Origin of the sequence: Pedobacter sp. B4-66 (assembly GCF_018492665.1) — a bacterium.
Classification (GTDB): Bacteria; Bacteroidota; Bacteroidia; order Sphingobacteriales; family Sphingobacteriaceae; genus Pedobacter.
Genome location: NZ_JAFVME010000012.1, coordinates 1 through 57,671, shown reverse-complemented (window position 1 = coordinate 57,671; position 57,671 = coordinate 1). Strand labels below are relative to the sequence as shown.

At 36.6% G+C, this 57,671-nt stretch carries 54 protein-coding genes (1 of these 54 running past the window's edge); 8 read left to right on the top strand and 46 right to left on the bottom strand.

The genetic code is table 11. The annotated features are described in order from the left end of the window. Positions 1-1,202, bottom strand: the start of a protein-coding gene (locus J1905_RS19095) for a SusC/RagA family TonB-linked outer membrane protein (protein ID WP_214228828.1). The gene continues 1,783 nt to the left of window position 1, outside the view; only the first 1,202 of its 2,985 coding nucleotides appear in the window; it begins with the start codon at positions 1,200-1,202; the stop codon falls past the left edge of the window. A gap of 759 nt (positions 1,203-1,961) precedes the next feature. Between J1905_RS19095 and J1905_RS19090 the strand changes: the two genes are divergently transcribed. Then, complete coding sequence (locus J1905_RS19090) at positions 1,962-2,501, top strand: helix-turn-helix domain-containing protein (protein WP_214228827.1); 540 nt, start codon at positions 1,962-1,964, stop codon at positions 2,499-2,501. A gap of 210 nt (positions 2,502-2,711) precedes the next feature. Here J1905_RS19090 and J1905_RS19085 read toward each other — a convergent pair whose 3' ends face one another. From J1905_RS19085 to J1905_RS19050, 8 genes are all read right to left on the bottom strand, one after another. Then, a complete protein-coding gene (locus J1905_RS19085; protein WP_214228826.1) occupies positions 2,712-2,999 on the bottom strand; it encodes a hypothetical protein in 288 nt (95 codons plus the stop codon). Between the two features lie 61 nt (positions 3,000-3,060). Further along, complete coding sequence (locus tag J1905_RS19080) at positions 3,061-3,627, bottom strand: hypothetical protein (RefSeq protein ID WP_214228825.1); 567 nt, start codon at positions 3,625-3,627, stop codon at positions 3,061-3,063. Positions 3,628-3,888: 261 nt separating this feature from the next. Further along, positions 3,889-4,359: a hypothetical protein gene (locus J1905_RS19075; protein ID WP_214228824.1), complete on the bottom strand. Its 471-nt coding sequence runs from the start codon at positions 4,357-4,359 to the stop codon at positions 3,889-3,891. 13 nt (positions 4,360-4,372) lie between these two features. Then, positions 4,373-7,789, bottom strand: coding sequence for a DUF6443 domain-containing protein (locus J1905_RS23650; protein WP_250318142.1), 3,417 nt, complete (start codon positions 7,787-7,789; stop codon positions 4,373-4,375). Between the two features lie 11 nt (positions 7,790-7,800). Next, positions 7,801-11,259 carry a hypothetical protein gene (locus tag J1905_RS19065; protein WP_214228823.1) on the bottom strand — a complete coding sequence of 1,153 codons (3,459 nt, stop codon included), beginning with the start codon at positions 11,257-11,259 and terminating at the stop codon, positions 7,801-7,803. Positions 11,260-11,553: 294 nt separating this feature from the next. Beyond that, a complete protein-coding gene (locus J1905_RS19060) occupies positions 11,554-12,387 on the bottom strand; it encodes a hypothetical protein (protein ID WP_214228822.1) in 834 nt (277 codons plus the stop codon). Between the two features lie 32 nt (positions 12,388-12,419). Then, complete coding sequence (locus J1905_RS19055) at positions 12,420-13,193, bottom strand: hypothetical protein (protein ID WP_214228821.1); 774 nt, start codon at positions 13,191-13,193, stop codon at positions 12,420-12,422. A gap of 6 nt (positions 13,194-13,199) precedes the next feature. Beyond that, positions 13,200-14,087 (bottom strand): hypothetical protein, encoded by an 888-nt coding sequence (locus J1905_RS19050; protein WP_214228820.1) that lies wholly within the window; start codon positions 14,085-14,087, stop codon positions 13,200-13,202. Positions 14,088-14,371: 284 nt separating this feature from the next. Between J1905_RS19050 and J1905_RS19045 the strand changes: the two genes are divergently transcribed. Continuing rightward, positions 14,372-14,983: a hypothetical protein gene (locus J1905_RS19045; protein ID WP_214228819.1), complete on the top strand. Its 612-nt coding sequence runs from the start codon at positions 14,372-14,374 to the stop codon at positions 14,981-14,983. A gap of 22 nt (positions 14,984-15,005) precedes the next feature. On the opposite strand, the gene J1905_RS19040 is transcribed toward J1905_RS19045, so the two are convergent. From J1905_RS19040 to J1905_RS18865, 37 genes are all read right to left on the bottom strand, one after another. Next, positions 15,006-15,512 carry a hypothetical protein gene (locus tag J1905_RS19040; protein WP_214228818.1) on the bottom strand — a complete coding sequence of 169 codons (507 nt, stop codon included), beginning with the start codon at positions 15,510-15,512 and terminating at the stop codon, positions 15,006-15,008. Positions 15,513-15,545: 33 nt separating this feature from the next. Beyond that, the gene (locus J1905_RS19035; RefSeq protein WP_214228817.1) at positions 15,546-16,763 is read right to left on the bottom strand and encodes a PilN family protein; all 1,218 of its coding nucleotides are present in this window, start codon (positions 16,761-16,763) and stop codon (positions 15,546-15,548) included. A 1-nt stretch (position 16,764) separates the two neighbouring features. Then, the gene (locus J1905_RS19030; protein ID WP_214228816.1) at positions 16,765-18,726 is read right to left on the bottom strand and encodes a type II secretion system protein GspD; all 1,962 of its coding nucleotides are present in this window, start codon (positions 18,724-18,726) and stop codon (positions 16,765-16,767) included. Beyond that, positions 18,726-18,848, bottom strand: a complete 123-nt coding sequence (locus tag J1905_RS23765; RefSeq protein ID WP_284445132.1) for a hypothetical protein — start codon at positions 18,846-18,848, stop codon at positions 18,726-18,728. Before J1905_RS23765 ends, J1905_RS19030 begins: the two co-directional genes overlap by 1 nt. Positions 18,849-18,904: 56 nt before the next feature. Continuing rightward, a complete protein-coding gene (locus J1905_RS19025; RefSeq protein WP_214228815.1) occupies positions 18,905-19,675 on the bottom strand; it encodes a hypothetical protein in 771 nt (256 codons plus the stop codon). Between the two features lie 38 nt (positions 19,676-19,713). Further along, positions 19,714-21,144 (bottom strand): GspE/PulE family protein, encoded by a 1,431-nt coding sequence (locus J1905_RS19020; RefSeq protein ID WP_214228814.1) that lies wholly within the window; start codon positions 21,142-21,144, stop codon positions 19,714-19,716. A gap of 15 nt (positions 21,145-21,159) precedes the next feature. Further along, complete coding sequence (locus tag J1905_RS19015) at positions 21,160-21,666, bottom strand: prepilin peptidase (RefSeq protein ID WP_214228813.1); 507 nt, start codon at positions 21,664-21,666, stop codon at positions 21,160-21,162. An 8-nt stretch (positions 21,667-21,674) separates the two neighbouring features. Beyond that, the gene (locus tag J1905_RS19010) at positions 21,675-22,094 is read right to left on the bottom strand and encodes a type IV pilin protein (protein WP_214228812.1); all 420 of its coding nucleotides are present in this window, start codon (positions 22,092-22,094) and stop codon (positions 21,675-21,677) included. A gap of 257 nt (positions 22,095-22,351) precedes the next feature. Beyond that, complete coding sequence (locus J1905_RS19005) at positions 22,352-23,077, bottom strand: hypothetical protein (protein WP_214228811.1); 726 nt, start codon at positions 23,075-23,077, stop codon at positions 22,352-22,354. A gap of 3 nt (positions 23,078-23,080) precedes the next feature. Further along, positions 23,081-26,518 (bottom strand): RHS repeat domain-containing protein, encoded by a 3,438-nt coding sequence (locus J1905_RS19000; protein WP_214228810.1) that lies wholly within the window; start codon positions 26,516-26,518, stop codon positions 23,081-23,083. Between the two features lie 11 nt (positions 26,519-26,529). Then, a complete protein-coding gene (locus J1905_RS18995) occupies positions 26,530-30,123 on the bottom strand; it encodes a hypothetical protein (RefSeq protein WP_214228809.1) in 3,594 nt (1,197 codons plus the stop codon). A gap of 264 nt (positions 30,124-30,387) precedes the next feature. Continuing rightward, complete coding sequence (locus tag J1905_RS18990; protein WP_214228808.1) at positions 30,388-31,362, bottom strand: DUF4200 domain-containing protein; 975 nt, start codon at positions 31,360-31,362, stop codon at positions 30,388-30,390. 22 nt (positions 31,363-31,384) lie between these two features. Continuing rightward, entirely contained in the window at positions 31,385-32,071 is a 687-nt protein-coding gene (locus J1905_RS18985; protein ID WP_214228807.1) for a hypothetical protein, read from the bottom strand. Beyond that, the gene (locus J1905_RS18980) at positions 32,061-32,888 is read right to left on the bottom strand and encodes a hypothetical protein (RefSeq protein ID WP_214228806.1); all 828 of its coding nucleotides are present in this window, start codon (positions 32,886-32,888) and stop codon (positions 32,061-32,063) included. Before J1905_RS18980 ends, J1905_RS18985 begins: the two co-directional genes overlap by 11 nt. 21 nt (positions 32,889-32,909) lie before the next feature. Further along, a complete protein-coding gene (locus J1905_RS18975; RefSeq protein ID WP_214228805.1) occupies positions 32,910-33,644 on the bottom strand; it encodes a hypothetical protein in 735 nt (244 codons plus the stop codon). A 1-nt stretch (position 33,645) separates the two neighbouring features. Then, positions 33,646-34,422, bottom strand: a complete 777-nt coding sequence (locus J1905_RS18970; protein WP_214228804.1) for a hypothetical protein — start codon at positions 34,420-34,422, stop codon at positions 33,646-33,648. Between the two features lie 7 nt (positions 34,423-34,429). Further along, positions 34,430-35,179, bottom strand: coding sequence for a tail fiber protein (locus J1905_RS18965; protein ID WP_214228803.1), 750 nt, complete (start codon positions 35,177-35,179; stop codon positions 34,430-34,432). A 1-nt stretch (position 35,180) separates the two neighbouring features. Next, positions 35,181-35,906: a hypothetical protein gene (locus tag J1905_RS18960; protein ID WP_214228802.1), complete on the bottom strand. Its 726-nt coding sequence runs from the start codon at positions 35,904-35,906 to the stop codon at positions 35,181-35,183. Position 35,907: 1 nt separating this feature from the next. Then, a complete protein-coding gene (locus tag J1905_RS18955; RefSeq protein WP_214228801.1) occupies positions 35,908-36,657 on the bottom strand; it encodes a hypothetical protein in 750 nt (249 codons plus the stop codon). Then, complete coding sequence (locus J1905_RS18950; protein ID WP_214228800.1) at positions 36,654-37,499, bottom strand: hypothetical protein; 846 nt, start codon at positions 37,497-37,499, stop codon at positions 36,654-36,656. The genes J1905_RS18955 and J1905_RS18950 overlap by 4 nt, the downstream gene beginning before the upstream one ends. A 201-nt stretch (positions 37,500-37,700) precedes the next feature. Beyond that, positions 37,701-38,840 carry a type II secretion system F family protein gene (locus J1905_RS18945; RefSeq protein ID WP_214228799.1) on the bottom strand — a complete coding sequence of 380 codons (1,140 nt, stop codon included), beginning with the start codon at positions 38,838-38,840 and terminating at the stop codon, positions 37,701-37,703. Between the two features lie 5 nt (positions 38,841-38,845). Next, complete coding sequence (locus J1905_RS18940; RefSeq protein ID WP_214228798.1) at positions 38,846-39,319, bottom strand: hypothetical protein; 474 nt, start codon at positions 39,317-39,319, stop codon at positions 38,846-38,848. Then, complete coding sequence (locus J1905_RS18935; protein WP_214228797.1) at positions 39,306-39,671, bottom strand: hypothetical protein; 366 nt, start codon at positions 39,669-39,671, stop codon at positions 39,306-39,308. The genes J1905_RS18940 and J1905_RS18935 overlap by 14 nt, the downstream gene beginning before the upstream one ends. Further along, positions 39,659-40,894 (bottom strand): hypothetical protein, encoded by a 1,236-nt coding sequence (locus J1905_RS18930; RefSeq protein WP_214228796.1) that lies wholly within the window; start codon positions 40,892-40,894, stop codon positions 39,659-39,661. The genes J1905_RS18935 and J1905_RS18930 overlap by 13 nt, the downstream gene beginning before the upstream one ends. Continuing rightward, positions 40,894-41,484, bottom strand: coding sequence for a toxin-antitoxin system YwqK family antitoxin (locus J1905_RS18925; protein ID WP_214228795.1), 591 nt, complete (start codon positions 41,482-41,484; stop codon positions 40,894-40,896). The genes J1905_RS18930 and J1905_RS18925 overlap by 1 nt, the downstream gene beginning before the upstream one ends. Next, on the bottom strand, positions 41,481-41,984 hold the full coding sequence (locus J1905_RS18920) for a hypothetical protein (protein ID WP_214228794.1): 504 nt from the start codon (positions 41,982-41,984) through the stop codon (positions 41,481-41,483). Before J1905_RS18920 ends, J1905_RS18925 begins: the two co-directional genes overlap by 4 nt. Before the next feature lie 4 nt (positions 41,985-41,988). Beyond that, the gene (locus tag J1905_RS18915; protein WP_214228793.1) at positions 41,989-42,936 is read right to left on the bottom strand and encodes a fibronectin type III domain-containing protein; all 948 of its coding nucleotides are present in this window, start codon (positions 42,934-42,936) and stop codon (positions 41,989-41,991) included. A 411-nt stretch (positions 42,937-43,347) separates the two neighbouring features. Beyond that, positions 43,348-43,713, bottom strand: coding sequence for a hypothetical protein (locus J1905_RS18910; protein ID WP_214228792.1), 366 nt, complete (start codon positions 43,711-43,713; stop codon positions 43,348-43,350). 441 nt (positions 43,714-44,154) lie between these two features. After that, complete coding sequence (locus J1905_RS18905) at positions 44,155-44,481, bottom strand: hypothetical protein (RefSeq protein ID WP_214228791.1); 327 nt, start codon at positions 44,479-44,481, stop codon at positions 44,155-44,157. Between the two features lie 120 nt (positions 44,482-44,601). Continuing rightward, positions 44,602-45,075 carry a hypothetical protein gene (locus J1905_RS18900; protein ID WP_214228790.1) on the bottom strand — a complete coding sequence of 158 codons (474 nt, stop codon included), beginning with the start codon at positions 45,073-45,075 and terminating at the stop codon, positions 44,602-44,604. Positions 45,076-47,036: 1,961 nt separating this feature from the next. Continuing rightward, positions 47,037-47,324, bottom strand: coding sequence for a hypothetical protein (locus J1905_RS18895; RefSeq protein WP_214228789.1), 288 nt, complete (start codon positions 47,322-47,324; stop codon positions 47,037-47,039). A gap of 327 nt (positions 47,325-47,651) precedes the next feature. Next, positions 47,652-48,167 (bottom strand): hypothetical protein, encoded by a 516-nt coding sequence (locus tag J1905_RS18890; protein ID WP_214228788.1) that lies wholly within the window; start codon positions 48,165-48,167, stop codon positions 47,652-47,654. Between the two features lie 310 nt (positions 48,168-48,477). Further along, on the bottom strand, positions 48,478-48,813 hold the full coding sequence (locus tag J1905_RS18885; protein WP_214228787.1) for a hypothetical protein: 336 nt from the start codon (positions 48,811-48,813) through the stop codon (positions 48,478-48,480). A gap of 142 nt (positions 48,814-48,955) precedes the next feature. Then, on the bottom strand, positions 48,956-49,147 hold the full coding sequence (locus tag J1905_RS23855) for a DUF3885 domain-containing protein (RefSeq protein ID WP_502928746.1): 192 nt from the start codon (positions 49,145-49,147) through the stop codon (positions 48,956-48,958). A gap of 318 nt (positions 49,148-49,465) precedes the next feature. Further along, positions 49,466-49,771, bottom strand: a complete 306-nt coding sequence (locus tag J1905_RS18875) for a hypothetical protein (protein ID WP_214228785.1) — start codon at positions 49,769-49,771, stop codon at positions 49,466-49,468. 148 nt (positions 49,772-49,919) lie between these two features. Then, positions 49,920-50,129: a hypothetical protein gene (locus tag J1905_RS18870; protein WP_214228784.1), complete on the bottom strand. Its 210-nt coding sequence runs from the start codon at positions 50,127-50,129 to the stop codon at positions 49,920-49,922. Between the two features lie 93 nt (positions 50,130-50,222). After that, positions 50,223-50,540 (bottom strand): hypothetical protein, encoded by a 318-nt coding sequence (locus tag J1905_RS18865; RefSeq protein ID WP_214228783.1) that lies wholly within the window; start codon positions 50,538-50,540, stop codon positions 50,223-50,225. Between the two features lie 483 nt (positions 50,541-51,023). Here J1905_RS18865 and J1905_RS23760 point away from each other — a divergent pair, with 483 nt between their 5' ends. The 6 genes from J1905_RS23760 to J1905_RS18840 all read left to right on the top strand — a co-directional run. Further along, the gene (locus J1905_RS23760; RefSeq protein ID WP_284445131.1) at positions 51,024-51,158 is read left to right on the top strand and encodes a hypothetical protein; all 135 of its coding nucleotides are present in this window, start codon (positions 51,024-51,026) and stop codon (positions 51,156-51,158) included. Between the two features lie 588 nt (positions 51,159-51,746). Further along, positions 51,747-52,094 (top strand): hypothetical protein, encoded by a 348-nt coding sequence (locus J1905_RS18860; RefSeq protein WP_214228782.1) that lies wholly within the window; start codon positions 51,747-51,749, stop codon positions 52,092-52,094. 866 nt (positions 52,095-52,960) lie between these two features. Further along, positions 52,961-55,147 carry a peptidase domain-containing ABC transporter gene (locus J1905_RS18855; RefSeq protein ID WP_214228781.1) on the top strand — a complete coding sequence of 729 codons (2,187 nt, stop codon included), beginning with the start codon at positions 52,961-52,963 and terminating at the stop codon, positions 55,145-55,147. Between the two features lie 10 nt (positions 55,148-55,157). Further along, a complete protein-coding gene (locus J1905_RS18850) occupies positions 55,158-56,498 on the top strand; it encodes a beta-barrel domain-containing protein (protein ID WP_214228780.1) in 1,341 nt (446 codons plus the stop codon). 178 nt (positions 56,499-56,676) lie between these two features. After that, the gene (locus J1905_RS18845; protein WP_214228779.1) at positions 56,677-56,922 is read left to right on the top strand and encodes a hypothetical protein; all 246 of its coding nucleotides are present in this window, start codon (positions 56,677-56,679) and stop codon (positions 56,920-56,922) included. A 111-nt stretch (positions 56,923-57,033) separates the two neighbouring features. Continuing rightward, a partial coding sequence (locus J1905_RS18840) for a hypothetical protein (RefSeq protein ID WP_214228778.1) occupies positions 57,034-57,671 on the top strand: 638 nt, incomplete at its 3' end.

The window sequence follows — 57,671 nt, the reverse complement described above, 5'->3', positions numbered from 1 at the left end:
GATAGGTCGTTATACTGATGTGTAAGCTGGCTGGATATAGATACACTCAGTTTGTTGTTTTCTGAACGGTGCTGAAGCTGAAAGCTCAGACCACCCCTCGTATAATTGTTTTCTCCCGGCAATACAGTATCCTCATTCCGGTAGTTACCATTTACAGAGAAAGTAGTATTTCCTTTTCCTCCAGCAATTCTGGCCTGCAGGTCTCTGGAGCTAGCGGTATTACCAAAAAGATAATCTACCCAGTCGGTATCTTGATTTTGGCTCCATACTGTTAAATCGGGTGCATAATTTACAGACAAGGGATCTGAAGAAGGTAGCAGATTGTCATTAGCAAATGCCTCCCTCCGTAAAGCCAAATAGTCTTTTAATTTTAATAAGTCTGGTCTGTTTGAGATCTTACTGATCCCTTGCTCAATGTTAACTTCTATCTTCGTATCGCCTGCTTTTGCTTGCTTAGTCTGGATTAAAATCACTCCGTTAGCCCCTCTACTTCCGTATATGGCGGTAGCATCCGCATCCTTAAGCACCGTAACAGATGCTATATCTGCCGGGTTTAAGTTATTGAGTGGACTTGATGCTCCTGCAATGTTATTAACAACTGTAAAATCATTGACCGGCAACGGTGCAGCCCCGTCATAAGGTACACCGTCTATGATGTAAAGAGGAGTAGTTCCTGCCCCGATGGAGCCTTTGCCTCTAATCTGGATGTTGATGTTTCCTCCTGGTAGGCCGTTTGTTGTTTGAACAAACACCCCGGGCATCCGACCTGATAGCGCCGAGAGCACGTTAGTTACCGGTTGGTGTTCTATTTCTTTGGCGCTAATGCTCGATACGCTGCCGGTATTCAGTTTTTTAGTGGTTTGTCCGTAACCAATGACCACCACTTCATTCAGATCATTTTGATCTTCTTCAAGGCTGACCATCAGATTTGGGGTATTCCCAGTGAAATTTATTTCGGATGTTTTGTAACCTAGAAAGCTAAACTGCAACACTCCTTGTTTTATACTACTGATTAGATTAAATGTTCCATTGGTGTTTGTTGTGGTAATGATATTTGAGTTTTTGATTTTGATGGTTACACCAACTAATGGTTGATGGAAGTGGTTGAATACCGTGCCTGAAAGCTTGATTCGCTCCTGTGCTCTGGCTTTAAAAATCAAGCAAAGCGATGCCAGTACTATTACTAGTATATATTTTTTCATGTAATAAGTTCAGTTAGTTGATTTTGCTTTTATTATTAAGTTATGCCGTTTCTAATGGTTCCCTATGTTGGCATACGCTGATAGAAAAAGAGTGTTCTAAACATTCAGGTTATTGATTAGTATAAATGCAGTAATATGATTAGTTTTGAGACAATACAATCCCCTTAAGTATAATACTTTCATCTTTTTTGGTTTAATTGGTTAGAAAATTATTCGAAAAGAGTTGAATTAATCAGGAGGCTTGTGAATGTTCTTTATGACATTTTGAAGGAGATTTTGGGGAATTGGAAAAAAGAAAGCTCGCAGTATTTCTGCACCGTTTTTGGTGTGGGTTTGATTAAATTCTGAACTGCCGAACAATCTCATTTCCATATTTGGTTATATGTAAACGAGTCTCTCACAAATGCAAATTGGGAACACCAGTTGGTTAAAACCAATAGGGCGAACTTTACTGCTTTTGGTTGAGGGTAACCGTCAAGAGACCCTATACCTTAAATCTACAAGAGATTTCCGGCATGCCTCCAAAAAGACTTACGCAAAGCTCGCCCTACTGGTGTTATATCATCAAAGATAAAACAATCCAGCGCATTGGGCGAACTTACGGTCTTCTCGTAGGCAAAATTTGACGGTTTTCTCAAACGAGAGACATCGTTGAGAGTAAATAATATCCACTCTTCTATGTCGCTTATTATACTTAAACAAATATAACAAAATAGTTCGATATAATAAAATATAAATATATCGATTTAACATATTTAGGTGAGAGATAAAAACTATAATGCAAAAGGTGAATTTGGGAAAAGAGCCAGAGTTTACCGTGAACATTTCAATCTAAACCAGGAAGATCTAGCGACCTTAATGGATATATTGCAACCTGACTACAGTGAAATTGAATCAGCAAAAAAGAGTATTGGTTTGGATAGAGCTCAATTAGTTGCAACTGTTTATGGCATCAAATATTATAGTATGGCAGACCCTAATTATCCTATTCCGCAATTCGATCAATTACCCATTGCAACACAAAATGCTATTTCAATTAGAAAAGAAGTGGGTCTTAATCCAAGAGACTACAATGTTAACTTAGCTGATAATTTAAATAATGTACTTAATTCAGACTTTCTCAACACACCACATACTGCTGAAGAAATATGGGCACAACTACCAGAAGAGGTACGAAATAAAGTTGAACCTAGGCGAATAACCGATTTATTAGGAAAAAGCCCTAGAAATTCAATAATTCAAAAAATACCTGCTTCTGCAGGTGAGGGTAAGAAGAATAGGTACATTTTAAAGAAATAGCATTAGTGGGAGTTTCAGCAAAAATGGCAGTTTCATTCAATTTAACTCTACGTGAAGGCAAATGGGTCTCAGAGGCGCGAAAAAAAATACCTCAGATATAAAGTCAATAGGCTGCATGACCATTCATGTAGCCTATTGACTGAATAACAAAGTTCACAAGTAGAACAACTCTTAGGCTTTGCTAAACTTGTTATCTCATTAATTGACAAATCAAGTACTAGAAAGATATACCACGAAATACAAGAATAAACAAACTGCAATCATTACATTTAAAATTAACAAGGTTATATCTTTTACAAGTACTTTCTTTTTGTACATAAACAACAATATTAATACCTGTAAAAGCAGGAAGCAAAGTGATATCCAAAACGAATATTTCCCACTGCTCGCCCCCTCTCCAAAAACTAAAAAATCCACAAACACATCAATTATAGAGAAAAGAACATAAACACCAATGTTTAGTACTATTGCAAGGATATACACAACTGTTTCTCTCATACTTAGTCTTTTACCGTTACTTTTACTCCATTAGACCTCATCCTATTAATAAAGTCATTTACTATTTTTTTATTATCTCTTTGTTTTTCTGATACGCTTTTATAAACTCGCCAACCTCAATCGCATATGTTCTATTTTTATGAGAGTTTTTTAAATTCCACGCCTCTGAATTCGTGCTAAAACTAATATTATTTCCTCCCATATCATTTCCTGACAACATATCCCACGTGCGATCAATTGAAAATGAATTTACTCCTTCTGGAGCGTCTATGGAGCCTGATTGATGAGGAGCCAAATTTAGCACATAATCAATCACATTGCTTGGGTCGGCAAATTGGTCATCGTTATTTTTTATCAATTCTAAAAGCGCGTTCGTGTAACCGGCTCCAAATGCACCTCCTCTGCTATGTGTATAAATTTGAATTTTTTCAGTTACCTTATTCGTTGAAGGGTCACGCTCCAGCATAGATAGTATTTTATTAAAGTCTTTTTTTGCTTCCATCTGACCCCCTAAGAATCTATCTGTCGCTCCAAGAGCTCGATCATTCGTAACATAATGATTTCCATTTATCGCTTGTCTTCCTCTGTTACCATCAACCCAATGGATCTGCCCTCCAGGATTGGGCATACCAGAACTTGCAATAGTCCTTAACAATTGCGCATCCCAATAAGACCTATCCTCTCGTTCGCTGTCAGATTTTGTATTTCCATTGATATAGATAGGTAATTCACCATCTTTATCAATAAAGTTAACTGGGCTATTTAGAGAATAACATAAGGAGAAGACATTTCAAGTAGCTCAGCTTTAGGATCCACCATATTCCACCTCCCAATCACCGGATCATAGAACCTAGTTCCATAATCAATGTAATTTAACTCATTTGTGTAATCACTGATTTTTATGACGTATCATTTCCCTTATAGAATCTAAAATTAGTTCTTTGAATTTTTTCTTTTGCAATAGATTTTCTGAAGAATTAAAATCCTTGTTAATATCCTTCCAGTGCCCTAACTTATTACCTGTATTAACACTGACAAAACCAATTGTCGTCGTTGTGGAACTACTAGGTCGTGTCCATATATATATAATCTCATTACTCTCAGGATAGTAGAAATAAACATTATACCAATGATCCTTTTTATTCCTACGTCCGTCTTTTAAGCCAAATCCAACTGGTGGTACAAACTTTGGATTTTTTTCTTTGAATCTATTAAGAACATTAATAACTCCTTTCTCATCTAGATCAATACCATATTTTTCAACATTTGGATAGCTTCCAGGCGAATACAATTCCGCTAACTTATATAACCCCACTGCTATTAAAATTATAGATATACCTATTAATATTCTTTTCAGCATTACCATTGCAAATTTATTTGGAAGGTGTATTAGTCACACCCTTATTACTAATATCATACCACATCTTTATCATTTGTAATCCACCTGGGGAACTTAGCCTATGAATTGTTTTTGGCAACGATAACAATCCTAAACCAGTTCCAATAAAATAAGCTTTTGCTTTATCTTCATTACCTATATCATTTCTAGCCGATACCTCAATCTCTTCATAAACAAATTGCAAATCTGCTCCTATGGTTCTGGTATCTGTTAATAATCCTAAAAGGCCCTCAGCACCCAAGTTATCAAATCGTCTATCATGTCCAATTCCAGGAGGGTCGAATGGTTTATTTGGAATATAAGAGTAGGTATATGTCCCATCGTAATTACGTGGATTATTTCCACCAGCATAGGTGCCTCCTCCTAAATTCTTACCCACAGTAGAAGGATCTAAGCATGTTGGGCAAGCCTTATTTTCACCTTGTACTGACACTTCAGGCAAGGCACTTTTAACCACACTCCCATCATCGAGAACAACATCATCCATAGGTTTTATTGGAACTGTACTCCCAACTTTGTTAGTATCTAATCCCAATGGATCATTATACATCATTGGATTATTCAAAACATAGTGATAAGGGTTTGTTTCGTAATGCCTCTCCGCCATTGGATCTACCACATTCCATCTTCCAATCACCGGATCATAGAACCTTGCTCCGTAATCATACTGTTCTCCTAATTCGTCCTGTATCTCCTTTCCATTATAAAGGTATTTATTTGAACCTGCACTTACAACTTTCCTTTTACCAAACGCATAATAGTTGTCTGCTTGCAACCTTTGAAGTACTCCTGTAGTTGGGTGCTTATTGAACGTGTATCTCACATTACCCAAATGATCAGTCAGATTATATTCATAACTGTACGCTCCCGCATTATTTCTGGCTAATCCTTCTTCAGTCTGGATGATATCAATAGCATTGCCATCGTACTCTATCCCACTTACATAATGTCTTGTACCTGCTGTTGCCCCTGTACTTACCTTTCTCAACTTGCTCCCTGTTGCATCATAAGTATAAGCCAGGTTCACTATTGGTGCTGGAGTAGTTCTTTTTGCCGTAGCCGGAAGATTTAGCAGGTTATAGGTCAGCACCACTCCTGTTCTTCCATCTGTGGTCGCATTCCCATTCACATCATAGCTGTAGTTTCCTGTGGCCAAGGCTCCCCCTGTGATGTTAGTCAACCTGTTCCCAGTGTAGTTGTAGAGACTTGCTGCTGCAGTTGCATCACGGTTCATCGTTTTGATGTTCCCCATCACATCGTAGCTCAACACCTCACTCATCACTATCCCTGTACTGGTACCGTTCAGTAAACGGTTTAACCTGTCGTAACTATAGGTATATACATTAGGTAAACTTGCGGCGGCTCCCCAGTCCTGATTGGCGATATTACCATTGTACTGAGCAGTAGTCCCATCTTCATACTTCAGCCTGTTGCTAAACTGAGCAGAAGTTCCTGTCTTTAGCCAGCCACGCTCGTTATAGGTATACTGGGTATTCTGTAAGAAGGTGGCTCCATTATCGGCACTATGCAATTCTTTCTTTAATAACTGGCCAACCTCATTGTAGTTCAGCCTGCTCAACACCACCTCATCTCCGGTATTGATCTTCTCCTTTACCAGTTTCTTTCTGCCCATATGGTCATACTCATAAGCATTGGCGATGGTTGTAGTGGTAGCCCCATTACGATGTTGACGGGTACTGTTCAGCAGCTCACCTGCAAAGTTGTAGGTATTGCTGATCTCATCATAGTTTAATGTATCTATGGCTCCCTTTTGGTAGTGCTGCTTGTAAGTTTTAAGAACTCTTGCTTCATCATCAAAATAGTTCACTGTCCATAGCATATCTGCCGTACCCAGTACATTCACCCTACTTGCCGTAGGTAACCCTTTAAGTTTCTTACTATAAGTAGCGTTATTACTCTGGTTATAAGCTGTAGGTATACCGGGTGCAGTATAATCATCATAATACTGAACACTTAATACAGGATTCAATGCGACTATGGGGTAAGTACGCGTAATGGTATAACCCATACCCGTAGTCACTTTAATTTCCCATTGGTTTGACCGGACATTGACCGAATCCTGCATCGCAGCACGATAGCTCGTATTAGCAGTAGCACCATAGGTATGGATTCCTGTCATGATTACCCGACCGAACACATCATATTTGGTTGCTGTCCAGCTCTGGTTTGCTTTGCCCCGCTGTACCCCATCCTGGGTCAGTACAACCTGATCAAGTTTATTATAGACCAGGTACTCCCAGGCTTTGCCGGGAATCTTTTTTTCTATTACCCGCTGCCTGCCATCATAGTTATAGGCATAGATGAACTGGCTGAAGGGAAGGTCTGTAGCCACCGCGGTAAAAGAGGTTGCTGTAACTGCAGGAGGGATAACGTACTTCAGGTTACCAAAATCATCATAAACATAATAAGTGGAAAGGGAGACCGTTTCGGTTTCCCACATCCGCTTTAACACCACACGGCCATCAAAGTCTTTGTATTCATCAACTGTTCCGATCTTTCCAGTGGTCCAGTTCTCATCTTTGACCGTAGTTTTGTATAGTTTGTTTGCGGCATAGGTGTTGGTGCCACAACTGGCACCATTAGCGGTTACCACCCAAAGTTTTACTGCCTCTGGTGCTGTAGCAACATTACTGCCATATTCACTCACCACTGTACGCCCAGTAGTAGTTCGGGTAGCAGCCGGCTGCCAGGCAGCACCAGGAGCACCTTGTTCCAACACACGGTTTAAAGGACTAGGCTCAAATACCGTCTGGCTAAATGGAGAAACCGTTCTCATTACTCCATTGGCCTGCTGGGGACCACTACTGCCTGCAGGATTATAAAAGTTCAGTACCCCTTGGCCGGTAGTCAAGGCATTGGCCTTATAACTCCCATTGGCAGTACCTGCATCTGCATAAGAAAGGTACTTGGTTACTTCTCTGCCAAAAGCATCATAGGCGACAGGCTGAACAATATCTTTTAATGCCGGACTCCCTTTTACCGTTACCGTTTGTAAGGGGCGACCTAAGCCGTCAAAGTACTGGATCGTCTGATTCAGTTCGCACACATTCAGGTTTGCAAGGCTGCTGGCGTTAGTAATCCCAGACCGTTTTACAATACTGCTGATTACATAGTTCTGGTTCGAACTGGCAGCAGCAGCCAGTGGCACACAATTGGCACTGGCACTAATGTATGCACGGAAGTTACTGCCGGCAGGCACCGTAAATCCATTGGTAAAGGTGATGCTCCCACTGGCAGTAATCTCTGACTGACCGGTGTAAGTGTTAAAAGTAAGGTGTTGAGCACTTGTCGTATTGACATCCAATACCTGCAACAAGAACAATAATATTATCAAGAGGCTCCCTGGAGCCGAAATTAATCTGTTTTTCATACTGAGAGCGCTTAGGGTTTGTAATGATAATTATAGCTTTTCACTATGTTTCCATCCTGATCTTTAATATTCATTAACCGTTGGAAATTATCATATTCATAAGTTGTGGTCATGCCCTTAGGATCGGTCATACTTCTCATTCCTACCAAAGGTTCATAAGTATAGCTAGTGACCTGGACATCTTTAAAGGTGGTGGTACTATTTCGGATTGGCGCTAAGAAATTATCAACTAACGTCTTACTGGCAGGAATGCTACTTGCAAAAGTATTTACAGCGGATGCTCCCCCCAGGGCGGTTACTACGGTGTTATAATCTGCATTTTTAATCTCCGCTATGAGATGTTGGTTATTATAGCTATACAAGTAAACGCTCTGTGCCCCAAATTCTTGCGACGCCGCTAATACATGTCCTGTATTATTATATCCATAGAACCTAAACCGAGGCTCTGCTGCTTCTGTACCATTTTGAGTAGTAATGTAATCAGGTTGAATAATTTGTCCATCATTATACCAATCTTTATAGCTGGTTACTGTGGTCATCTGACTTGTATTTTTTTTGATTTTTTGTTCTATTACAGGACTAATATTGTTTTTGGCAACCATTTTAGCAAACACACCTGTTAGATCACGTCCCAAACTCACCATCTCATTGGGGTACAAAAAGGAACGCTGTTCAAGACTTCCTTTACTATCAGATTTTTCAGTCCTTGTAACCTGTAAATGATATGGATTATCATAATACTGGAGCGTTGTTGTACTAACAGGATTTAGACCATTTACATCATAAATGGTTTCCTTAGTCGACTTGTTTTGTACCCATCCAGAAATCACATCATAAAAAGTGTATGCAAAATCCGGAGAAAAATCTCCACTTGGCAAATTATAGTAATAATTGCCCACACCACACGGATAATCAACAGCCCTCATTTTTTTTACCCGCATGGCCCGCAAACTATTATAGCGATTACTGGTATTCAGATCATTAAATTCATACGTATTTTCAAGCTCAGCTATCTTTGCAAAAGAGTCATCAACCTTTCTTTTATAAGTACTCTTTTTCAACAAAAGACCTCGTTTATATTCGCTACTGTTTAAAGGAGTAGCTCTATCTAAAATAAGCGTGCTAGCCCAATACGAGTGATCGATATTGATTTGATTTAAAACATCCGAAACAGATGAATATTCATATTCAATATATCCATTTTTAACCCCCTGCTCCGAAATACTAGTCTCACTCACATTTACATAACCTACCGGAGAACCTTGAGTAAAAGCCAGAATGGTTTGGCCTGAACTTATAGCTTCTTTATATTTTATAAATAATGTCCAACAAGTATAAGTAGTATTTCCCGTCTCTTCTGGGTTCTTATAATATTCACTCATCTTCCAAATATCTTCGCCGTATTCATGAACATATTTTGGGTACATTAATAATTTACCGGGAGCATAGGTATATTGATTACGTGTAGCAACGATACCATTAACAAAACTGGTTGTTTGTTTTATCCTTAAGCCCCCAGCCACTGGATTAACAATAACTGGAGCAGAACCATGTGTTTGATAGTTTAAAATCGCCTTAATGCTCGGCAAAGCTGGGCTATAACAATTATTTCTGGCACAGACTAAATTAGTCACAATTCTATAATCTCCTGGGGGTAAAGTAAGAATTTGATTGATATCAAAATCTACTGAACCATTTGGTTTCGGCTGTGGATTGCTGGTAAAATTATCAAACGCATCCCAATAATAATATACATTGACAGGATTGGTAATGCTTTCAATACGGATCAGTGGTAACCAGCCATCATTTTTTGTTGCAGGTTTAAGGTAGTTCCTAAATTCTAATTTTATACTTACATTATTCTGAGTAAAAGGGATACTAAATGTTTCGATGCGATTGATTACACTAGACTGGGGATCATTTGCCATCGCCACAGCTGTTGCTGAGACAACCACACTAGGTGGGTTACCCCCACCTGGCACACTCGCCGGATCATAGCGATTAGCTTCATAATCAAATTCAGTATACCCGCCCGTAGGGTAGTATATCCGTTTCAAAACCCCACATTGCATAGAAAACTCTTCGGGTTCTCTATTCGCGTTTAATATTGGACTATTAATCTCAGGTACTGCAGGCAACAAATGGGTATTGGAATTGGCACCGTTAAAATAACCCCAATGATCCTGAGCATTCGAATTCCTTACCGGCAATTCATTTGCCCTGTTATAGTTAAAAACATGGCTGGATTTTCTTACACTATTGGAACCATATTCAGCTAAACTATCTAAAAAAAAGCGTTGGTTGAAAGAAGAATAAAAGAATTTTGTTTCTTTAATTTTTTGTCCCAATTTATCATTAACAACTAGGGAGGTTAAATTTTTGCCGGTAATATCAGTTCGGTTTAGGAGGGCATCAAATACAATTTCACCACTGTTCCATCTAATTTTCTTAAGAACTGATTTTCCGCTGTTTACAATTGATGTTACATTTGGCAATCCAGTAATACGTGCTCCATTATCTAAAATGGCATTGGTATTTAATTCGTCTTCTTCAATCATGTTTGCCGAAATTGTAGTCGGTGCTAAATCACCTATTTTATAGGAATACACATGCCCTGAAAAATATTGTTCAAATTTGTCTATATAATCAAAATACACAACATCAGCATTGTTTTTTAATACAATTTTTGTTAAATACCATGCTGACAAATTTTCTGTTGTTTGCCTCGGAATCCCATCCGTTAGAGTTTTTGTAATTTCATTACCATTACCTGCATAATCGAATGATCCAAAATGAAAAATATTACCTTCAAGATCAGCTATTTCCCAATGCTTATCGACAGAAGATACTGAATTGGTTAATGGAGATACTAAAAGTTTTAATGAATTAACAGGTATAGCCTGAAAATTTCCTTGTTTATCAAAATAGAATTTACCTGAATGTCCGGCAAAATTATAATAGAAAATATCAGGCTCTGTATCGATAAGTCCATCTGCTGCTTTCCTTAAGGAGACATAGTCATTCTGGTAGTTTAAATTATAGCTTGACTGTAGGAACTCATTTCTCTTATTTTTAGACAAGAATCCATTTGGACTTTCATCTGCTAAACCCACAATACTTCTTGTAATTGCTCCACCGGCATTCAAAGCCCATCCTGTTCCTACCCAAGATGACACCTCATCAATCTTAATACCGCCACTATGATACGACAACTGAATAGGAACCTCAAAATTTCCAATTTTGACTTGAAAAATTGGAATTTCGACATTCACTAATCCGGTATACAAGGATACCGGCCAATTGCCAAATTTACCCAAAGAGTACGCCTCGGAAGAAACCGGAGTAACATTAGGCAAAATCCCATTTGCAAAACTATTTGGATTAAACTGGCCAAAGCCAATACTTGTTTTAAATAAAAAAACTACAAGTATTACAGCACGTATACAGGTAAAATTATACAGATTTTTCATTATATTTTATGATATTTTTTAGGAGGATAAAATTTTTTATTCAAACTAATCATCTGTCACCTGACTATTCATGATAAGAGTACTGATTGTCCGTTCTATTATTGTCTGACTGTTTAAGACAAGCGGAGCACAGTGCCTTCCCTTTGATTAGGGTAAAGGCAAATAATAAAAGCATGCTGATAGATACTTCAGGAAGTCTGTAAAATGAGATTTTAGAGCGCATAAGATGAGAGAATTAACTAAGCTCAAGGTAGTAAAACATTTTTGAACTAAAAAAAATTAAGACACATACTTTTATTTTTTCTTTAAATCATCAAGCTCCTTTTTAATTTCTATCAAATGAAGTGTAAGTTCTTCGATTTTTTGAAGCAGTTTAGCATTCATTTCTCCTAGATCAACTCCATTGGCTTTTACTTCTTCAGCTGATGGGATTCCTGGCAAATGACCTTTATCCTTGATGTGCTGTTCCGTTTCTTGTAAAGATGGGAGTTGATAGTCTTTAGCGAAAACATAGTCGGGCCAGCCGGCTGTTTCTACTTTGATTTCCTGGGCTCTTATTTTGCCATTAACCGCTAACTTATACCCTTTGGTGTCACTAGTTCCGATTCCGACATTGCCTAAAGAATAGAGGTTGCCTTGATTAGTTATCGTTCCCTTGAAATTATTTTTATAGGCTAAGTTAACTGCCTGCGTACCTTGCATAACTTCATCGGCAGTAGTCCATCCTTGAAACCAACTACTTTGTTCGCCCAGACCTTTGGCAAAAGCCGTCACTTTAAATCTAGTGTAATAACCCTTATCATTAATATAGATATTGACCAGACCATTTTTATTTGTCAGAAAGACTTCTGGTGTAAAGCTACCGGCTGATGATATGGAGGTATTTGTAAACTCTCCACTAAAGATATACCAAACCAATTTTAGGTCAATCGTCTCAGATACTCCATAGTTGTACCCTTCAATTTTTAGGGTTATCATTTGCGATTTATGCTCAAAAGGAAGGTTTGTTTTTATGTTTATTCCATTGACAGGTGTGCCAGCAAAATCATAGTTTAGCACTTCGTATGACTGTGCATTCGCTAATAAAAAAGAAAATAAAAGACAAAGTATAACAGCTATTTTTCTCATGTAAAGAGTTTGTTTTTGGATAAGAAATAATTTTATTTGGTTTTGTTTTCAAGTAAATCTAATCGAGTAATTAATTTTAGCACTATTGATTTTTGCTCTTTAAGCTCAACCTGCAATTGCTCGTCTTTATGTTCTTTTTCGATTAAATGCAATGTCAATTCTTCTATTTTCTTTAGAAGTTTAGCATTCATTTCTCCGAGATCAACTCCGTTATTTCTTACTTCTTCTGCGGAAGGAATTCCAGGTAAATAGCCTTTATCCTTGATATGTTGTTCCATTTCTCCTAAAGATGGGAGTTTGTAATCTTTAGCGAAAACATAATCAGGCCAGTTGGCAACCTCTACTTTGATTTCTTGCGTTCGGATTTTTCCATTAACAGCTAACTTATACCCTTTGGTGTCACTAGTTCCGATTCCAACATTACCAATACCAGTTATAGACATTTTTATAGATGGGGTACTACCCGTTACAAAAACGATATCCCTGTTTTGAACACCAGCCTGCAAAATCAGATTGTCATAATTATTAAATGGATAACCTGCGGTATTTATACCGCTCCTATATATTGTTGGTTGGTTTGCATCCAAACCGAAGGTAAATTCGTTTGGTAAACCTAAAAACTTCAGCTTTCCAGCAAGATTTAACTTCTGGGGAACAGCCCCATCTGATATTGCAGTGGCTTCTGATATTCCCACATATAAATTCTTTGTTGTACTATTCCCATTTTCAGTTACCTGTTGCAGGTTCTGCCCTTGCGCATAAAATGATGCTAAGGCAATAGTTATTGTCATTAAGTGTTTTTTCATATAGTGTTATTTCTTAGTTTTTCGGGGACTCTTATCAGTCATTTCAGATATTAATTTATTAATTCGTTGATCCTGACTTTCTATTTTATCATTCTGATTGATTAGCATAAGGGTTAGCTCTTCAACCTTTTTAAGTAATAATTTATTCATCTCACCCAGGTTCACACCATTTAATTCAACTTCCTTTGCCGATGGAACATCAGGTAAATGCTTATTAATTCCTATGTATTCTTTCAATTCTGCCAATGGCATAATTTTATAACTATCGTCAAATACATAATCCGGCCAGTTGGTAGCCTCTACTTTTATTTCTTGCGCTCGGATTTTTCCATTAACCGCTAATTTATACCCTTTAGTGTCACTAGTTCCGATTCCAACATTACCTAAAGAATAGAGATTGCCCTGATTAGTGACCGTTCCCATGAAATTGTTTTTATAAACTAAGTTAACTGCCTGTGTACCCTGCATAACCTCATCAGCAGTGGTCCACCCCTGAAACCAAGAGCTTTGTTCGCCCATCCCTTTCGCAAAAGCTGTGATCCTAAATCTTTGATAATATACTTTGTCATTAATAAAGACATTGACGAACCCATTATTATTTGTCAGAAATACTTCGGGTGTATAACTTCCAGCCGTAGATATAGTTGGGCTTCTAAAAATTCCATTATATATGTACCAGGAAACACTAAGGTCAATAATCTCTCCAGTGCCATAAACATAACCCTCGATTTTCAAACTGATCATCTGACTACCATTTGTAAAGGGTAGCTGTGTTTTTATATTAACACCATTAACTGGAGTACCATTAAGATTGTAGGTTAATGCTTCATAAGATTGTGCCCTCGACGATACAAATAAAAATATCAGGCAAGCTAAAATGTATATTTTTTTCATCAGAATATAATTTGTTTTTAGGGGTTATGAAGCGATCATAAGATTATGATTTCTTGTTATTGATCAATTAGCTGGAGTCTCCAAAATACAGCGCAGCTGGCATTTAGATCGAATAGATTCTGGATCCATCGTTCGATTGAAGCAAAAACAAATAATAAAAGCATGCTGATAGATAGCTGAGGCAGTCTGTAAAATGAGATTTTAGAGCGCATAAGATGAGAGAGGTTAACTAAATCTAATTTAGTTAAATATTGCTATATTGATGAAGTTTAATTGAAAACAAAATGAAAAAATTTGCTCTTTTTACTTTAGCTTTATTCGTCACAGGTGCTGTGATGGCTCAAACAAATTCCTTTCCTTTAAATGGTGGCGTTGGCATTGGCACCCTTACTCCTGAAAATGGGGTTAAACTAGATGTAAATGGATTTGGCACTATTGGGACATCAGGGTCTGCAAGAATATACTTAGGAACTTTAAATACATCAACAGCCTTTATCCAGTCCAGAAACCTATCAATAAATCAAAAGCTAGTTTTTTATGGTAGTTCCTATAATTTTGACATTGGCAATGTCGGGATTGGAATAACCGACCCAACAGAAAAGCTTTCTGTTAATGGAAAAATAAGGGCTAAGGAAATTAAAGTAGAAATCACGGGCTGGCCAGATTATGTATTTAAACCCGATTATAAAAACTTATCCCTTTTTAGTATAGAGCAATTTATTAAAACCAATGGGCATTTGCCAGGCATTCCTTCTGCGGAGTCTATAGAAAAAGAAGGAATAGACTTAGGGGATATGAATAAAAAGCTCCTGCAAAAAATTGAGGAGCTAACATTACACCTTATTCAGCAAGAAAAGGAAATTGCCAAATTGAAAAAGAAAACTGAAAAACTATAAGCAAACTATTTTAAGTTAATATCTATTTGATAAGACCCCGGAAATCGACTCTCAATACACACTTTTTGCTTTTATCGTCTGTTGGATCGGCCTTCGGAGCTTTAACCTGCAAGGCGGCTATTTTTCCGATACCGCCTAAACTTTCAAGGGTATCAACCAGTTTAATCAGTTGTACATAATTGCTATAAAAGTATAACGCCTGTGTTCTACCGGCACTTGTACTATCAGCTTCATTAGATGCTTTATTTAACACAAAATCTACTCCAACATTCTGCTTGGTGGCTACAGCAGATGATTGCATCCATAGTTTATCATTCCAGTCTTCAGCGACTTTATAGCTCTTTAGTATTTTATCCAAAGCAGATAACTTCCTCTGCGCATAAGATGGGTTAAATGAAATATCACTACCGAATCTTGAATCTTCTGTCAGTTTATTATTTAGCTTAACCGCCTCAAAAGTTTTATCGAAAGCCAGAAACCAACACAGTAGCAAGCCTATCCCAAATAAAGGGAGCAATAACTTATTCATCTGTACGTAACTAAACCTATTGAGCATGATCTATCAATACTTTAATAATATGGTAAAAACCTGTGCCTCTTTTTGATCGTCGGCGGTATATTTCTCCAACTGAACATTTTTAACCCAACTCTTTTGCTGCAAATCATAGATCCAGTTATTTATCGCATACACGCTACTTGTCTGCCCCTTAATCATCATGCTTCCGGTTTCCAATTGTGTCTCCTTAATTAGTCCCGAGGCACTTCCTGAGAGTGGATTAATTAGCAACTCATCAAGTAGTACCTCTTTAGGAACAGAACTGCCAATCTGGTCGCACAAATAAGCATAGCTATACCCTTTGTTCCATCCCAGCTTCTTAACCAGGTTCTCTTTTCCCTTCACTTCCTCCTCCAGCTTCTGTCGGTTTTCGTAAATGTACGACTGCTGACCTGCCTTACTCATCAGCTCCTGATTACTTGAATTGTAGGTACTCAACATCAAAAAGTTGAGCATTAGGACTCCAAAGAAAAAGAAAAGGGCCATAGAACCATATTTCTTAAACTTTAACTTAGCACCAAGCTCTGTCAGCTTTTCACTGAGTGCGTCTGAATCTGCGACAATAGGGTCTAGCTTATCATTTAAGATGAACTGAAATGCTGTTGCATAAGCAAGCAAAAACTCCTCGGGTATTGTTTCAATATCAATCTTTAATGGAAAACCGGATTTTATATCCGCAGCATAAATGTAGGTCGACCAGTCCTTATCTGCATTTAGCGTAACCTGGTGGCCATCGAACTTTAAAGCACCTTCGTAAGCATTAATTTGAGGAATAACCTGATCAACGATAAAAGGTCCGAGGCTTAACATAAAAATCTCAACCCCTTGCTTTTTAAACGCCTCGATCACCGCATCGGCAATTTCTTTTCTTACGATTGCAATAAAAGAATGCTCCCCTGCCGGAAAATGTTGCACATAGAACTCCGCGAGTTTAAATGCAGGAAAAAGATGTTGTAAACTACCTTCTGAAATTACATCCAGCCGGCTTGTTTTCTTAATTAAAACACCTTTACCGGTAAGGGTAATTGCAAGAGGTTCCGTTAAAGGATCGGTAATAATTTTAGTTAAAGAACCCTCGTATCTTTTCTTGGAATCTATCTGAATGAGTTTTTTATTTAACGACAGCTTAAGCAGCCTAACATCATAAGATCCATCTTGTTTAAGATGAACCTCTGCGCCGGCGCAGGCAGTTAAATTAGCATTTAAACTCAATAAGGCAGACATACTAGTAGATGATGGTAGGCTTAATAAAGACTATGGTAACCACTTTGCTATTTGATTTGGTACGACTACTGAAAAGCCATTTTAATATAGGTATCCTTGACAATAAGGGTACACCAGATGCACTTTCAACAGTTTCTGTACGTTCCAATCCACCCAATACGATCATATCTTCATTCTTAGCCCTGATTATAGATTCGAACTTACTGGTAGAGGTTGGAGGTGGCGCATTGTCGGGTGGGTCGCCAATAAAATCGGAGATATCGACCTTGATATTCAATGTAACCTGATCATCACCGGAAACTATTGGTTTGATCTTCACCTCGAGGTTAGCTTCTACCGGAACAAACTGTTCTGTTATGGTGGTTTGAGTGGTAAGCGATGGGATCACGTTCTGGGTCTTGTTGACATAATATCTCTTACTTCCAATACTCAAATTGGCAACATGCCCATTAAGCGTTGAAAGTTTAGGAACAGAACGTACCTCTACATTGCTATTGGTTTCTAAAGCACTTAACCTGACATAAAAGTTAGGGGTTACGCGGCCAATGTTGACCGAGTTATTTCTTCCGAGTCGGCCTAACAGGTCGTTAATGGAATTGGCTCCAAAGGTATAATCCAGACCCGGGAATACAGTTCCTCCTCGTTTTACACTATCAGAAACTCCTGCGGTGATTCCTGTCTTGACACTTTTCCCTTTACGCACATCAATTAGTGTAACCTCTATCAATACCATTGGGACAAGCTTATCCAATTGCTTTACATAAGCTTCGATTTCTGCAATCTGCGGTGTCGACCCTGATAAAAGGATTGTATTTTGTTCTCTGAATTCTTTGATCTCTACCCCTTTTCTCCATTCCATAGGGATCATATTTTGAATGGTGTCGATAGAGCGATTCTGTAATTTCAGTAATTTATGGGAACGTAGTCCTTCAACCCTTCTATCACCAATTAAATAGATACCGTTTTCTAATTTATAAGTGTATTCCGTCCCCTGAAATACAGAAGTCAACAAATTATCAAAACTGATGTCGTTAATCCTTGAAGTGATGTTACCGGCAATATTAGAGTACATAAAGTAGCTGGCATTGATTTCCTGCGCAGCATTTTTTACCAGATCAATGATCGGTACATTAACGGCATCCACACTCACCAATGGTTTACCTTCTACAATCCTATTCGACAGCCTGAAATTACCTGGGGCTGCATTACCACCCATATTTAATGGCTTAGGATTTCTTCTAATTGCAGTAGTTTTATCGCTATTGATATACAATTCTTCTCCCTCAGCAAGCGCTTCAAATACATAAACATTATCATTTGTTTTGACCATTTTTAAGTCGTTGGCAAATGCGATTTTATTCAATGCATCTTCAAAAGGGGCATCAGCTAAAAATGCGGTAACTGTTTTATTTAGCAGCGCACTAGGTACTACGACATTCTTTTGAGAGACCGTGGTAATCTTTTTGGCCACTTTGGAGAGTGTATCACTGTTTAATTCAACACTCAGTGTGTTGTTCTGGGCATTGTAACTGGCATTGATTTCTTTTACCGGAATTCTTTGTATGGGTTCCTGAACTTTTACCACCGACATGATAGAACCGATCAGGTTAATATCCAATCCATATTCTTTGGTCAGAAATACCAGGACATTCAAAGCCGTTTCGTTGGTAAAATTGTTAAAGACCTTAAAATTGAGGTTAGGATCTATGTTAATGTTGAGGTTGTTTGATTGTGCAAGGGCACGTAAAAACTCCTGGGCAGAAACATTTGATAAATTGATCTGGACTTTTTGGTTCAGGCCGGGAACGGTAATGGCAAGATTTCTTAAGCGTTCCTCTACTCTCCTAACCCTTTCTTCTGATTCTGGTGTTTGTGCTACGAGGGCATTTACCTGGAGCAATAGCAGCAGGGTACAGATCAATGCGTACACGAATCCTTTGTTGTTGATCTTTAGAGCGTTCATTAATTTGTAAATAGTAATGGGTATATTTCGTCAATAGTTGTATCACCAGAGGCAAATAGCGCAAAAGCATTTTCGGCTAAACTTCTTATCCCCCTGGCTTCCAATAATGGGTTAATATACATATTGCCTTGCTTTATTTCAAAAGTTAATTCCAAGTTAGCTGGAATAACCAATCAGATTATTTTTTATCACTTTTTTCCAAATTTTCCAAGCGTTCCATTACGTTCTTCATCTTTTCATTTTGTTCTATTATGTATAAGGTTAACTCCTCAACTTTCTTTAATAGCTTCGCATTCATTTCCCCTAAAGCAACCCCACTAGACTTTACCTCATCTGCTGAGGGGATTCCTTCTAAGTGACCGTATTTCTTGATGTATTTTTGCGTTTCCTCCAATTTAGGAAGCTCATAATCTTCTGCAAACACATAGTCGGGCCAGTTAGCAGTTTCCACTTTAATTTCATGTGCTCTTATTTTCCCATTTACAGATAAGGTTTCTTTAGGGCTTAAGGTCCCAATGCCTACATTCCCATTATTTGTGATTCGTAAGCGCTCTACACCCGCGGTTCCAAACGTAATATTTCTTTCCATATCAGGAATAACAGAGTATCCCGATAAATCGATAAATGATTTTGTCCATGAATTAGTGCCTCCACCTGCTGACAGTCTCAAAAAACCATCATCAGCCCCAAGTGCAGTTTTACTATATCCTGCGATTTCACCCATTATACGAGTCGAGGCAACTGCCGGTCTTAGCATTGTATTTACACTTGACCCTGGAAGAAGTATATTACCATTTACATCTAGCTTACCTAAGGGAGTTACTGTTCCTATTCCAACATTTCCTACAACAGGACTATAAATATTGGCTCCACTTGTTACCCATTGGCCATTAGCAAAGACAGGAATCGCCATTAAAAATGACACTATTAGTTTTATGCATAGATTCATATTTTTATTCAATTAATAGTAAAATGATAAAGCGTTAATTAGTTTGTAAATAATAATGGGTATATTTCATCAATAGTTGTATCACCAGAGGCAAATAATGCAAAGGCGTTTTCAGCCAAGCTTCTTATCCCCCTTGCTTCCAATAATGGATTCACATACATATTGCCTTGCTTTATTTCAAAAGTTAATTCCTGATCGAGTGGAATAACCTCATACACAGCTTTACGACCGCTATAACCAGTATAATAGCAATGCTCGCAACCTTTGGCAACATAATGTTCAGCTACCGGGGCGAAAGGTTTAAATTGTTTAGGATAAGCTGCGGGATCAAACTCCGCCTTTTCTTTGCAGTTTTTGCACAAAAGTCTGACCAGTCGCTGGGCAACCGAAGTATTCAAGGTATTGGCCACCAAAAACGATGGGATGCCCATATCCATTAGTCGGGATACCGTGCCCCAGGCAGAATTGGTATGGACAGTTGAGAGCACAAGGTGGCCTGTTAAAGCTGCCCTTATCGCCATGTTTGCCGTTTCAGGATCACGAATCTCTCCAACCATGATCACATCAGGATCTTGTCGCAGAAATGTTCTCAAGGCAGAAGCAAAAGTAAGGCCGATACTTTCTTTCAATTGCACCTGGTTGATGCCTGCCAGTGTATATTCAATCGGATCTTCTATGGTTAAGATATTTCTGGTTTCCTTATTCAGGTATTTAAGTGTTGCATACAGGGTAGTGGTTTTACCAGAACCGGTTGGCCCACTTATGAGTATAATCCCATTGGGTCTTTTAACCCCCTGCAGGTAATTTGCAAGGTCAAAATCAGAGAAGCCAACATGATTAAGATCTATGTTAGCTGCATTGTTATTTAACAGACGAAGGACAACCTTTTCTCCGTGAAGTGTAGGTAATACAGAAACACGAATATCGAATTGTTCTTCTCCGTTTTTGAAGTTAATCCTTCCATCCTGGGGGAGTCGTTTTTCTGCGATATCAAGATTTGCCATGATCTTGATTTTGTTGATGAGCGCCGGGTATTCTGTTCTTTTTAGGATATAGCGTTCCACCATCATCCCATCGATACGAATCCTTACGCGACAACGCTCTTCGTAAATCTCAATGTGAATATCACTACTTTTTAGGCTTCTTGCCTCGCGGATCAGATCATTCAAAAAGCCTTCACCCTCAATGGCCGATGCCATCTTTTGGAATTGATGCTGTCCGTTCTCCTTAAGGTAATGTTTATTTAGCAACATGCTGATGGTAGCAGCAGGGTGGCTTTCGAGGGTAATGCTTTTTCCAAGTACGATTTCCAGCTCATCCGCAAGTTGATGATGATCCGCCGCCTCGTCACAAAGTAAAACAAGACCATCGGTGGTATTGTCTTTAGGCAATACGCGGTAATGCCAGGCCTGTTCCTTACTTACGGAATGAATAAAAGTCGAATTGAAATCGTGATTTTGAGCGTTCATTGCGTTAGTTGTTGTTTAATTGATTAAGAAATATAGCCAACCGTCATCATAAAGTGATAAGCTTGGAGTTACATAATCGATTATCATTGTTATTCCTAATAATGCTGCTTGTAGGCCAGCGAGGGGAATATGTTTGTTATTGGTTATTAGTTTTGCGGTTGTTAAAGCGTACAGTAGAACTAAGATAAGACTTACGACATAAAATAACACATAATTTACCGGAGATAAATAGAAAGGGATGGCAATGAGGAAAAGCACGTCGCCCCAGCCCAGATGATTGTCGGTTATGTTAATTAGCTTTTTATGTTTAGCCGAAAAGTAAATCCAAAGGATGAACAGTTGGCTTGTTAGAAAAAGTAATCCGTAGGCAGCATCTGTTACAGTCTGTTCTGTTCCTGTGTAATTGTACTTTAATATCGTCAGGAGAATTGCAAGAATAGGGAAACACCACCAATATACTGCACGGTAAAGCATGTCCTGATAGCATATAAAAGCCAGACAGATCAGGATTAGTATTTGCAAAAGGATCATTAATCTGCCACTACTTCTTTCAGATTTTTGTCCTGATCGATTTCCCAGACATTAAAAGTTCCATCTCCATCGAAATCTGTTACCGCCGTTGCACGAGCAAGGAAAGCATTGTTTGCGGCTTTTACGATCTCAATTTTGTAGTTGGCTCTTCCGTCTTTACCGTCGGTAGTTAATTTCTCCTGAATGAATCCGATTTCGGTTAAGTCTGAACTGTATTTAGATTTCTCGTAGAAAAAGGTCTTTTGCAGGGTTGAAAGGTGTTCAAGCTGCACCTTTGCCTCTGTTGATTTAGCTTTGGTGATTAGAGGTAGGAGGTTTGGAAGTGCTAGAAGCACAAGGATTCCTATGATTACCAATACCACCAATATTTCTGTAAGGGTGTAGGCTTTGAGTTTTTTGTTTAATATTTGTGCATTCATGAGCGCTGGATTGAAATGCTAAAATAGTATATTCTTTGAATAGAATTTAGAGAATATACTATTAATGACGCCTAAAAATTGTTAACACGTTATAGGTACCACTTGATTAGATGGCCAATGATAGCAACAGAACAAGATTTTGACAAGTGAAGATTAAAGTGAAGATTAAACAACAAAGTCCAACTATTTACCTGCTTCATCTATTTTATAATGATAGGTATAAGGCTTTGCTCACTTGCTTTACCAATATAAGTGCATTATTTCTCCCATATTTTACCACCCCATATTAACTGATTTGCATTCTTAACATGCACCAATTCGTGATCATATAGCTCGAAAGCAAAGAAGCATAGGTCAAAATTGGGCATATTTATTGTCAAATAATTATATTGCTCAGTATCGATATCTTCTTCGAAGATCTCAAATAATATTCTGCTTTTATATAATGTAGCTCCTGTAACATTTGCGTTTAGAGAAAATGTAATATGATTTCGATTAACGGAATTTGAGGTTTTTCGCAATAGATATTTTGACTTAAGTATTTTAATGAATGTACTATCTGTAAATAACTTCTTATCTACTTCATTATTAAAATATATCCCTAGTTTGACCGGATGAAAATCAGTTGGAAATTTTACCTGAATGTATAAACTATCTTTCGAAAGTCTATTCTCTTTTTTTAATTCATAATGGAATCCGTCCTGGCGTTGGTAATAATTTTCGCTAGTTAGCTCTATCAGATTAGTATCTACAGAACACCATTTGCCTTTAGATGAATAGTTGCATTGCTCAATTTCGAAGTGCCCGCTACCAATAGGATTATATAAAGTATAAGAACCATCAGATTTTAACTCTAGTTTTTCACTTGATGATTTTGACTTGTAAGTTCCATTAATTCTGTCGATGCTTCCATTTCCATCATTTTGTGCTTCACAACTCAATTGTGTAAGGACAATTAGAATTATTAATAGTTGAATTTTCATATGTTAGTCTTTTAAAAATTCGTAAACCGCCGTCTGATCTTGGCGTTTAATTTCCAATAGTGATTTTTGATTAATATCTTTTAGTGAATTTGCTGAACCAGGGTAGCGTCCATCATATGAATAGCCAGTTTGATAGGCATTGACTTCATTAATGCGGCCGCCTTCTTTATTTTTCGCGGAATTAAGTAATTGGCCCGAGCTGTTAAATCTAAGACCGCCGGCTTTAATTGATTGCCCCACGTGTCTAGCCTCGTGCAAATGCAATCCTGTTGTACTACCTTCAATATTAATAACGCCTTTTGAATCTTTTATTACTCCATGTGTACCGTCGCTTTGACTAGGGCCTGTGAGCCTAAATGTTTCTTTTGCTGCACCAATAGATGCAATATCATCAAGCGACTGGTTAAGCAAGCCTACTTTTAGATTATTATCAGCAAGTTTATCTTGAAGTTTATTCAGTCTTTTTTCGCTTAAGTCTCCTTTGTCTATTTTGGTTTGAATTTTTGTATTATCCTTAGTAAGTCCAGTAATTTTGCTGTTGATAGATTTGTTTAGCCTATTAGCATATTTAGGATCTTCCCAAATCATCCCCGTCGGATCGTTGTATCTGATTGGATTTCCTAACACGTAACCATATGGCGTTGTGTTCTCTTGATTTAGCTCAACCAACGGATCAATCATATGCCATCTTGCAATCTGCGGATCATAGAACCTCGCCCCATAATCATACTCATCACTCAGAACGTCCTGTTCTTCTTTACCATTGTAAAGATAATTATTTTTATCTCCAGATACTTTTTTTGGACTATTTAATCCAAATGCATAATATTCATCTTCCTGAATTACACGTGCAACACCTGCGCTGTCATCAATAGATACACGTACATTACCCAAGTTATCTTTTAGATTATACTCATATCTGTAAGTGCCGTCTGTATTTCGCACTGCACGTCCTTCTTCAATACCAATAAAATCAAGGACATTATTTTTGTAATGGATTCCGCTGATGTATTCCCTGATCACTGAACTCTGTACTGACTTCAACTTTGTCCCTCCGGCATCATAAGTATAAGTACCGACCTGTACAGATGCTCCCGATACTGTGGCTTTTACAGTTGCAGGCAAGTTTAGCTTGTTATATGTGATTGCCGTGATCGCTCTGCGACTATCACCAATCACATTTCCGTTCCCGTCATAAGTAAAGGTTCCAGCGACAGGGCCTGCCGTACTTGTCAGCTGATTACTTATCCCACTATTCGCATAGGCATAGGTAATTGCAGTATTAGTGGCAGGTCCTCTCTTCAGAGAAGTAATATTCCCGGATTTATCATAAGCAATCAATTCATTCAATTCATCGGTTGCGGTTGCAGCGCCATAATCAGCATAAGTCAGGCGATTCAGGTTGTCGTAGGTATAGGTAAACCATTTGTTGCCACTGTGCTGCCCCGTATATTCAAACTCCGAAATATTGCCATTGTACTGCGCCGTCGCTCCTTTGGAAGGATTTTGAAACCTCAGTTTCACATCTAATTTTGGTGCGGCTGCATTAATTAGCCAACCACGTTCATTATATTTATAAGCAATGGTCTGGAGAAAAGCTGCCCCATTATTTTTAGAATGTAAGTTCTTTTTCCATAACTGACCAAGGTCATCATATTCTAATTTTGACAACAATACTCGTGCATCTGTATTGATTGTACTCCATGTATTAATCTTTCTGCCGCGATGGTCATAGTCGTATTCTGTCAATAACTTAAGCTGCTCTACTCCGGCTACTTTATGACTACGGTTACTGCTCAATACCGCTCCAGTAAAATCATAGTCAGTAGTTATCTCATCGTAATTGGTAGCTACCAAAGTTTCTCCTTTATAATGCTGTTTAAAAGTCTTAATAGCTCTGCCGTCTTTATCATAGTAGTTCACCGTCCAAAGCATATCGGCTTTACCCAATACATTTACCTTAGATCCCGTCAGCAAACCTCTGGTCATGGCACTAGCCCCTGTATATGGATAAGGATTACCTCCAGGAAAATTGTAGTCGTCATAATAATTTATGCTTAATGTAGTTCCCCAAGTTTTCGGAAAGGTAGTATTGGTATAACCATTGCCAGTAGCTACACGTTCTTCCCATTGGGCTCCTTGTAAATTAACTTTCTTTTGCATGACCATTAAAGAATCTGCTCCCGAAGTACCTGTATGAACATAAATACCCGTAATTATGGTCCTTCCGAGTCCATCATATTTGGCTATATTCCATTCTTGTGGTGCTTTTTTACGCTGTATTGAATCCTGGCTCATTACCACCTGATTCAGCTTGTTGTAAACCATGAGTTCCCAACCCTTTCCAGGAATCTTTTTACCGATCAACCTTTTTTTATCGTCATATCTGTACTGATAACATACATTGTTCAATAGTGTATTTAACTGTGGCTGAGTCATTGCCATATTGTCGGGATTTGCCAAAGGCGGCAATACAAAGCTCAAATTACCCAGATCATCATAAACGTAATAGGTGGAAAAAGTTTCAATGGTACTCCCAACTTGTTTAAATACCCGCTTTAAAACAACTTGTCCTTCCCTATCCTTATACTCATAAACTGTCCCGCCTACATCCGTTACATTTTCATCTTTAACACTATTTATTGTCAGATCAGAAGATACGTATAATGCTCCAGCTGTCCTGACTAATCTTCTGGTTCCATTTGAAGCGTTAATAGCAACGGTATATTTAGCAACATCAGCTGTTCCTTTTAACAATGCGAGTCTTACGGTATGACCGGCAGAAACTCTAAAATCTCCTGAAGCACCTTTTTCTATTACTCTATTATTAGGTGAGTTGTCGAAAACAGTTTCATCATAAGGATAAAGATTGGTTGAAATTGACGGAGTCTTGGTTGTTCCTGTATAATAATAATCATACAGTTTACTAGTCTCTCCTCCATATAAAAAATTTTTATCGGCATTTCTTACATACGGCTTCCATCTCCTAGATTCCCTACCTGCGTCATCGTATGAAGTTAACTGTATGATATCCTTAAAATCAGGTGCTGCCTTTACACTCTGAGTTTCAGCAACTCTCCCCAGATGATCAATAGTTTGAACCTCTACATTGACCTGGTTAACTCCATTTTTTGGATCTGTGGGATCAATGATACCAGGAACACGCATACTATAGGAGACTATAGCGCTCATGAAAAAATTAAGTTGTGTATTTATCGGGGCACCTGCCGATGCAGCTGGACTTACATAAGCTTTGAAATCAGTTCCAGCAGGAATCACAAAACCATCCTTAAAAGTAATACTGTTATTGGCAGTAACTTCAGTTTGGTTTTCATATTTCGAGAGGATGACGTCTTGCTGAGCTTTAGCACTATAAAATCCTAATAAAAGAATTGTAATGCATGAAAAAAGCTTTTCGATTATAGATGGTAGTCTTTTCATTGAGCGTGTGATTATTCTATTACCTTTAAGATATACTTATAACTTTTTACGATATTCCCTTCCTGATCCCTAACATTTTTTAATCTTTGGGCGCTGTCATATTCATAAAATTGCATGACACCTTTAGGGTCAATAGAGCCCGACAAACCAATCAACGGTTCATAGGTATAGGTGGTCATCTGTGCATCAGCAGGATAAAAACGGAGTTCATCAATAAACCCTGTTCCAGAAACAACAAGAGACCCGGTTAAGCTGCTAATCTCCCGCTCTGCAAGCGTCCAGCCTGCTTTAGAATTTTTAATCATGGGTGCAGTTAATGTTCCTCCCGTAATGGTAACCGTTGTCCCTGTTTTATACCAGTAAGAAACAAGATAGCGTTTGACAGGAAGAGAAGTGGGCTTAATTTTACTAAGTGGCCCAGTGGTTAACGAATAGACTCTTTTGCCCGATGGACTCGATAAATCAGCAACGGGTGCCCCTGAGTAAATCCAATTTCCTTTATCCTGACTTTCGAAGCTAGTATAAGCAACTTCTTCACTTGGCGTATAGCCGCCTATTCCTGAGTTGCTCACTTTGGCAATGGGGTATTGATTACCATACCCCCATATCACTACATTGCCTGATCCAGTAGCTTCAGTATATTTATGGATGTTACCATTTACATAATGATCATAGCTTATCTGGGGTTTAAACAATGTTGTATCGAGCGCACTATAATAGGGACCATTATAAGCCAGGTTACTATTCAAATTGATTTTATAGACCTTGTCATTCAAAAGCACGTTATTATCTACCCTAAATGTATTTACACTCCCATCTTTTATATACTCATTGGCTCCTCTTTTATAATTGACAAACTCTTCCACTGGTTCAGACAAACCAACTTTATTAGTTTTCATAAAATCAAATACATAATTGCCTGCATTATAATCCTGTGCATATCTCGTTCTTGTTACTACAGAATCTCCCTTCGAATTAATTGTAACAACTCTTGTTGGCAATAAGTGCGCTGGATTATCATAGTAATATTTGGTGTCTGTTATCAGCGCAGTAAATTGATCATCACCGGCGATTAAAGTCTGTTCTGTCGCCTTTCGTATACAATTAGAAAAGCTAGACATATCTATTAGTCTAAATTCATATTTACCTTGAAAATTATGAGTATTAGACTCTTGGGAGAGATTGGTAGCAGCAAGGTAATCCATTTTACCAACTGTGGTGTTTCTTGTTGCATTAAATAAATAAATTACCAGCCCCCCTCTGGTCGGATCAATTACCCCTTGGTCTCTGACCTGTTCGGTGCCACCCGGAAACGGCCCTGAAAGCTGACTTTTTACTGTGCCATAAAAGGACAATAATCTAGTTTGGTATTGAAGAGGAGCAGGAGCATTAAAGGACTTGAAGGTATATTTTGTTTCTTCAACAGGAAGATAAGCTCCATCCTTAAATTTATACTTTTTAATTCCATTTGTCCCTACAATTGGTTGTTTCTTAACCCCTGAATTTACATAAAGAGAAGGAAGCCAGAATGCACTTGCTATTGGAGGAGTACCATTAAGTTTCCATTCAAAATCAGGCATATCGCTAGATTCTAGTATGGTATTGTAATATACCGTTTTGCCAAAAGAAGTTTGTTCATCTGAAGACACCAACTCTTCGGTAACTGTACGGTACATGCAATAGCTGCCATTATACTGAGTCATGTCATTAACAGCATGAGAAAGCAGCATCATGTTATCTATATCATAACTAATAGCAGCACTACCGGGGCTCCAATACTTCGAAGTATTGCTTAACACATTTCCAGGAATAGTGACTTGTCCATATCCATTTGTTTCGTAAGGTTGCCCTGAAGCTCCAAACGACCCCTCACCATATTTATAGATCTTTTTTATTGTTCTTCCTGTAAGATTTGGAGCATACAAGCCGGCGCTACCCCGATCTGTAGTGATCGACCTTATTCTAATTCCGCCCCCTTCTATGTACTCTCTGACAAAAGTGTTGTTGATATATCTATCATAAATAAATTTATGAGCCTCATACCCATAGCCGACAGTCCCACCTGTTGGGGTTTTAATACTCATTAAAATCCCCTTTGCCGCATCCTGAAGGCTAAAATCCCGATCAGCAAACTCAACAGAGCTGACACCATCTGTTCCAACAGGATGATGTCCATAAATTTCGGTAGCCTCGGGTCTGGAATACCTCAGCTGCCTCATCGTCATACTGTAGGGGTTATTGGTAATTGGATAATGCGCTCTAAGGTTCAATGCCAGAACCTTATCCGGGTGTTCAAGAAGGGTCTTATTTGAGGTTTTTCCGTTATAAAACCCCCATCGATCCTGCGCCTTGTTTTCTACCTTGGGATAAACGGGCATTCTATTTAGATAAGTGAAGGACCAGCCATTTAACTTTACATCATCACTATCAAAAACATTTATTCCCATTAGATAGTGGCCATACATTAGATTCGACGTGCTAAGATCATATACAAATTCATACTTTTTAAGAATCTTAGTAATTCCATTTAATTTTTGATAAATTTTTATGTTCAATAGGATATCGTTACCCAATGTATCATTTACACTATACTCAAATGAAACCTGACCATTCTTAAAATTGATAGCTTGTATTCGAGTATGAGCAAGAACTTCTGTCTTTGATTGAGCTATTATAGGATCCAGAATCCTATAATATTTCTGCTGTAGCTCAGAGTATTGATAGTTTGAATTTGACTCAACATCTCTAATAAAAGGAACTGATTCAGACGTAGCTATTCTTGTCCTTGAAGCGAGGGGGATTGAACTTACTATAGTTTGATAATCAAAAGATACCGTGTCCTTAAATTTTGTAGAAATTATATTAAAAAGATCCCAGTTTTTAGTAGTAGTCGGATAATAATCTCTTGCCCATTGATAAGCGGGCTCAACCCAATCAGGTTGGCTCGAAAAAGCTTCGTAATAATATCTTCTTGTCGTTTTCTTCATCTCACCTTCCTGAAAATTATAGACAAGACCATCCGTAGTTTTAATTACTCCAGGATGTTGGATGCTAACAAGAGGATCATAAGGATAGGTAAGTCCGTCCTTAGTATAAGTACCTCCTCCATTTGGAAGAACATAAGTGTAAGTATCCCAGGCTGCATCTGTTTTGCCATCTATGATATTCTCTGTTAACGACTTATGCGTGCTGTAGGGATCATATATCAATGGATTAGCTAGGACTTCAAGAGGCATAACCCCGGAACCAGAAGGATTATCAGGTCTACCTTGAACATTTGTAATGATTTTACCCCCGGCACTTAACTCCCAACCCATCCCGGCTGGGCCAGCTTCTTGCCCTACTTTTAAACCTGTGGCACTATAGTTTAGGGTAATCGGTACAGAGATATCATTGACTTTAATCTCATATAATGGAATTCCAACTTTTAGGGTACCTGTTACCATGTCGACATTATCTAGACTGGCTCCATTCATAAAATCGCTGGCTTTTGGAATTGTCCCGATAGCCCCCATAGCTCTTTTATTATAAGAAACCTGAGCATGACTAGTTAAATTAGCTCCTATAACTAACAGTATACCGAAGAGATAGAACTTTGGATTCATAAGTTTATATTTTAGATATTTATATGGTTGAGATAATTGGTCTGTAAGCGAAAAACAGACACGAGAAATTCCGGGCAAATGATTATCATTTGCAAAATTGTAAGATTGCGCCTTTATGACAAGGCCATTACCTGGAGGTAGTTTTTTTGAGAGCATGTGAGATGAAGCGTTAATAAAACCAATAGGTTCTATGTTTTATAATATATATAGATTTAAATTAAATTCAAAAAAATATTTAGAATAAAAAAACTGATATACAACCTGTTATAACTTTTCTTTGATTTTCTTCATTTCTGACTGTAGGTTGTCGTTTTGCGTTTGCAATTGTTTGATTTTTTTATCTTGTTCAATGAGGTAAAGTGTTAGTTCTTCTACTTTTTGGAGAATTTTAGCATCCATTTCACCAAGATTCACTCCATTTGTTTTTACTTCCGTTGCCGATGGGATACCTTGTAAATGACCTTTCTCTTTTATGTGTTGCTCGGTTTCTTGCAATGTTGGCAATTGGTAATCTTTGGCAAATACATAATCCGGCCAACCACTAGTTTCAACTTTGATTTCATGGGCGCGGATATTACCATTAACTGCGAGTTTAGCATTAGGTGTTGCTGTACCAATTCCGACATTACCATTTTCCAATGCCTTAATTGCAATGTTTGCTCCGTTTGAATTATGAGAATTACCGACATATAGACTCCAATCATTTGTCATGGGAAGAAGTTTATTTACTGTTAAATCACTTCCGGTAACATTTAGCGCGGACCATGTCCCATTTTGATTTATTGATCTGATCTTTACATGAACGACAATGGGATCAGTTAGTACCCCCATAGTTCTTATTGCTCTTATTCTGAACCTTGGATTAAAACGATCTGTATTGCAATCAATCGTAAAATTGTGTCCATCCGATCCGGCACCTGCATACCCGTTACTGTTAACTCTACCAACTTCTCTCCATAAACTCGGATTATAGTGAGAAATACTAGCTAAAAATGTTGCCGCAGCAGCAACATTTCCTCGTGAGTATGATATGGATATTTCGTAATTACCCGAACTACCTGCATCAATAGGCGATACCGTGACAAACTCGATATAACTACCAATCTGATATCCAGCTGGAAATGTCACCTGGGTAGTGTAATCATCAATAACTCCAGCTTTGGAGAAGGCAAATGAATTGGCAATCATTAAAAAGCCAAAAAGACTTAATGAAATTAAATGATAAAGTTTCTTGTTCATATGTTTTTAATTTGATTAACAACTATCTTTTAGTTTCTAGGTTCAATAATCGTTTTTCCAGCTTTTGGATAGCCTGAGCTTGTGCGTTATTTTTCTTTTCCTGTTCAATTTGGTGCAAGGTCAGTTCTTCAATCTTCTTTAAAAGTTTAGCATTCATTTCTCCAAGATCAACTCCATTTGCTTTAACCTCTTCGGCAGAGGGAATACCAGGCAAATGGCCTTTCTCTTTAATGTGTTGCTCGGTTTCTTGCAATGATGGCAATTGATAATCTTTTGCAAACACATAATCCGGCCAATTGGCTGTTTCAACCTTGATTTCCTTTGCACGAATGTTGCCATTAACCGCTAGTTTAGCATTAGGTGTTGCTGTACCGATTCCGACATTACCTTGATTTATGGTTAAATACGTGCTTGCTGCGTTTCCCCACGATTGAATATCATAAAGAGGGTCGCGCTCCCACCAAGTTTTAGTATTAACATGGGGGATTAAAAATGATGCATCAACACTAATTCCATCGTGCAGTCTTGAATTATACCAATTGTTTCCTGCAAATGGTCTATACAACCAAAGTTTGTTCATAACAATATTTGTTGTTGCTCCCCCAACTGAAGATATTTCGAGATGATCCCCTTGATTAGCCCCTAAGGTTTGAGCAAATATTGACAAGGGCGTCAAGAGAATAATTAATATTATATTTCTAATTTTCATCCTTTTTATTGTTTAATAATTCTATTTGATTTTCAAATTGTTTTAATTTTTGCTGTTGGCTTTTTAACTCTTCGCTTTGTAACTGTATTTCCTTTTTTTGATCTATCAAATAAAGTGTCAATTCTTCAACCTTTTTTAAAAGCTTCGCATTCATCTCTCCTAAATCAACCCCATTGGCCTTCACTTCTTCAGCCGAAGGAATGTCTGGTAAATGCCCTTTCTCTTTTATGTGTTGCTCGGTTTTTTGCAATGAAGGAAGTTGGTAATCTTTTGCGAATACATAGTCTGGCCAATTGGCAGTTTCGACCTTGATTTCATGAGCGCGGATATTACCATTAACTGCGAGCTTAGCATTAGGTTTTGCTGTGCCGATCCCAACATTCCCATTATTACTTATCCTCATTCTTTCCGCTAATTCACTTTGTGCAATTCCAGATGAGGTAGAAAAAGACAAATCCATAGCCTGCACTAAAGCGGCATTTGGCTGATAAGTATTAATTCTCTCTGCCCCAATTCTTGCTCCAATTTGATTGGGCTCCATATCTCTCCATGTATAAAAATCAATATTGTACCCCCCTGGACTTGCACCAAGTGGGACATAGATGTTTCCCAAAGAATTTGGTGAACCTATGCTAATTGCAGAAAAACCACTTAGTTCAGAGTGCACATGAAGCCTGCTTTGAGGATTAACAGTTCCAATCCCAACATTCCCGGTATTTGTGCTAGAAATATTAGTACCACTAGTAGTCCATTGTGCACATGCCAGGATTGGGAGCATTAATATAATAGAGGCGCTTATAGAGAGTCGTTTATTCATAATTCCAGAAATTTATTACTGTTATTTTTTGTCTTTTACTAAAAGTCTTGTCATCATTTCACGAAGTTCATTTATTTCGGCCTGCTGCTTCTTTTCATGCTTTTCACTTTCTATTAAATGCAAAGTCAACTCTTCTATTTTCTTTAAAAGCTTTGCATTCATTTCTCCAAGATCAACACCATTGGCTTTTACTTCTTCAGCAGAAGGAATACCAGGCAAATGGCCTTTATCTTTAATGTGTTGCTCTGTTTCTTGCAATGATGGCAATTGATAATCTTTAGCAAAGACATAATCTGGCCAACCACTAGTTTCAACTTTGATCTCATGCGCTCTTATTTTCCCATTTACTGATAGTTTTTCTTTAGGTGCGGTCGTACCAATGCCAACATTTCCGTCATCAGAGTTGATATAGAATGCAGCCCCTTTCCAAACTGCAGTGGATTTACTCCATCCCCCAATGGCAAAATCCCTTCCCATATAAGTTAAAGCTAAGACATCAGGAGTTTGATTCCATGCGCCAGTGGTAGGCAATCCTCTTCCGAAATACCCAAGGGTAGTACTGTTCTCTGATAAAATGAGAAAGCTTGACTTGATTACGCCATTAACATGTAATTTGGTTTCAGGGCTAGTTGTTCCAATACCTATATTTCCGGTATTATTATTATAAATATTAGACCCATTAACAGTCCATTGACCACTTGCCATAAAAGGAAATAACGCAACCAATGGTAATATTTTTAAGCAGAGATTCTTCATTCTATTTTAGCTTTAAGTGTATAGTTTCGATACTTTTTTGTTGTTGTTCAAGTAATTTTTGCTGAGTTTGAATCAATTTATTTTGGTCTATTAGATATAGCGTCAACTCTTCTATTTTCTTTAAAAGTTTGGAATTCATTTCTCCAAGATCGACTCCATTAGTCTTTACTTCCTCTGCAGATGGAATACCGAGTAAATGGCCTTTATCTTTAATGTGTTGCTCGGTTTCTTGCAATGAAGGTAGCTTGTAATTCTTAGCAAATACGTAGTCTGGCCAATTGGCAGTTTCGACTTTGATCTCATGGGCTCTTATTTTGCCATTAACAGAAAGCTTTTCAGATGGACTTGCTGTTCCTATTCCCACGTTACCGAGTGAGGTAATACGCATTCGTTCTATAGGCACATTGAATCCATGTTCCGTGAAAAATTTAAAGCCTGTAGTATTTATTGTTTCTTTATATGCAGCAATAGCCGCAGCCCAATGATTGCCCCAAGCAAAAACAATTCTATTCTCCCCACTCTGATGAGTCGAGTTATATTTTTGATTTGCAACAATCATTGTAACATCTGTAGAATTATTAGTGTCAACACCAATTGCATTTACATTTAATTTTGAATTGGTATAGCCACTTCCTAAGGTAATACCATTGCTGGTCGTATTGCCATTGTCTGTAACTATTTGTAAAGTTTGAGCAAACACACTACCATTCCCAACAACAATTCCGAGTAAAAACATAATTATAGTTTTTCTCATTTGGTATTTTCCATTTTGAAGCATTTGTAAATTATTTAAATTTTAGGTTTTTGATATCTTCTTGGTATTCTTGATTTAACTTCTCTTGCCTTTCATTTTTCTTTTCTAATTCGATCAAATGCAAAGTCAACTCTTCTATTTTCTTTAAAAGCTTTGCATTCATTTCTCCAAGATCAACCCCATTGGCTTTTACTTCTTCTGCTGAAGGAATACCAGGCAAATGGCCTTTATCTCTAATATATTGCTCAGTTTCTTGCAATGATGGCAATTGATACCCCTTTGCAAACACATAATCCGGCCAATTGGCAGTTTCAACTTTGATTTCTTGGGCTCGGATTTTACCATTGACCGCCAATTTCGCGTTAGGTGTTGTAGTACCAATTCCAACATCACCATCTTTATTAATCCTTACTCTTTCGATATCAGAGCTTGTACTAAATGTAATAGAACCACCTTCAACAGATCCCCCTCTTAAAAAACCGATTGAACTGTTAATTGCGCCGTGAAAACTATGAATAATAGAAAAGCTCTTGCCGTCTACAGTCCCGGTTCCATAGCCTTGAACGCCTAAAAATGTCCCAATCCCGATAGCATCACCTTCAGCTAACCTTCCGAAAACAGCACCTAGGGCCCCATTAGGTATATACTTAGCCACATCAAATGCACTTCTGGGGGTAGTAGTCCCTACTCCGGCGTTTCCAGTAGCAGGAAAGGTATTACCCTGGGCAAATGAAAGTTTATGAATAAGGCATAAGACTAGCACAAGAAATAGATTTTTCATATTATTTTATTTTAGATTTAAGGTATCGTATGTCCCTTTGTTGTTGTTCGATTAAATCTTGTTGCTTTTTGTTCTGAAGTGAATTTCTCTTTTCGGATGCTATCAGGTGTAGTGTCAACTCTTCGATTTTCTGCAAAAGCTTAGCATTCATTTCTCCCAGATCAATTCCATTAATTTTCACCTCTTCTGCGGAAGGGATACCAGGTAAATGGCCTTTTTCCCTGATATGATTTTCAGTTTCAGTTAAAGAAGGCAAGCGATAATTCTTTGCAAACACGTAATCCGGCCAATTGGCAGTTTCAACTTTGACTTCTTTAGCGCGGATATTTCCATTAACAGCTAGCTTATACCCTTTTGTATCGACAGTACCTATACCTACATTTCCTGAAGTCACTCTTAGACCCCCACCGACAATATCCACATAGCTCTTTCCATATGCCGAACCAGGATCCAATACAATTCCGGTAGACCACGATGCTCGAAGCTGCTGATAATCTGGAGCCACCCAAGTACCCAATGTTCTGTGTATACCATATGTTTGCGGCGAAGTTGAATACCAAGTAATACCTACTGCCTCTGTACCCACAGTAATACTCTTAAAGCTCAATTCGGCTCCAGGGGTAGTGGTACCAATACCCACATTCCCTGTAGCAGGAAATATATTAGTTTGAGCATATAAGAGATTTGTAATTAAAATTAGTGCACATCCAATGAGAGCCTTTTTCATGTTATTTAATTTTAGATTTAAGGTATTTTATGTCTTTTTGCTGTTGGTGAATTATTTTCTTCTGCTCCGAATTATTTATCTTTTCTAGCTCATTGTCTTTCTTAATCTCAATTAAGTAAAGCGTCAATTCTTCGATTTTTTTCAAGAGTTTGGCATTCATTTCACCAAGATCAATCCCATTAGCTTTTACTTCATCTGCCGAAGGTATACCAGGTAAATGGCCTTTCTCTTTAATATGATTTTCAGTTTCTTTCAGCGAAGGGAGTTTATAGTTCTTTGCAAATACGTAATCAGGCCAGTTGGCTGCCTCTACTTTGATTTCTTGCGCACGAATGCTTCCATTGACAGCCAACTTCACATTAGGTGTCATTGTACCAATTCCAACATCTCCAGCATTGGTTATGGTCATACGATCTGTCAATGTCCCTGTGCCATAACCAGTCTGAAATCGGAGTGAAACTTTACCTGGCCCCTCTGTATGTGTTTTAATAGCAGCAGCATCTGCAGGTGCTACATTATTTGTAAACTTAATTATACCACCACTACCCAATGTTGCAGCACTATGAGCAGCCTGTATAGTGAGAATAACAGCACCTAATGGATTCGTAGTTGTTATTCCATTTAAATGAATTAAAGACGCAGGACTTGTTGTCCCAATACCAACATTGCCGCTAGTTGGAAAAGTATTAGTTTGGGCAAAAGAGTTATACCATACTACAATTAGTATAAAACTTAAGAATGATTTTTTCATTGTTTCTCTGTTTTTAGTGTTTTAATTTCCTTAATCAGACCATCAACTTGGCTTTCCAGTTTAATATTTCTAGTTTCCTGTTGCTCAATTTTCTTGTTCTGTTCAATCATATACAAAGTCAACTCTTCTATTTTCTTTAAAAGCTTTGAGTTCATTTCGCCTAAGTCAATCCCATTAGCTTTTACCTCTTCTGCTGAAGGAATGCCTGGAAGATGGCCTTTTTCCTTAATGTGCTTTTCAGTTTCTTCTAATGATGTCAATTGATAACCTTTAGCAAATACATAATCTGGCCATCCACTAGTTTCAACTTTGATTTCGTGAGCTCTTATTTTACCATTAACAGAAAGTTTCTCAGCAGGGGAAGCAGTCCCTATTCCTAGATTCCCATTAGCGAGCATGGTCATATAACGGGAAGTATAACTTGTCCAGGCGAACAAAGGACGAGTTTCAATCTTTGAACCGACATATCTGGAGTCAAAAATGGTCACAGGACTAACTCCATTATCATTGGCGGCATCTGTTTGACCCATCAACATTAGAGCCGTACTATTTGAAGAAGTAACATTCCCCGTAAGCACTGGGATAAAAATAGAGGTCCCAGTAGTCGCATTTACAACGTCCAAATAATCATCGGGAGCATCAGATACTCTCATTCGCTGAATTCTTTCTCCCCCCACAATTGCAGGAGCAACTATTTCCAATTGAGATGCAGGTGTAATCGTACCAATCCCAGTCTTCCCTGTAACTGGGAATATGTTGGTTTGAGCATTGGTTATAGGTAAATGAATTATGGTGCTTAGTAGAATTATCACTACCGTTTTTAAAGATGAATTTGTTTTCATATTAGGCGTTATTTAGAAATAAGTTTTAAACCACCCGTAACCACTTTACATCAAAGTAGCGTCAGGTATCAACAATAAGATTATGAGAAATATGGCAAACCTAAAAGGTCGCCAAAATGGGCAGGTGTGAGTTTAAGCGCATATTAGAGTCGTTAATTTAATTACAACTAATATATAAATTATTATCGATCAAATAATATTTTAAAAACTATTGCTCATCTGGAACATAGGCAAATACATTGCAATAAGAATTACCCCAACTACCAATCCCAGAAAGATGATAATCAAAGGCTCTAGTAAACTGCTGATGGTATTTGTTTTATATTCCACCTCCTCAGTATATTGAGTAGCGATTTTCTCAAAAAAATAATCCATTCTGTTTACTTCTTCCCCAACCTTAATCAATTGAATCATTTTGGCCGGATAAAAATCGAATGCTGCCAAGCTCTTATGCAGGGATTCACCATGCAGAATATCCTGTTCCACTTTTAAGAGTGAGGTTTCAATAGGATAGTAATTAATCATTTGCCGTACCAAGGCAATGGAGCGCAACAGTGGTGTATCTGTACTCACCAATAAACGCATGGTATTTGCAAAGCGGGCAAGGTATATTTTCTTAACCAAATCTCCCACCACAGGAATTTTTAACAACCCCCTGGACGAGATATCTCTAAACCAATTAGACTTTCGCTTTATGAAGTATACAACCACCAAGGCAGCAAAGAAAAGCATCACAAAAACAAAGTACCTATCGAACCAACCGGAAAAACTAATGATTGCAGCAGTGATCCATGGCAGCTTTCCTCCAAACCTTAAAAACACATCGGCAAACATTGGCACGACAAATTTGATCATAAAGAACACGGCTCCGACAGAAGAAAGCAATACAATTGCAGGATAAGTAACTGCGCTTACTATTTTTCTACGTTGTTGGATTTTACTTTTATAATATTTAGCCAGATCAGTCAATACTTCTCCAAGCTTCCCTGTCTCTTCCCCTATGCGAATGCTGTAATACTCGTAATCACTAAACCTCTCTGTTTCTCTTAACGCCTCTGACAATGCCAACCCCGATAAAATTCTTTGTCTTATTCCCTCAAATAAAGCCTTATCTTTTGCTTGTTCCTGATCTACAAGAATCAATTCTAGTGAAGTTCTCAGATCAATTCCTGAAAGCAACAAGGTACTAAGCTCAACATACAGTCCTTCTTTTTTCTTATCAGAAACTTGCGTGCTTCCAAAACTAATGTCCTTGTTTAAAAATGCAAATAGGTCATTCCCCTCAGGCTTACCTTTTGGCTGTTTCTTTTTCTGATATCGGGATATGTCTATTGATGGCATAATTACTAAAATAAATCTTGAGCGCTATATATTTTCTGGTACTGTAGGGGAATGAAATCACCCTCCAATTGTGTTTTAAAATTCAATTGATCTACTTCTTTGCCTTCTTCAACTACGTCCTTTTCAAATGAAAAATCAAGCTCATTAACCTTAAGCTTAAAGGTATCTATTCGTAAAGAAAACTGATCCCTTAGCACATAACTATCTTTAAAACTATAGATAACAATCCCCTTATCCAGTTCAAGAAAAACCCCATCTGCGGTTTTAACAATACTTTTAGCATTGAGAAAATCCTTCTTCAGCAATTTATCCATTGTAGTCAGGGTTGCAACCACTTCCTGCTTTTTGCTGAAATTAAAATAAGCGCCACTTACAATCCGATAGGTGGTAAATGTGATTGCAATCGCAATGGCAGCAATCAGCATCGCAATGGTTACTTCCATTAATGTAAAGGCAGGTAGCTTCTTATTCATGTTCATCCTCAACGCGGTTAACAATTTGTTTCACTCTGCCAATTTCTCTTCCCCGCTCTTTGGCTGTTACCGTGATCAACAACAAATCAGAATAATCCTGATATGGAACCACTTCCTTTTGTAACGTAATGCTATCTACAAGCAGAATTTTTCCTGCCCAGTCATGTTCTAGTTTACTTTGCTCAATTAGACCTGAAGCTAAGGCTCTGGCCTGTTGTTGTTTTATGGATGGTGAAGACTTAATTACATTGGTATAAATACCAGTTGCAATAACAAATACAACCATAATGACCACCATAGCTACAATTACCTCAAGCAAGGTAGATGCCTTTACTTTACCAGTTGTTAATTTAGCCATTTCAGGATTTTTTGATCCCACTTGTCTCGCTTAAATATAGGAGAACTCAGGTAATATTTACTTAACAATTTACGGTTCAAGGTAATGTCGATCAGGTAATTTTCATAAAGTGTTGTCGGCGTTTGCATAATAAACCTATTGGCTGATACTTTTCCTTGAACATTTACAGTACGTTCTATTTTGATATAACCGGCATATACTTCTCCGTTGACAAGGGTATTTTTACCTAGAGAAATCATGGTTTGCAAGTCGCTACGCTTTGCCTCGTATCCCAGCAGTATTCCTGAAAAATGAGTCGCTGAATCTATTTTTATCCTCGCCTGAATTTTAGAACTATCTGGTTTAAATACTCCTGCAAAAGAAGGATAAAGGAAGTTACAATCCTTTCCAATAACAATGGAATCTGTTGCGAAAAGTTGGCAATTGCCTTTAAAACCCGATTCCACGACAATTGCCCTGGCATAAATCTGCACATCTTCCAAATCGACAGTTGCTCCAATATTAATGGTGGTATCAGAGAGCAAAATCACATTTCCCCGGATTTTAACATCATCAATATACTGTTGGTCGGAACGCAATTTATAAACGAGCGGTTTATTGAAAAAGGAATTAACAATAGAATCTTTGGCCTCAAACAGCAATCCTCCTGTCGGCTTTAAATAAGTTGTTATTTTATCAAGAAGCTCAGTATTCAATGTAGGGAGCTCTCTTCCACTTTCTTTAATTGTACCCTTAATTAATTCCTTGCCCTCGTACGGTTTTCCGTCTACGTAGGCTTGCTTTAGTCCTGCCTTAGGCAATTCGCCATTTCCAGTGATTTGAGTGTTCCCACTGACAGATAATGGTCTGTCTTCATCGGCCAGATAAATAGCACTTTGATCTGTAAAAATGCCTCCACTAAGAAAGGAGCGCTTTAAAGTATCCTTTAATTCAAATGCCTTTAAAAGCTGAAGGTCAAAGATGCCCCACCTAGTCTTACTTAAAACCAAGCTGTCCTTTTGGTCTACATATAAGTCTAAGGTTAGCTCTTCGTCATACTTCTTAAAACCTTCAGAAAGCAAAATAGCAGTACCCGACTCGAGATTCGTCATTAACTTATCCATTCTGATTTTCTTTTGAATCTCAAGTCGATAAAAAAAAGCAATCGTTAATAAAGAGGCTGAGATCACTGCGATGAGCAGGGAAACAATAATAACAATATAAAGCGCAGCAGCTTTAATCATTATTTGCTTTTTGAAAAAATGTTTGTTATAAATTTTGGAAGAATATGGGGCTTTGGAGTGATCTTTCCCTTTTTGTAATATACTATGTTAGTAGAATCTCCTATCAATCGAGTTTGTTTGCCATTCAACAGGTCATTGCGGTATTTTCCCTTTTCAGATAGCCTTCCTAGTGAGTCATATTTTGAATAAGTGCCATTCCTTTTTCCAGAGTCCCAATAACATTCTTCTTTTAGTTTACCTGTTTCATCCCAGAATTTCCACTTACCCGACTTTAAACCAGCACGAAATGCGCCTAATTCTTTTAAATTTTTATTGTGAAAAAACTCTTGATAACCACCGTTTAATAACTTACCACTATAACCACCTTGGGTAGATTTAATTGAATTAGTAGAAAACCAATAATAGAGCCGATCCGATTCTACATAAATCTGATTCGTAGGCTTAACATATGCTACTATGGTATAATTATCGTGGTTAACAATTATTTTATGCGAGAGAAAATCCTTTGTAGAATATTGACCCATAACCATATTGGCCGTAAGGGTAAATATTACAATTAATAGTGAGTTGCGTTTATTTAATTTCTTCATTGCTTGATGTATTTCTTTTTGCCTTGCCAGCTTACCAATATGGAATCTTTTCTATTTTGAAGTAGTTTTACCCCTTCAAAGCTCTGTCCTTCGGAAATCATTTGTTCTTTGCCATTGATCACCAATATTGCCACAAGTTTCTTTGTGGCTGGATTAACAATGTATCCCGAATACTTAATCACGTTCCAATCTATAGGAGGAGGAGGTGGTGGTTGATTAAAATTAGCCTGTACGGGCACAGCAGCTCCAGTATTTTTATTCTCCGTTACGACGCTTACACCGCCCAGGAATGGATCTCTGTAATTGAGCACCAGCTTAAATGTGTCATCTTTGGCAAGATATTGGTCAAAAGGTTCAGGTGCTTCTTTAACAGCCTTGAATTTTGGTTCATAATCGGTTTCGGTTTCATTAAATAAAACCTTGTAAATGATAATGCCCCATACCGCAGCCACTGCACAAATGAGCAGATAGGTAAGCTTCTTGTTTTTTACGGGTTGCATTACTCTACTGAATTAAAAAACTTCTCAGTTCACTGAATGCACCAAAATTACCCGCCTCATCTATTGCCCTAACCTGCCAGAACAACTTCTCCCCACTTTTACCTTCAGTAAAGCTATAAGTCGAGGTGGTTATGATAATTGGAAAAGAACCATATGATGATGTACCGTCACTTTTAAAGATGTAAAGCTGATATTTCTTTGCCTCTGCCAATGCTTCCCATTTCATAGATACATTCTTGGTAACCACCTGTTCATTTGTTGGTGAAGTAAGGAAAACAACTCCTGGAGGCGTTTTATCTAAAGTTAAATTTTGAATAACCGACCATTTAGATTCCACCGTTGCATTTACAGCCTTCACTCTCCATCGATAAACTTTGTCGCGGGTAAGGGTTACATTAAACTCCTGATTGGGAGTCGATTTATTAAAAAACAATATCGTTTCATCCTCAAAATTAGAGGTATCTATCTGTAACTGGTATTTGTCTGCACCAAATAATTTCAGCCATTTAAAAACAGCATTGCTTTGGTTTGTTACAAAATTATTAGCCGGCGATTGCAGTTGTACCTGTTGCTGCTCAATTGAGCTTGGATTTATGATAAAAGCAGCTTTACTGTATGGAGTTTGACTACTGCCATTTTCTGCTCTTACACGCCACTCATAATTCCCCGGTTCGAGCGTATAACTGAACTTACTGGCTGTAATTATGGTATCAAGTATTAATCTTGAGGTGTTGTTAAAATCGGGCATGACCACCTGCAGTCTATATTGCAATGCATTGTCCAATTCTTCCCACCAGAAAGTCTGACTGTACACATTAGTTTCCGTTCCGTTTGACGGAGCAAGCAAAACTGTATTCTTCTTCTCAATAGAAGGTTCAATGAATTCTTTACATCCTGTTGAGAGCAAGACGAGCCCCAAAAGGGCTTTAGTGATGTTTTTATGAATTATCATGGTGCAATAAATATAATAAACTTTAGCTATTTTAAGCTTATTACCTTTCCCTTCAAAAAAAGCTACGACGGCCGGCTTTTATTTGTAATCCGGTGATTGCAGGTCTAAGGCGTTCTTAACGGAATAATAACAGCCGAACAAAAACAATAAAATTTTGGATTTCTCGTGGCTTTTTTGAGTCTCCACAGAGATACTTCATCTATACAAATGATGCGGAAACAAAAAAATATTATCAAGAACTCATCGAAAGTACACCTGAGCACAATTGGAAACTAGAAGAAAATTGGTTTCGGATAACGGAAAGATAATAACATCTAGCTGTATGTCCCGGCCTGAATTTACTTGTCGTTTTGTCTGATACTGAAAAATGTTTACAAGGCGTAGTGCGACGAGTTATATAAGATTTTAGTCTTATTCAATCCATCCTCTTTTTTTTGAAATATCATAATAAAATTTGATTATTACAGAATCGGGTTTATACGTGATTTTTCTTGGAGGACTAAATGCTGTCAAGTCTTTCATTACACTCATTTTCACTTTAAATACTGACATCCCATAATACCTGATATCGTGACTAATTCTCGGATCAAAAGAGTTCTTCAATAAATCAGCGACCAAACTAGTATCTTTATTTTTATTAATATAATTTGATGCCTCAATTATTTTTTCGACATTATTGCTATTCAGCATTTCTCTTAAATCATTAGAATCCCTCCCTTTGTTACAAGATAAAAAAATCAAGACAAGGAAAAGCCAGATAACATTTTTATTGATCATTTTGCAATTCTAAAAGTTTTAACGTCGCTAACAATTTCCTTGTTTAGCATATCCTTAAGCACACCGCCCAAACCTAATGGCATAAAATATAAGTGTATTATTTCTCCCATATTTTCCCACCCCATATCAACTGATTTGCTTTCTTGACATACACCAATTCATGGTCATATGGCTCGAAAGCAAAAAAGCATAAGTCAAAATTGGGCATATTTATTGTCAAATAATTATATTGCTCAGTATCGATATCTTCTTCGAAGATCTCAAATAATATTCTGCTTTTATATAATGTAGTTCCTGAAACATTTGCGTTTAGGGAAAATGTAATATGATTTCGATTAACGGAATTTGAGGTTTTTCGCAATAGATATTTTGACTTAAGTATTTTAATGAATGTACTATCTGTAAATAACTTCTTATCTACTTCATTATTAAAATATATCCCTAGTTTGACCGGATGAAAATCATTTGGAAATAATGGAATCCGTCCTGACGTTGGTAATAATTTTCACTAGTTAATTCTATCAGATTAGTATCTACAGAACACCATTTGCCTTTAGATGAATAGTTGCATTGCTCAATTTCGAAGTGCCCGCTACCAATAGGATTATATAAAGTATAAGAACCATCAGATTTTAACTCTAGTTTTTCACTTGATGTTTTTGATTTGTAAGTTCCATTAATTCTGTTGATATCACCATTTCTATCATTTTGTGCTTCACAACTCAATTGTGCAAGGACAATTAGTATTATTAATAGTTGAGTTTTCATCTGCTAGTCTTTTAAAAATTCGTAAAGCGCCATTTCATAAGGCCCAGAAAATCGACTCATAATATGCATTTTGCTTTTGTCGTCAGCCGGTGAGTATTTCGCCAAAAACAGTCACTAGACTCATTTAAAGGGAACTTTAGCTTCCGACAAAGGTTCAATTAATTTATCAACTTCAGAAAATTCTGCTTTTATAGAATCGAATATTTTAACGGCACAAGCATTCCCCAAATTATCAAAGAAGTTTAAAGTTATATATTGAAAGTACACTTTTGTTTGATCTTTAAACACTAAATAGTATGAAAAAGGAAGTAATCCTTTTTGAACCTTTTCAAGATCTTTCTTACTTCTAACTATCGTTACAAAAATCTTCTTCATAACTAACAAATCTCCTCTTGAGTATATATCAGCGTAAGAGAATCCCATTTTAAATATCAACAAACAACTAGCAAGAATTGGCACCAAAATTATAATACCATCAAACGAAGGTTTTCTCAATAAAAGAAAAGTAAATAACAAGAGAAATGGTAAAAGAAAAAGTAACAATATCAATTGCCCCAATCGAACAAACCCACTACTAACTATTTTTTCTTTCATTCTTATATCGAATCAATTATTGGATTGATTTCTTAAGATACTTATTTGAATCCTCATTTCCTCCAAACCAAATTTACGCCTAACCATCTTCTGTAGATGGTATATATTTCATCAATTTCCTTACGTTTGCCGATTATGACTTCCTGTGTTTTTCGTTTTATAAAAAACAATTACAACTCATTTAAATAAGTAAATAAACAAGTTTAAAAACAACACAATTCCAATTCTTACAAAATGATTTTGCTTATACACTCCCCAATTCTTCTTGCCTTTTAGAACCAAGAAAAATAGGCTTATCAAAATTGCTTGTAAAGAATAAAAGAAAGACTCATAGAATCCTCCAGCAATTAGTATAGCCATGCTCAACAAACAAACTGAGTAAACTATCCCAGAAATAACTGAAAATAGAACATGTTTTTCATTTGGCACCGTAAACATGAACCAGCCAAAAAAGAGATAATAAAAGGCAAGTAAGCAAATTACAAAAATTGCGGGCATGGGTGAACCATAATCTATTATGATAGTAAAGACTGTTGATAATCCAAAGAATAATTCTTCAGACCTAAACCGCTTAACTGCGCCATTAAAAATACTTTTACAAAAGGATGAAATTATTCCAATCATTAATTACCATTTAAGAGAAACCTCAGTCCCTGTTATAAACTTTGCAGCAAATGTTATAGAGTTTTCCTCCGTCACTTTAGTTTGACTTTCCGTCTAGTGAAGTTTTCGAACTCAATCCCGTACTATTAAATGTAATCGTCTTATCTCCGGTAGTAATTGAGTTCACTTCAGCCAAACCGCCACCAAGGGCTTACTCCTCCCCAAGCTGATCAGTCGATTTCGTTAAAAAACAGCCTCTAAACTCATTTCAAGAAGGTTTAGCTACAACTCAAGAACCAATTTTGAGCACCTAATCCATATAAAGATATATTAAAAAATTCCAATTCATAATGTCTATTCCAGAAGGTTACAAGCACAGTTTAAAAAACTGATTTTGAACATTGTATTAACTATAATGGTAGGGACAAGGCATTACTCGCTTGCTTTATAGATGTAAGTATATTATTTCTCCCATATTTTCCCAGCCCATATTAACTGGTTTGCTTTCTTGACATACACCAATTCATGGTCATATGGTTCGAAAGCGAAGAAGCATAAGTCAAAATTGGGCATATTTATTGTCAAATAATTATATTGCTCAGTATCGATATCTTCTCGAAAGTTATTAGAAGTAGAACCAAAACCTTTTAAGAATGCGGTTATTAAATATATTACTCTATATATTAGTACAATAATTACATATATAATTAATCGGATAAATATTGACTTTTTCAATTTACTAAAGAACCTTCTATCCTAGTCAAATTTCCATATTCTAATGAGATGCTAAAACAATCTTTACATATATAATCTTTCAAGGTAGGAATACCCTGATCATCGAGTGGAAATTGACTCAAAAATTGAAATTTACTTGAGTCTAGTGTATTCTCTAAGACAACGACTTTATCCATAACAATTACCCAATTGAACCCATTTCTATTCCAACGTCCCACAATTTGATCGCCCGCCCCTCGGTCAACCTTACTAAGGTCCAATTTTACAAAATTAGTTTTAGGGATAGATTTATGATATCCATTTATTATGTACCTTATGTGCTTATTTGTTTTTATGGTAAAACATTGGCTCTTATCCGGTGAGTAAAAGTAGTAGGGGCTGTCTCCGGAACAACTAACGAAAAATAGCGCGACCATAATAATCAAAAATCTATTCCTTATCATATTGAGATCTATTTGAGCCAACCACATTCCTTATAGGTATGTTGGGTATTCTGTAAGAAGGTAGCCCCATTATTGGTCCTGTGTAATTCTTTCTTTAACAACTGACCAATCATCTCCAGTATTAATCTTCTCCATTACCAATGTCTTTTGCCCATATAGGCATACTCATAAGCAGACAAATTAAGTACTGGAAAGATATACCACGAAATACAAGAATAGACAAACTACAATCAGTACATTTAAAATTAACAAGGTTATATCTTTTACGAGTACTTTCTTTTTGTACATAAACAACAATATTAATAGCTGTAAAAGCAGGAAGCAAAGTGATATCCAAAACGAATATTTCCCGCTGCTAGCTCCCTCTCCAAAAACTAAAAAATCCACAAACACATCAATTATGGAGAAAAGAACATAAACCCCAATGTTGAGTACTATTGCAAGGATGTAAATAATTGTTTTTCTCATACTTAGTCTTTTACCGTTACTTTCTCAGCCAGCGGATCTGTCACATTTATTTACGCTCTAGTTTTTAGTGATATATTTCTTTTTCCAATTAACTATCTTCTCGATCATATATAAAATACAAATGAGAATCACTAGTAGATGAAGTATTATCATAAAATAGTGCATTAACCTATCTGAACCTGGTGTTACTGTATAAAACTGCAGAATAAAAGCAAAAGTCAAATACCAGATGCATAATACTGTTACGCCAATTAAAAATATAGCTTTTATCCAAAAAATATTTTTGTTCATTTTTTATTCCATAATTGTAACCTTAAGAAGCATAGCCTAAAAACTTATTTTTTTCACTATTTCAGTTTCAACATTAATATCATTGGTTTTTATCCATAAGACATCTTCTTCAAAGCTCTGGTATAGCATACATATCCCATTAACACTATTAAGTAGAGAATCATAGAACCTACTAGCTTTCAATGCGCTAACAATACTATCTTGATTTGATTTATCTTTTAGAAATATTAAACTTGGAGATTCATAGTATCCCCAAATCTTTCCAATCAGCCCTCTACTAAGTCTTACGTTTGCTTCTTTTACCTTAAACAAAATTAGCTGAAAGTTATCATTCCTATTCATTAAAAAATCATCTGAAGCGTATTGAATTGTCTCCATCAAATCATCATTAAAATAATCCAACCTAACGCCATAAAAAAAAACATGGGAATGCTTTTCAAGAATCAGGTCGATCAAAGCATCCCATTTACTTTCACTAATATCCAATTTGTGTCCTATATCCTTAATGGAAATCTCTCCATTATTATGATAAACAATATTTAGGTTACTCATTAATTATTTTTGTTTATACTTCCAAAACATAAATGGCGCTCCAACAGGGGCCTGTCCTGCACTTACGTACGTATTTACATTGAATCTAAATGTTGAATTGTAATCTCTTAGTCAAGGAAGAAAAGAAATTACCTTTAGGTAATTGAAAGTACAAAACCCTAGAAAATGGAGCTTTGTACTTTTAAGGAATTATTTGTTTATTATAATTTTCCATAGTTATTACTGTAGTTTTATAAATAAAGTGCACTACAAACAACAGCAACACTAGTCCACCCAAATGAATCCTTTGATAATAACTTCATTTAAGCATTTATTTTTCCCAGCAACTGATACATAAAACGATTCCAAGCTCCCCAATTTTCTTTGTGGTATCAGGACAGAATTCCATGTTACATTGTCCTTCATACTCATACAAATACCAAAAGCTTATCGTATCTATTTTAATTCCAATTTTATATAACTTCTGTAAATTACTTGATATTAAATTAGCGAAAATGGTCAAAGCATCTAAAAATTGAGGAGAGTCCTCTTCAATTGACAAACACCATCCACTTGTCGAATCATCACTCGATAATCCCAAAACACCTTCAATATTCTTTTTCCCCTGCTCATCGCAGTTAATCCTTATTTCATATGCGGATCCCATACATCTCCGTTAAATTTGCCGTCAAACCAATCATAAAGACACATAACCTCAATCTAATATATATAGGACCTGTCAGGATAGAGATATCTAAAAGGATTGAGTCATAAGGCCAATGCTTAATAATTAAAATTCTTAAGTTCGATCAATAAATAATCCCTAATTTAGAAAATCTATTTAAAAGTCCCTCAATAATCGCCTTATTAGGAGAATAAACATCCATCCCTCTATCATCATAAATATTTACTATTATAGACCTATCGAAATCAACAAAATAACATGTTATATTTGCAGATGGTTCTTCAGCCATTTCATAATTAATTATTGAAGTAACAATTGGGCTTACTATAAGAGGATCTATCTGCTATAGGGAAGATCGTACTTCAATTTTGACTTCTTCACGGCCAAGCCACTTAAACTTCGAACCGGACAAGGGCCATGTGAGCTGGTTGAATTTGTTTTCCTCCATTTTATGGAACCACTTCTTATAAATGCTAAAAATCTCTTGCATTTCCTTTTCATTTCCATTGCTGTACTGCCCAGTCTTCGTATTAATTAATGCTGGGCTGATACTGACGCTGTAATCTAGTAACATGCTACTTATTGCATACAATGCCTCAACTTCAATTGTAAATGGAATTTTTTCATCAACGATCTACTCTTCCATAATTGCTATCCGATCATTTTTCGTATAATTTAGACGTCCTATTAATTCTCGATCATCTTGCGGTAGAAATAATTCCGAGGAATCCAATGCGATTTTCTCTGCATTCAGCAATTCAATATGACCTTTATCCTTATTAAATCTGTCAGCTACGAAAGTTAGATATTTCAATTTACCTTTGATAGCTGGCAGGCGAAAGGAACATGATGAATATAATAGAATCAAGCAGATAATGTAAAAGCCAATTATATAACTATTTCTCACTTTTTCTAAAATATCGTTTTGGTAATTTTTCATTGTTAATTACCGATTTTAGAAACTTTTTGACTCCTTCCAATTTATAGTTCTCTGCAAATCTTATTGAACATCTGCGGACCAATTGTAGGTGTACTTAGAACCTCTATCACTGAATTAACGCTATGGCCATTAACAACCCCACTTTTAACTACAAATACTCTTCAAACATATTTTTGCCTTTATGATATATGGTGTAGCAGGTGTTGCGAGCATCCCATATTTGGATATAAATTGTTCCATCATCATTCTTACCAACATTAATTAAAATGTTATCTTCTTCTTCATTCGTTTCAACTTCAATTATATCGCGTTCATTAATAAATCCCTCTATGGCCTCGGGCTCCTTCGTTATTGACATACAATCATTGCTGCAATTTTGAATTTGGATCTTAATTTTTTTCATTAGAAATGTATTTTTTGAGATTATTAATATCCATATTAATTAGAATTCTTAAGTTGGATCGATCAATAACCCCCAATTTTTGAGCATCCTCTTCTGATAAATTTTGTGATTTTCAAAGTTCTTAAACTTATCACACCTATCATAAACGTAATATACTACTTTATTTTCCTGATTTCCATTTGCCATTAATTGAAAATAAATAACGTCAAATATTCCGCAGGCATCTTTCATTTCCGTAACACATCTAATCTGTCTGATCTTTAACCTATTCATTCTCAAGACTAAATTATGATCAAAAATGAGATTTTTATGCTTGCTATATTGTGGCTCAGAGGTAAACAATAAAACAACCTGATTGCCATCCATTTTTTCTTTTTTATTTCTCCCTCAACATAGGTTCTTATAGAGTCTAAGGAAGTAAAATTCTCCATAAAAAAATCTTCATGCCTTTTATTTTCGGATTTACAAGATAGAAATAAACATAACACACCAATTATTAATAAGAAATTTCTTTTCATAAAAAAAAACCGTATTAAGGAAATCAGTGTATTACCTGATGAATATCGCAATCATCTTTTTAAGAATCTCCGTATAATTATTCACTTTCCTAGCAGATAAGTAAACGGAAGTTGCACCCGAGCAATTTATTATGAGATCTTATTTGCATTATGCCTGTCCCTCCATAAATTAACGACAAAAAAAACAATCATAATAAATAAACCTGAAAGAACTGATGATAAAGAATATCCTTTATTAAAAAAGCCTATAAGCCCAGTTTCAGAAATTTTAAGTATTGGCATATTGTTGGAAAAAAAAAGATAGGCTAACTCATAAAACAACATATTGAATATGAAAAAGACCATGCGTTTACTTCCTGTTAGGAATTTCTTTAACAATAGAAAAAAAGCAACTGAAAATAAGAGTTGTATAAATACGGCAAAAATAACCGCGGTGGGTGCCATTCCAACCTCACCTCCGCTGTAACCACTATTAGCTACATACAGTGTAAATATACTAATTGTAAAGACACCTTGTAAAATAAACCAGGCTATCATTTTCATATAACTAATAAATTAACATCCCCACTTTTTACAACAAATACTCTTCAATTTAACTAAAAGCTTTGAGGCTCTAATAAGTCATTATGTTCCCTAATAAATCGATCTATCTCGTCCCTTGTTTTATTCCTATAAAAATAAACAATTGCTATCTTGATTTGTCAGAACACGTTTGAAACTCATTATAGAAAGTTTTAAGGTATCTTTTCAAGCCAGCGTTAAATGCTGCACAATATTGCGCTTCCGAACGTCGTACATTCATCTGTGCATTTGAAGTATCGGAAGGAGTTACACCCACCTGAGCACTTACGGTAATGGCCGAACACCAAATACAGAATATGGTAAAAAAACTTTAAAAATCATAAGAGATAAGAACTACATTATTCCTAACATACAATGCAAATAGCCTATAAGAAAGAAAAAAATCAAGAAAATTGCGTTTGTAAATTATTATCTTTACTATTAAGTAATCAAAACTTAATCATAACGCACATCCTCAATTTACCAATAAAAGATGTTACTATCAGGGTACAAACAAGAACAATATTTTATTAAAAAAATATCTTTATTAATTCTTCTATTACCATTGTTAATAGGAACATCTTGTAAAAAGCAAACAAACGGTAAATTTACTGAAGCTGTAATTTTAGATGGGGGCCCGATAGAAACAGAGCAATGTGGCTGGATAATAAAAGTAAATGACAACTACTATTCGGCAGTTAATTTACCTAAGGAGTTTGAACACGACAAAATACATGTATTTATTAATTATGCGCTATTAAATGAGGACTTTATATGTGGTAATGCAACAACTTATAGGGCATACAAGAAAATTAAAATAACAGAAGTTAAGAAGAAATAATTTTTCAAGATTTTGATGAGATAATCATCGCCTTACAAATGATATCCTTTCGTTTTTTGAGACCTGTTCTATTACAAGCGTAGTGATAGTTAACATTAACACATCCCATTCCTCGGTTATTTCCCCAATGGCGGTAACCATTTTGGTCTGACCAGTATTTATCGTATAGCTGCCAATTATGAATTATGTCTCTCCCGCCAACGATATGAGTAGTCAATTTCCACATACCCGGAAGTTTGGTCGTATCTATTTTGTCTTCAACTTCTTCTTTTTAATGGTCGTTCTCATTTTTTGAACAGGAAGCATGAGAAAAATAAAACATAGCCCCCAATGTTTTGATTTTTAAGGCTATAGCTTTCATGATTAGATGACTAGTGAAATTATCTATAGATCAGGATGTACAGATCAAAATTAGAATATGTATAAGTAATCATCAAAACTGTAAAATAAAGCAGGGATAAGAAATAGAATTCTTAATAAAGAAAATAGGAAAAAACATTAACAACAAAATTGTTACAATAATTAAGATCTTAATAAAGTGACCTCTTATCTGTTAAAACCTCTTTTACAAGAACAAAGGCTTTTTTTTTTGGTAAAAAAAGAAAAACCAATTGATTTTACAGAAAAATGCTATTAAATTGAATTAATCATTTAACTCTAACCAAATAATGCTTTCAAAATACTTTAAACTTCTCGCGTACTTTTATTTATCAAGTGCTGATTGACGGTTCTGCAATTTCAATCCTGGAATTATTTGCAGCTAAAGAACTACGCAATTGACGTTGACCTAAAAACTTAGGATAACATAAGATTGCCATCACCATTTTAATTATAGTACATATCAATTGACGCTAATCTAAACGAATATGCCGTTCCCTTTCTATAGACAATTAAATGCAATGGACTGTGGTCCCACCTGCCTCAGAATGGTTGCCAAATTTTATGGCAAGCATTATAATGCGGATACTATTCGAACTAAGGCAGGTTTCAGTAAACAGGGGGTTTCGCTTTTAGGAATAAGTGAAACTGCAGAAAAGCTTGGATTTAGAACAAGAGGTGCACAGATTAATTACGAAAAGCTTCTAATTGTACCACTCCCCGCGATATTACACTGGGATCAGAATCATTTTGTAGTCTTAAATTCTATTGATAAAAAAAAGGTGAAGATTGCTGATCCAGCAAGAGGCATAATGACTTATGATAAAGAAAATTTTCTCAATTATTGGGGAGCTGATAAAAATGAAACCAATGGCTATGTAGGGACAGTATTGCTTTTAGAACCTGCTCCTGAGTTCTATAAATTAGAAGGTGAGAAGGAGCACAAATTAACCTGGAGTTTTGTATCTAAATACCTCTATCAAAGCAGAGGAAAGCTATCGCAAGTGTTTATTTCATTAGTTGTTACTTTTTTCTTGCAGCTAATTTTTCCTTTCTTAACGCAGACGATGGTCGATACTGGGATAAACACCCGGAATATGCAATATATCACTCTAGTTCTTATAGCACAGCTAATGCTAACTTTGAGTACCACTGTTATTGGATTTATACGATCTAGATTACAAGTAAAGATTTCTAATAGAATTAGTCTAGCAATATTATCCGATTTTTGGATTAAACTGACCAGACTTCCTGTGTCGTTTTATGATACCCATCAAACAGGAGATGTATTACAGCGTATTGGAGATAATCATACTGTTCAATCCTTCTTAACAGGGCAGGCTTTTGGCACCTTATTCTCCATTTTAAATTTTTTCGTGTATACTGTTATCCTTATTAGTTATAATTTTCAGCTATTTATTGTATTCACGATAGGTAACCTCCTTTATTTTGGGTGGATCCAACTATTTCTTCGAATTCGCAGAAAACTAAACTATGAAACTTTCAATATTTCGGCTAAAGAAAATAATGCCACCCTCCAACTGGTGCAGGGAATGCAAGAAATACGTCTGAATAATGCTGAACATCTAAAACGCTGGGAGTGGGAAAATATACAAGTGGGAGTATTTAAACTAGGGTTAAAAGGATTAAATTATTCACAGTGGCAATCTTCTGGCGCTTTACTAATCAACCAAGGGAAAAACATTGTAATTACTTTCATGGTTGCTCAAATGGTAGTTCAAGGCCAACTTACATTCGGAGCTATGTTGGCTGTTCAATATATCATTGGGCAATTGAGCGGACCTGTTTCAGAGTTTATTGGATTATCACAAAGCTATCAGGATGCAAAAATAAGTATGGAGCGTCTGAACGAAATTTACGAATTAGATGATGAAGAGCCACTCGATCAGACTATGTTGAGTTATCTTCCTCCAAAAAAAACTATAACATTTGATAATGTATCTTTTAGTTATCCCGGAGCTGGAAACGACCCTGTTTTAAAAAACATTAACCTGGAAATCCCTGAGGGTAAAATTACAGCTATTGTAGGCGTCAGCGGTAGTGGAAAAACAACGCTTTTAAAACTTCTTTTAAAAATATACGATCAATATCAGGGAGACATCAAGGTAGGAGAAAGCAACTTTAAGCATTATAGCCCTTCATTTTGGAGAAGGCAGTGTGGTGCCGTTTTACAGGACGGCTTTGTATTCAATGACAGCATAGCAAAAAATATTGCAGTTGGAGATCAACATATAGATATAGACAAGCTAATGCATAGCTGCCATGTAGCGAATATATTATCATTCATTGAAACACTCCCTAATGGCTTTAATACACATTTAGGAGCAGATGGAGTAGGAATAAGTCAAGGGCAGCGCCAAAGAATGCTTATTGCAAGAGTTGTGTACAAAAACCCTCACTATCTTTTTTTTGATGAAGCTACCAATTCTTTGGATGCAAATAATGAAAAAACAATTGTGGAGAATCTGAAAGAATTTTATGAAGGAAAAACTGTTGTTGTAGTAGCACATAGGCTAAGTACCGTAAAAGATGCTGATAAAATTGTTGTTTTAAAAGAGGGGAAAATTCTTGAAGAAGGCTCTCACCAATACTTAACATCACTTAAAGGCGGTTACTATGAATTGGTTAAAAATCAGTTAGAATTAGGCAATTAAAACTAGTTATATGAACGAAGATTTAGAAGATGTTTCAGACGAAAAGGAATTTCTATTAAGCAAAACCTTGTCAACCAAGATCAACAGAAGATCAGAAATGGCACAAGAAATCCTCTCAAACAAACCAGACTGGCTTGAAAGAAATGCCCTTTTTATCTTTTTGGGAATTATTCTACTACTTTTTTCTGGAACCTGGATTGTAAAATATCCCGATTTTATTACTGCGAAGTTTAAACTTACTTCAGCAAATGCCCCAAAAGCAATAATCTCAAGACATCAAGGAAGACTTGTAAAACTACTGGTGAAGAATAATATTTCAATCAGAGAGAATGAGGTAATTGGTTTTATGGAAAGTACAGCCAATCATGAAGAGGTGATCCAACTTTCTGACCGCCTTACAAAGGCGGTAAAATTAATGGAAATGGGTAAGGAAAATGAAACGGCGCAATTTTTCAACTTGTCGTTTCAAAATCTTGGTGAGCTACAACAAAAATATCAGATGTTTATTGCAACATGGCAAATATTTGTAGATTATTCTAAAAATGGTTTCTACGAAAAGAAAATTAATTCCTTAAAATCTGATATGGCTTATCAGGATAGCCTTAGAACAACCATTGTTAAGAAACAAGAATTAATTTTAAAAGATCTTGATTTAGCTGCTGAAAATTTCAGCATCAACAAAGGTTTATTAGACAAAGGAATTATAACAAAAGCAGAATATAGAGAAGAAAATAGTAAATTCCTGAATAAACAAAGTCTGATCCCTGAAATGGACGCCTCTTTACTTTCTAGTTCAAATCAGAAACGTGACAAACAAAAGGAAATAGACCAGCTTGTTCATGATGAGGCACAACAAAACGTTATTTTCTACCAGTCCCTTCAATCTTTAAAAAGTGCTGTAGATGAATGGAAAAAGGAATATATCATTCAATCACCCACAAATGGAATTACCAACTTAAATGGTGCCCTACAGGAAAATCAATTTCTGCAAAACGGCAGTATTATCGGATATGTAAATCCAGATAAAGGCACCGAATATGTTGAAATCAAGTTATCTCAAACAAACTTTGGCAAGATTGATACCGGTTTAAATGTACAATTGAGGCTAGATGCATTTCCCTATCAGGAATTCGGATTTCTTGACGGAACTATTAATTATGTGTCAAATATTGCTACAGATAGCGGTTTTTTAGCAACAGTTAAATTAAGTAAAGGACTGAAAACTAATAACAATCTAGAAATACCATATAGAAATGGCTTAAGTGGACAGGCGTTAATAATAACCAAAAATATGCGATTGTTTGACAGAATATATTACAATACGATTAAATCAACTTCGGTAGGACAATAACTTAAATTACCAAACTCAACCGAGTCGAATCGAATTTAACTCTTTGTACAAAAAGGTGTTGCCGGTTGCAACGGAGCAGCTCCAATAACAAGCATGAAAGTTATAAAAACATGCAGCCTGAAGTAACCCGGCGTGGTAGGGTTACGAAATTTAAATCACCAAATTTTATACAAAAAAAATGAAAAAATTAACCTTAAAAGATCTGGCCTTTCAGAAAGGTGAAGTCTTAACCAGAAGTCAATTGAAAAATGTATTGGGTGGCGGCGGTGGCAGCCCTACCAGTGGCAGTGGTAGTGGTAGTGGTTATAAGTGCTTTAATAAATGTCCGGGACATGATGTTGCTACTCCAGTACCCACATGTGATTCAGGTCAGCAGACGGCACAATGCGGATCAGGTAATCATGGTACATGTACATGTCCATGATAAATTATCCATTTTTTTACGTCAAAGAGCCTTAAGGCTCTTTGACGTAAAATGTCATCTTAAATTAAGCTTATGTTGTTCTTGAAAAAGGCTCTTATTTTAATTGTACTAATGTGCACTTTTACTGCAAAAGCACAAAATAACGTTAAATTATCCGGATTTTGCAGCGATAGTAGTGTGGACGAAATTTCAATACTAAGGTCGTATAAGTTTTATCCGATTGGACCACAAGAGGAATTAACAACTGTATATGGTAAGGGCGCTCATTTTGATATTAATTTCAATCTGAAAGCCCCCGAAATTCTAACTTTTAGAGCAAAATACAAGATCTGGAAACTTTACTTTCAACCTGGAGATTCATTAAAGTTTCATATCAATAAAAACAATGGGATACCGGAATTGACATTTACCGGAAAAACAGCCTCAAGGTATAACCTATTTGTTTTGGTATCAAATGCTACTCTAAGTGCCCCTAAACTCTTCCAATTCAAAGAATTAAAAGAATATACAGATACATTAAGTAAATGGAAAGCTCATCAACAAAACCTCATTAAAGCCTATGTATCTAAAAACCCTCTTGATCCGCAAACAATGCTTTTTGCTCAAAACATAATAAACTTCAGATACGTGAGCTTAATTTATTCCCTCTTACAAGATCTATCCGAAGACACCATCCCTAAAGATTACCTATTGGAAGCAGACAGATACAAATTCAATCAGGATAAACTACTTATCTTAAGTGAATACAG

Excerpts from the sequence above, each read along its gene's own strand:
- J1905_RS19085 (WP_214228826.1), bottom strand. The coding sequence starts at position 2,999 with ATGAGAGAAACAGTTGTGTATATCCTTGCAATAGTACTAAACATTGGT.
- J1905_RS19080 (WP_214228825.1), bottom strand. The coding sequence starts at position 3,627 with ATGCCCAATCCTGGAGGGCAGATCCATTGGGTTGATGGTAACAGAGGA.
- J1905_RS19075 (WP_214228824.1), bottom strand. The coding sequence starts at position 4,359 with ATGCTGAAAAGAATATTAATAGGTATATCTATAATTTTAATAGCAGTG.
- J1905_RS23650 (WP_250318142.1), bottom strand. The coding sequence starts at position 7,789 with ATGAAAAACAGATTAATTTCGGCTCCAGGGAGCCTCTTGATAATATTA.
- J1905_RS19065 (WP_214228823.1), bottom strand. The coding sequence starts at position 11,259 with ATGAAAAATCTGTATAATTTTACCTGTATACGTGCTGTAATACTTGTA.
- J1905_RS19060 (WP_214228822.1), bottom strand. The coding sequence starts at position 12,387 with ATGAGAAAAATAGCTGTTATACTTTGTCTTTTATTTTCTTTTTTATTA.
- J1905_RS19055 (WP_214228821.1), bottom strand. The coding sequence starts at position 13,193 with ATGAAAAAACACTTAATGACAATAACTATTGCCTTAGCATCATTTTAT.
- J1905_RS19050 (WP_214228820.1), bottom strand. The coding sequence starts at position 14,087 with ATGAAAAAAATATACATTTTAGCTTGCCTGATATTTTTATTTGTATCG.
- J1905_RS19045 (WP_214228819.1), top strand. The coding sequence starts at position 14,372 with ATGAAAAAATTTGCTCTTTTTACTTTAGCTTTATTCGTCACAGGTGCT.
- J1905_RS19040 (WP_214228818.1), bottom strand. The coding sequence starts at position 15,512 with ATGAATAAGTTATTGCTCCCTTTATTTGGGATAGGCTTGCTACTGTGT.
- J1905_RS19035 (WP_214228817.1), bottom strand. The coding sequence starts at position 16,763 with ATGTCTGCCTTATTGAGTTTAAATGCTAATTTAACTGCCTGCGCCGGC.
- J1905_RS19030 (WP_214228816.1), bottom strand. The coding sequence starts at position 18,726 with ATGAACGCTCTAAAGATCAACAACAAAGGATTCGTGTACGCATTGATC.
- J1905_RS23765 (WP_284445132.1), bottom strand. The coding sequence starts at position 18,848 with ATGTATATTAACCCATTATTGGAAGCCAGGGGGATAAGAAGTTTAGCC.
- J1905_RS19025 (WP_214228815.1), bottom strand. The coding sequence starts at position 19,675 with ATGAATCTATGCATAAAACTAATAGTGTCATTTTTAATGGCGATTCCT.
- J1905_RS19020 (WP_214228814.1), bottom strand. The coding sequence starts at position 21,144 with ATGAACGCTCAAAATCACGATTTCAATTCGACTTTTATTCATTCCGTA.
- J1905_RS19010 (WP_214228812.1), bottom strand. The coding sequence starts at position 22,094 with ATGAATGCACAAATATTAAACAAAAAACTCAAAGCCTACACCCTTACA.
- J1905_RS19005 (WP_214228811.1), bottom strand. The coding sequence starts at position 23,077 with ATGAAAATTCAACTATTAATAATTCTAATTGTCCTTACACAATTGAGT.
- J1905_RS19000 (WP_214228810.1), bottom strand. The coding sequence starts at position 26,518 with ATGAAAAGACTACCATCTATAATCGAAAAGCTTTTTTCATGCATTACA.
- J1905_RS18995 (WP_214228809.1), bottom strand. The coding sequence starts at position 30,123 with ATGAATCCAAAGTTCTATCTCTTCGGTATACTGTTAGTTATAGGAGCT.
- J1905_RS18990 (WP_214228808.1), bottom strand. The coding sequence starts at position 31,362 with ATGAACAAGAAACTTTATCATTTAATTTCATTAAGTCTTTTTGGCTTT.
- J1905_RS18985 (WP_214228807.1), bottom strand. The coding sequence starts at position 32,071 with ATGAAAATTAGAAATATAATATTAATTATTCTCTTGACGCCCTTGTCA.
- J1905_RS18980 (WP_214228806.1), bottom strand. The coding sequence starts at position 32,888 with ATGAATAAACGACTCTCTATAAGCGCCTCTATTATATTAATGCTCCCA.
- J1905_RS18975 (WP_214228805.1), bottom strand. The coding sequence starts at position 33,644 with ATGAAGAATCTCTGCTTAAAAATATTACCATTGGTTGCGTTATTTCCT.
- J1905_RS18970 (WP_214228804.1), bottom strand. The coding sequence starts at position 34,422 with ATGCTTCAAAATGGAAAATACCAAATGAGAAAAACTATAATTATGTTT.
- J1905_RS18965 (WP_214228803.1), bottom strand. The coding sequence starts at position 35,179 with ATGAAAAATCTATTTCTTGTGCTAGTCTTATGCCTTATTCATAAACTT.
- J1905_RS18960 (WP_214228802.1), bottom strand. The coding sequence starts at position 35,906 with ATGAAAAAGGCTCTCATTGGATGTGCACTAATTTTAATTACAAATCTC.
- J1905_RS18955 (WP_214228801.1), bottom strand. The coding sequence starts at position 36,657 with ATGAAAAAATCATTCTTAAGTTTTATACTAATTGTAGTATGGTATAAC.
- J1905_RS18950 (WP_214228800.1), bottom strand. The coding sequence starts at position 37,499 with ATGAAAACAAATTCATCTTTAAAAACGGTAGTGATAATTCTACTAAGC.
- J1905_RS18945 (WP_214228799.1), bottom strand. The coding sequence starts at position 38,840 with ATGCCATCAATAGACATATCCCGATATCAGAAAAAGAAACAGCCAAAA.
- J1905_RS18940 (WP_214228798.1), bottom strand. The coding sequence starts at position 39,319 with ATGAACATGAATAAGAAGCTACCTGCCTTTACATTAATGGAAGTAACC.
- J1905_RS18935 (WP_214228797.1), bottom strand. The coding sequence starts at position 39,671 with ATGGCTAAATTAACAACTGGTAAAGTAAAGGCATCTACCTTGCTTGAG.
- J1905_RS18930 (WP_214228796.1), bottom strand. The coding sequence starts at position 40,894 with ATGATTAAAGCTGCTGCGCTTTATATTGTTATTATTGTTTCCCTGCTC.
- J1905_RS18925 (WP_214228795.1), bottom strand. The coding sequence starts at position 41,484 with ATGAAGAAATTAAATAAACGCAACTCACTATTAATTGTAATATTTACC.
- J1905_RS18920 (WP_214228794.1), bottom strand. The coding sequence starts at position 41,984 with ATGCAACCCGTAAAAAACAAGAAGCTTACCTATCTGCTCATTTGTGCA.
- J1905_RS18915 (WP_214228793.1), bottom strand. The coding sequence starts at position 42,936 with ATGATAATTCATAAAAACATCACTAAAGCCCTTTTGGGGCTCGTCTTG.
- J1905_RS18910 (WP_214228792.1), bottom strand. The coding sequence starts at position 43,713 with ATGATCAATAAAAATGTTATCTGGCTTTTCCTTGTCTTGATTTTTTTA.
- J1905_RS18905 (WP_214228791.1), bottom strand. The coding sequence starts at position 44,481 with ATGAAAACTCAACTATTAATAATACTAATTGTCCTTGCACAATTGAGT.
- J1905_RS18900 (WP_214228790.1), bottom strand. The coding sequence starts at position 45,075 with ATGAAAGAAAAAATAGTTAGTAGTGGGTTTGTTCGATTGGGGCAATTG.
- J1905_RS18895 (WP_214228789.1), bottom strand. The coding sequence starts at position 47,324 with ATGAGAAAAACAATTATTTACATCCTTGCAATAGTACTCAACATTGGG.
- J1905_RS18890 (WP_214228788.1), bottom strand. The coding sequence starts at position 48,167 with ATGAGTAACCTAAATATTGTTTATCATAATAATGGAGAGATTTCCATT.
- J1905_RS18885 (WP_214228787.1), bottom strand. The coding sequence starts at position 48,813 with ATGGGATCCGCATATGAAATAAGGATTAACTGCGATGAGCAGGGGAAA.
- J1905_RS18875 (WP_214228785.1), bottom strand. The coding sequence starts at position 49,771 with ATGAAAAATTACCAAAACGATATTTTAGAAAAAGTGAGAAATAGTTAT.
- J1905_RS18870 (WP_214228784.1), bottom strand. The coding sequence starts at position 50,129 with ATGTCAATAACGAAGGAGCCCGAGGCCATAGAGGGATTTATTAATGAA.
- J1905_RS18865 (WP_214228783.1), bottom strand. The coding sequence starts at position 50,540 with ATGGATGGCAATCAGGTTGTTTTATTGTTTACCTCTGAGCCACAATAT.
- J1905_RS23760 (WP_284445131.1), top strand. The coding sequence starts at position 51,024 with ATGAAAAAGACCATGCGTTTACTTCCTGTTAGGAATTTCTTTAACAAT.
- J1905_RS18860 (WP_214228782.1), top strand. The coding sequence starts at position 51,747 with ATGTTACTATCAGGGTACAAACAAGAACAATATTTTATTAAAAAAATA.
- J1905_RS18855 (WP_214228781.1), top strand. The coding sequence starts at position 52,961 with ATGCCGTTCCCTTTCTATAGACAATTAAATGCAATGGACTGTGGTCCC.
- J1905_RS18850 (WP_214228780.1), top strand. The coding sequence starts at position 55,158 with ATGAACGAAGATTTAGAAGATGTTTCAGACGAAAAGGAATTTCTATTA.
- J1905_RS18845 (WP_214228779.1), top strand. The coding sequence starts at position 56,677 with ATGAAAAAATTAACCTTAAAAGATCTGGCCTTTCAGAAAGGTGAAGTC.